We start from the raw sequence: 55,301 nt of genomic DNA, 5'->3' as shown, positions 1-55,301 counted from the left end.
AAGGATCGGCACGGTCATGGGGCACGAGGGCCCCTACCTCCAGCTCCGGCCCATCGGCGGCGGGCGCGAGTGGGACTGCCACCCGGACGGGATCCGGGTGGCGACCGTCGCCGAGCGGCTGAGCGCCGCCACGGCGCACGCCAACGCCCGGAGCCGTGGAGAGGTGCCGTGAGCAGGCCGGACCGGCCGCGGGCCGAGACCGCCCGGCCGCACCGGCCCGCCCGGCCCCGGGAGGCCGCCGGCCGGTCCGGGGCCGGGCCCGCGTCCGGGCCGCCGGGCCGCGGAGGCCGCGGCGGGGCGGAGGCGGCCCCTGAGCACTTCCCCCGTACGGGAGAATGGCTCCATGAGTCTGTTCCGCGACGACGGCATCGTGCTGCGCACCCAGAAGCTGGGTGAAGCGGACCGCATCATCACGATCCTCACGCGCGGTCACGGACGCGTACGCGCCGTCGCGCGTGGGGTGCGCCGGACCAAGTCGAAGTTCGGGGCGCGGCTCGAACCGTTCTCGCACGTGGACGTGCAGTTCTTCGCCCGCGGCAGCGAGCTGATCGGCCGCGGGCTTCCGCTGTGCACGCAGAGCGAGACCATCGCGGCGTACGGCAGCGGGATCGTCACCGACTACGCCCGCTACACCGCGGGCACCGCGATGCTGGAGACGGCGGAACGCTTCACCGACCACGAGGGCGAGCCGGCCGTGCAGCAGTATCTCCTGCTGGTCGGCGGCCTGCGGACGCTCGCGCGCGGGGAGCACGCCCCGCACCTGATCCTGGACGCGTTCCTGCTGCGCTCGCTCGCCGTGAACGGCTACGCGCCCAGCTTCGACGACTGTGCGAAATGCGGACTTCCAGGGCCGAACCGCTTCTTTTCGGTCGCCGCGGGCGGAGTCATCTGCGGGGACTGCCGCGTCCCCGGAAGCGTCGTACCCTCAGCGGAGGCCGTAGGCCTGCTCAGCGCGCTGCTCACGGGCGACTGGGAGACGGCGGACGCGGCCGAGCCGCGTCACGTCAGGGAGGGCAGCGGGCTCGTGTCCGCCTATCTGCACTGGCACCTGGAGCGCGGGCTGCGCTCGCTGCGGTACGTAGAGAAGAGCTAGGAGAGACCACGTCATGGCCATCGCACGACTCCTCGGGCGGCAGCGACGGGAGTACAGCACCCCCGAGCCGCACCCGTCCGGTGCCCGCCCGCCGAAGCTCCAGTCGGAGCTCGTGCCCGAGCACGTCGCGATCGTCATGGACGGCAACGGCCGGTGGGCCAAGGAGCGCGGTCTGCCGCGCACCGAGGGCCACAAGGTCGGCGCCGAGCAGGTGCTCGACGTGCTCCAGGGCGCCATCGAGATGGGCGTGGGCTCGATCTCGCTGTACGCCTTCTCCACGGAGAACTGGAAGCGCTCGCCCGAGGAGGTGCGCTTCCTCATGAACTTCAACCGGGACTTCATCCGCAAGACCCGCGACCAGCTCGACGAGCTGGGCATCCGGGTGCGCTGGGTGGGCCGCATGCCCAAGCTGTGGAAGTCCGTGGCCAAGGAGCTCCAGGTCGCCCAGGAGCAGACCAAGGACAACACGAGGCTCACGCTCTACTTCTGCATGAACTACGGCGGCCGGGCCGAGCTCGCGGACGCGGCGCAGGCGCTGGCCGAGGACGTGAAGGCCGGCCGGCTCGACCCCTCGAAGGTCACCGAGAAGACCATCCAGAAGTACCTCTACTACCCGGACATGCCGGACGTCGACCTCTTCCTGCGGCCCAGCGGCGAGCAGCGCACGTCGAACTACCTGATCTGGCAGAGCGCGTACGCCGAGATGGTCTTCCAGGACGTCCTGTGGCCCGACTTCGACCGCCGCGACCTGTGGCGCGCCTGCGTCGAGTACGCCCAGCGCGACCGCCGCTTCGGCGGGGTGGACCCGGCCGACCTGGCCGTCCTCGACAAGGCCTGAGCGGGACCGGGGGGCATGTGATGGAGCTCGTGTACACGCCGACGCGCGAGGACGTCGCCGACGCCGTGCGCGTCCAGCTGCGGTACGGGTCGTTCCGGGTGCTGCGCCGGCTGCTGCCCGTGGGAGCCGTGTTTGCGGGCCTGGTCGTCGCCCTGCTGGTGACCGGGCCCGGTGAGCCGAACACCGGGGGTGCGGTCCTCATGGGCGGGCTGGGACTGCTCTGCGCCGTCCTGCCGTGGCTGACCGTCCGGCTCACCACCCGGCAGGTGTACGCCCTGATCGGGCGGCAGGGCGAGTTCCGCGCCAGGGTGGACGAGGACGGGCTCCGCCTGGTCACCCGCGACAGCGAGGCCGTGAGCCGCTGGCCCATGACGCCCCGGTACGCGGAGACGGCGACCCAGTTCGTCCTGCTGTCCGGCGACAAGGGCCGTGTCGGCGTCGCCGCCCTTCCCAAGCGAGGCCTGGCGGACCCGTCCGACGTCGACCGGCTCCGCGCGCTGCTCGACCGCAGCATCACCCGCATGTGAGGCCTGCGCGAGGGGCCCGTACCGGAAGCGTCCGGTACGGGCCCCTCGCGCAGGTCACCTCGTGCGCCGGGTCACTCCGCGGCGCAGTCCGCGCAGGTGCCGAAGATCTCGACCGTGTGGGCCACGTTCACGAAGCCGTGCTCCGCGGCGATCGTCTCGGCCCACTGCTCCACGGCCGGGCCCTCGACCTCCACGGCCTTGCCGCAGACGCGGCAGACCAGATGGTGGTGGTGGTCGCCGGTCGAGCAGCGGCGGTAGACGGTCTCGCCGTCGCTGGTGCGCAGGGCGTCGACCTCGCCGGCGTCGGCCAGCGACTGGAGCGTGCGGTAGACGGTGGTGAGGCCGACGGAGTCGCCCCGGTGCTTGAGCATGTCGTGCAGCTCCTGGGCGCTGCGGAACTCGTCCACCTCGCTCAGCGCCGCCGACACGGCGGCCCGCTGCTTGGTCGAGCGGCCGCGTACGGGGGGTCCTGCCGTTGTCACGGGGGCCTCCTTGAATCCTTGTCTGCCCCCGCCATTCTGCCAGTCCCCCCGTCGCCCCGGTGTCAGACCTTCACGTCGTCCGAGGGGCGCCGGCTGGCCGGAAGCGGCGCGTCGCAGGTCTGGGTGGCCGCTTCGGCGGCCTTGGCGCGGCGGCGGGCGAGCGGGGTCGCGACGGCCGTCAGGGCGATGAAGGCGCCGATCGCGAGGAGCACGATCGTCGCGCCGGGCGGCACGTCCTGGTAGTACGAGGTGACGGTGCCGGCCACGGTGACGCCGGTGCCGATCGCGACCGCGAGGACGAAGGTCGTGCGGAAGGACCGGGACAGCTGCTGGGCGGCGGCCACCGGGACCACCATCAGCGCGCTGACCAGGAGCAGGCCGACGACCCGCATGGCGACCGTGACGGTCACGGCGGCGGTGACGGCGATCAGCAGGTTCAGGGCGCGCACCGGCAGGCCGGTGACGCGGGCGAAGTCCTCGTCCTGGCTGACGGCGAACAGCTGGCGGCGCAGGCCGACCGTGACGAGCACGACGAAGGCGGCGAGGACGCCGATCGCGGTGACGTCCTCGGGGGAGACCGTCGACAGCGAGCCGAAGAGGAACGAGTTCAGGTTGGCGTTGGAGCCGGTCGGCGAGAGGTTGATCAGCAGCACGCCGCCCGCCATGCCGCCGTAGAAGAGCAGCGCGAGGGCGAGGTCGCCGCGGGTCCTGCCGTACGCCCGGATCAGCTCCATGGCCACCGAACCGGCGACGGCGACCAGGGTCGCCATCCACACCGGGCTGGAGTTGAGCAGGAAGCCGAGACCGACGCCGGTCATGGCGACGTGGCCGATGCCGTCTCCCATCAGCGCCTGCCGGCGCTGGACGAGGTAGATGCCGACGGCGGGCGCGGTGATGCCGACGAGCAGCGCGGCGATCAGAGCCCGCTGCATGAAGGCGAACTGGAGGAATTCCATGGTGGGGTCGCTTCTTCTCGTCGTCGGCTCAGGTCAGCAGACCCGTACGGAGCGGCTCGTCGGCCGCGTGCGGGTGGACGTGGTCGTGGCCGGGCAGCGCGTGCTGGCCGACGGCCTGCGGCGGCGGGCCGTCGTGGACGACGCAGCCGTCGCGCAGCACGACCGCGCGGTCGATGAGGGGCTCCAGCGGGCCGAGCTCGTGCAGCACGAGGAGGACGGAGGTGCCGCCGGCGACCTGCTCGCGCAGGGTCGCGGCGAGGATCTCCTGGCTGGCGAGGTCGACGCCGGCCATCGGCTCGTCCATGATCAGCAGTTCGGGCTCGGAGGCGAGCGCGCGGGCGATGAGCACGCGCTGGTGCTGGCCGCCGGAGAGCGCGGAGACGGAGTCGCGGGCGCGGTCGGTGAGGCCGACGAGCTCGATGGCCCGGTCGACGGCGGCCCGGTCGGCCCTGGTGGTGAGGCCGAACCTGCGGCGGGAGAGCCGGCCGGAGGCGACGACCTCGCGGATGGTGGCGGGGACGCCGCTGGCGGCGGTGGTGCGCTGCGGCACGTAGCCGACGCGCGCCCAGTCGCGGAAGCGCTTCTGCGGGGTGCCGAAGAGCTCGATGGTGCCGCCGGTGAGCGGCACCTGGCCGATGACCGAGCGGACGGCGGTGGACTTGCCGGAGCCGTTGGCGCCGAGCAGCGCGACGACCTCGCCGCGCCGGACGGTGAGGTCGACCCCGCGCAGGACGGGCCGCGAGCCGAGGGCCGCGGTGGCGCCGCGGACGGAGATGACGGGCTCGTCGCCCACGACGGAGCTCACGGGTTCCTCCTGCTGGAATGCGCTTGCGGGGGTGGTCACTTGGCGCCGAGGGCCTTCTGCAGCGCGGCGAGGTTGGACTGCATGACCTCGAGGTAGTCAGCGCCCTTGGACCTGTCGGTGATTCCCTCCAGCGGGTCGAGCACGTCGGTCTTCAGACCGGTGTCGGTCGCGAGGGTCCTGGCGGTCTTGTCGCTGGCCAGGGTCTCGAAGAAGACGGTGCTGACCCGGTCCTGCTTCGCGATGTCCTGCAGCTTCCTGATGCGGGCGGGGCTCGGCTCGGCCTCGGGGTCGATGCCGGAGATGCCCTCCTGCTCCAGGCCGTAGCGCTCGGCCAGGTAGCCGAAGGCGGCGTGGGTGGTGATGAAGGTCCTGGTGGCGGTGTTCCTCAGCCCCGTCTCGAAGGCGGTGTCCAGTGCGCCGAGCCTCTGCACCAGGGCGTCGGTGTTCTTCCGGTAGTCGGCGGCGTGCGCCGGGTCGGCCTTCGCGAAGGCGGCGCCCACGCCCTTGGCGACCTCGGCGTACTTCACGGGGTCGAGCCAGACGTGCGGGTCGGCGCCGGCCTCGGAGCCGTGGTCGTGGCCCTCGTGCCCGGCCTCGTCGGAGCCGTGGGCCTCGTCGCCGTGGCCGTGCTCGTGGCCGCCGGCCTCGGTGCCGTGCTCCTCCAGCTTCGTGAGGGTGGCGGCGTCGACGGTGTTCTTCACGCCGGCCTGCTGGACGGCGTCGTCGACGGCGGGCTGGACGCCCTTGAGGTAGAGGACGACGTCGGCCTCGCCGAGCCGGCCGATCTGCCGCGGCTTGAGCTCCAGGTCGTGGGGCTCGACGCCGGGCCTGGTGAGCGTGTCGACGGAGACGTGGCCGCCGCCGATCCGCTCGGCGAGGAACTGCATCGGGTAGAACGACGCGACGACGTCCAGCTTCCCGTCGGCCTTCCGGTCGGCCGCGTCCGAGATCCCGCCGCAGGCGGAGAGGGTGACGAGACCGAGCGCGACGGTTCCGGCGAGGGCGGTCGGGGGTATCAGTCGGCGTACGTTCATGACACTCATTTTCAACAAAGATGGAAACGGTTGTCAATTGCCGTACGTGTGTCCTCCCGCACCGGCGTTCGGTCGCGGGCCGGCCGCCGCCGGTATCCCGGCAGACCGGTACAAGTCGGGAAGGGAGTGATCGCCGCCGCCGGCACCCGCGCGCCGCCCGCCCTCCGCTTCCCGGCGGGCGAGGCCGAACCGATTTGATAGAGGGGGTGCGGGCGCCGGTAACCTGAGGCATTCGCACTTCGTCGTCGTAATGAAGAGAGCACCGTGGCCGCCGACAAGATCGACACCATCGTCAGCCTGAGCAAGCGCCGTGGCTTCGTCTACCCGTGCAGCGAGATCTACGGTGGCCAGCGAGCCGCCTGGGACTACGGGCCGCTGGGTGTCGAGCTGAAGGAGAACATCAAGCGTCAGTGGTGGCGTTACATGGTCACCGCGCGCGAGGAGGTCGTCGGTCTCGACTCCTCCGTCATCCTGGCCACCGAGGTCTGGGAGGCGTCCGGCCACGTCGCCACCTTCACCGACCCGCTGACCGAGTGCACCTCCTGCCACAAGCGCTTCCGCGCCGACCACCTGGAGGAGGCGTACGAGGAGAAGCACGGCCGCCTCCCCGAGAACGGCCTCGTGGACCTCAACTGCCCCAACTGCGGCAACAAGGGCACCTTCACCGAGCCCAAGCAGTTCTCCGGCCTGCTCTCCACGCACCTCGGCCCGACCCAGGACACCGGCTCCGTCGCGTACCTGCGCCCCGAGACCGCCCAGGGCATCTTCACCAACTTCGCCCAGGTGCAGACCACCTCGCGCAAGAAGCCCCCGTTCGGCATCGCGCAGATGGGCAAGTCCTTCCGGAACGAGATCACTCCGGGCAACTTCATCTTCCGCACCCGCGAGTTCGAGCAGATGGAGATGGAGTTCTTCGTCAAGCCGGGCGAGGACGAGCAGTGGCACGAGTACTGGATGGAGCAGCGCTGGAACTGGTACACCGGCCTGGGTCTCCGTGAGGAGAACATGCGCTGGTTCGAGCACCCGAAGGAGAAGCTCTCCCACTACTCGAAGCGCACCGCCGACATCGAGTACCGCTTCCAGTTCGGCGGCAGCGAGTGGGGCGAGCTCGAGGGCGTCGCCAACCGCACCGACTACGACCTGAAGGCCCACTCCGAGGCCTCGGGCGCCAACCTGACCTTCCTGGAGCAGGAGGGCGAGCGCTACACGCCGTACGTCATCGAGCCGGCGGCCGGTGTCGGCCGCGCCATGCTGGCCTTCCTGCTCGACGCGTACACCGAGGACGAGGCCCCCAACGCCAAGGGCGTCATGGAGAAGCGCGTCGTGCTGCGCCTCGACCACCGCCTGGCCCCGGTCAAGGTCGCCGTCCTGCCGCTGTCCCGCAACGCGCAGCTCTCGCCGAAGGCCAAGGGCCTCGCGGCCGACCTGCGGCAGAACTGGAACATCGAGTTCGACGACGCCGGCGCCATCGGCCGCCGCTACCGCCGCCAGGACGAGATCGGCACGCCGTACTGCGTCACCGTCGACTTCGACACCCTCGAGGACAACGCGGTGACCGTGCGCGAGCGCGACACCATGAAGCAGGAGCGCGTCTCCCTGGACCAGATCCAGGGCTACCTGGCCAGCCGCCTCATCGGCTGCTGAGTCCGCTTCGCCCGCACGGGAGAGCCCCCGGTTCCGTCTCGGAACCGGGGGCTCTCCCGTGCCGCGTCTCAGGCCTTCAGGGCGCGCTGCACCAGGGAGACGACCGCGGCGAAGGCCGCCTCGCTGTCGGGGGCCGCCCAGTCGGCGGAGTGCGCCGGGTTGTGGAAGCGGTCCGTGGCGTGGAAGACCGCGCGGGCCGTCGTCGCGGCGTCCGTCTCCGGGGCGGCGAACACGCCCTCGCGGACGCCGTCCTCCAGGATCCGGGCGATCTGCTCGACCAGATGGTCCTCGTGCCGGTCGACCACCGCGCTGTTCTCGCCGATCAGCACCTGGAAGGTCGCCATCAGCTCCGGATCGCCGCCGACCTTCTCGCGCTTGAGGGTGAAGAGGGCCGTGAGCCAGCCGGTCAGGCGCTCGTCGGCGGGCTCCGCCGTCGCCACGTAAGGCTCCAGGGCGACGATCGTCCGCTCCAGCCAGCGCTCCGTGACCGCCTCGCGCAGCGCCGCCTTCGTGCGGAAATGGCGGTAGACGCTGCCGTGGCTGACGCCGAGGACCCGGGCCACGTCGACGACGGTCGCCTTCGCTGGGCCGTAGCGCCGCAGGACCTCCTCGGTGGCTTCGAGGATGCGCTCCGCGGTCAGGGTTTCGGTGGTGGCGGCCATGGAATGACAGTACCTGTCACCCGGAGGCCGCTCACTGCTCGCTGTCGAGGTGGGCCATCTGGTTCTCCGGGTAGCGCGCGCCGGCCGCCGCGCCCGCCGGGACGGCCGCCTCGATCGCCGCGAGCTCGGCCGCGTCGAGCGTGACGTCCAGGGCGCCGAGGGCCTCCGCGAGCCGGTCCCGGCGACGGGCGCCGATCAGCGGCACGATGTCGGCGCCCTGGGCCAGCACCCAGGCGATCGCGGCCTGGGCCACGGTGACGCCCTTCGTCCCGGCGACGTCGCGCAGCCGGTCCACCAGGTCCAGGTTCCGGCCCAGGTTCTCGCCCCGGAAGCGCGGGGACATGCCGCGGAAGTCGCCCGGGGCGAAGGTCTGGTCCCGGGTGACGTGCCCGCTGATCAGACCGCGCGAGAGGACCCCGTACGCGGTGATGCCGATGCCCAGCTCGCGGGCGGCGGGCAGGATCCGGTCCTCGATGCCGCGGGAGATGAGCGAGTACTCGATCTGGAGGTCGGCGATCGGGGCGACGGCGGCCGCCCGGCGCAGGGTGTCGGCGCCGACCTCGGAGAGGCCGATGTGCCGGACGTGGCCCGCCTCGACCAGTTCGGCGATGGCGCCGACGGTCTCCTCGATCGGCACGTCCGGGTCGACGCGGGCGATCCGGTAGATGTCGATGTGGTCGGTGCCGAGGCGCTGCAGCGAGTACGCGGCGAAGTTCTTCACCGCGTCCGGCCGTCCGTCGTAGCCGAGGAAGTCGCCCTCGACGGCGCGCAGGGCACCGAACTTCACGCTGGTCAGAGCCTGTTCGCGAAGGGCGGCGGGGGCGGTGCGCAGCGCCTCGTTGATGAGCAGCTCGTTGTGGCCCATCCCGTAGAAGTCACCGGTGTCGAGGAGGGTGACGCCGGCCTCCAGGGCGGCGTGGATCGTCGCGACCGACTCGGCGCGGTCGGCCTCGCCGTACAGCGCGGACATGCCCATGCAGCCGAGGCCGAGGGCGGAGACCCGGGGTCCGGTGGTGCCGAGGGGGCGGGTGGGGAGGGTGGTCGTGGTCGTCATGGGGGGCTCCTGGGGAGGGGAGGGAAGGCGCCCGTCGGGCCGGGCACCCTTCAACCATGACATGTGCGATGACAGATTTCAATATTTGTCACTTCACGGTGCGGAGGAGGCGCAGACTCAGCAGCACCGTCAGCGCGATCACGCCCAGCTGGACCAGCAGCGTCGTCGTCACCGCGGAGCCCGTCCCGGCCGGCGAGGAGGCCAGCGACAGGAACAGCGAGCCCAGCGTCGCCACCCCCAGCGCCAGCGCCGACTGCTGCGTGGTCACCATCACCCCGCTGCCGACGCCCGCCCGCTCCGCCGGCACCTCCGAGAGCACCAGCCGGAAGAGCACCGGCAACTGCAGGCCCTGACCCAGGCCGGCGATCGCCATGCCCGGCACCAGGTGCCACACCGTCAGGTCCGCCCAGCCCCGCCACGCCACCCAGGCGATCAGGGCGATGCCGAGCCCCTGGAGCAGCCCGCCCACCGTCACGATCCGGGTGCCCCAGCGCCGTACGACCCGCGGACCGGCCAGCGAGGCCCCGAAGAAGGCCACCGCCATCGGCACCAGCGCCATGCCCGAGGCCACCGCGCCCATGCCCAGACCCTGCTGGAGCGCGACCGCGATCACGAACATGAAGCCGCTGAAGCCCAGCGACAGCGGCAGCACCACCGCCAGTCCCCGGCGCAGCGAGACCAGGCCGAGCAGGCTCGGCGGCACCAGCGGCACCCCGCCCCTGCGGTCGGTCCGCAGCTCCACCCACCAGAAGGCGCCGGCCACGAAGGGGAACGCCGCGAGGGAGAGCCAGGTCCACAGCGGCCAGCCCGCCGCCCGGCCCTCGGTCAGCGGGGCGAGCAGCGTGAGCAGGGACAGCGCGAGCAGCAGCGTGCCCGGCACGTCGACCGGCGCGGGCCGGTCCGAACGGGTCTCGGGGACGGCGCGGACGGCGAGCAGCAGACCGGCCAGTGCCACCGGCACGTTGACCAGGAAGACCGCACGCCAGCCGGTGCCCGCGAGGTCGGCGGCGACGAGCACGCCCCCCAGGATCTGGCCCGCGACCATCGACAGGCCCGCGGTCGCCCCGTACAGGCTCAGCGCCTTCGCGTGCCGGGCGCCCGAGGTCGAGGAGTGGATGGTCGCGAGCACCTGCGGCAGCATCAGCGCCGCCGCGACCCCCTGGGCCACCCGGGCGCCGACCAGCGTCCAGGCGTCCGGGGCGAGACCGCAGGCCAGGGAGGTGACGCCGAAGGCGGCCATGCCGACGAGGAAGAGCCGGCGGCGCCCGAACAGGTCGCCGAGCCGCCCGCCGAGGACGAGCAGCACGGCGTACGCCAGGCCGTAGCCGGCGACGACCAGTTCGAGGAGCGCCGGTCCCGCGGCCAGGTCGTGGTCGATGGTGGGCAGGGCGACGTTGACGATGAAGAAGTCGATCAGCGGCAGGGCCGCGCCGAGCAGCACGGTGAACAGGCCGAGGGAACCGAGCGCCGGCCGGGCGTGGTCGACGACCGGGACGGCGGCGCGGGTGGACGGGGAGGTTGTCGTAGTCACACAACCGAGCCTCGGGCCCTCCCCAGCCTGGTACCAGAGCCTCTTTATCCTGGTACAAGCACTACCTGGCAACGGGCTGAGCGCCCCGGCACCCTGGGAGCATGACCGTCATGACGGCACACGCGAACACCGAGCCGGACGTCCGGCGACACGAACTCGCCGCGTTCCTGCGCAGCCGGCGCGAGCGGATCAGCCCCGAGCAGGCCGGGCTGCCGCGCGGCCGGCGCCGCCGCACCCCCGGACTGCGCCGCGAGGAGGTCGCCCAGCTCTCCTCCGTCGGCGTCACCTGGTACACGTGGCTGGAGCAGGCCCGGCCCATCCAGGTGTCCCCGCAGGTCCTGGACGCGCTCGCCGCCGCGCTGCTGCTCGACCCCACCGAGCGGGCCCACCTCTTCGCCCTCGCCGGACAGAGCGACCCGCACCCCGAGACGCCCTGCCCGACCGTCACCCCCGCCCTCCGGCAGCTCCTCGACCAGCTGGAGCCGGTCCCGGCCGCCGTCCAGAACAGCCGCTACGACTTCCTCGCCTACAACCGCACCTTCGGGCGCCTCTTCTGCGACCTGGACGCGCTCCCCCGCGAGGACCGCAACAGCCTGTGGCTCGCCTTCACCGACGAGGACTTCCGCACCGCCGTCACCGACCTGCCCGAGGTGCTCCGCTCACTGGCCGGCAAGCTGCGCGCCGCCATGGCCGAGCACCTCGCCGAACCCGCCTGGAAGGCGCTCCTGCACCGGCTGCAGGACGCCTCCCCGGAGTTCCGCGAGATCTGGGCCCGGCACGACGTCGTCGACCAGTCCGGCCGCACGAAACTCATCCGCAACCCCCGGGTCGGCCTGCTCCGCCTCGACCACACCAACCTCTACCTCGGCCCCCAGTCCGGACCGCGCCTGGTGACCTACGTACCGGTCGACGAGGCCTCGCGGGCGGGAGTCGAGCGGCTCCACGCACTGATCAAGGCGGACGAACAGCGGGCGGCGAAGGCGCCGGCCGGCCGGGCGGAGGGCGCCGGCGGGTCGCCCGCCCAGGGAGCCGCAGCCCTGCCGGCCGCTCAGGACGACGGGGCCTTCGCCGCCGCCTGAGAGCAGGCCGTCCCCTCCAGGAGCCCGGCCGTCCGCTCCGCGGGCCACTGCAGGCCGGAGACGGAGGCGCCCAGGTCACGCCGCAGGGCGGGCAGCGCCACGTTGAGCGCGGTGTCGTCCAGGCTGACGATCAGCAGGCTCATGCAGCAGATCGCGAGGACGACCCGGCGCCGGCCGCGGGTCGGCTGCGCATGCGTGACCTCGGACATAGCCGGATAGTACGGCTGTCTAAAGACTCGTGCAGTGCGCGACAATGGGCCAATGACCGCGTTCTCCCCCCTCGCCATCGGGCCGCACATCGTGCAGCCGCCGGTGGTGCTCGCGCCGATGGCCGGCATCACCAACGCACCCTTCCGCACCCTGTGCCGTGAGTTCTCCGGCGGGAAGGGGCTGTTCGTCAGCGAGATGATCACGACGCGCGCCCTGGTCGAGCGCAACGAGAAGACGATGCAGCTCATCCGCTTCGACGAGACCGAGAAGCCGCGGTCGATCCAGCTCTACGGCGTGGATCCGGTGACCGTCGGCAAGGCCGTGCGGATGATCGTCGACGAGGACCTCGCCGACCACATCGACCTGAACTTCGGCTGCCCCGTGCCGAAGGTCACCCGCAAGGGCGGCGGCTCCGCCCTCCCGTACAAGCGGCCGCTGCTGCGGGCGATCCTGAACGAGGCCGTGACCAACGCGGGCGACCTGCCGGTCACGATGAAGATGCGCAAGGGCATCGACGACGACCACATCACCTACCTCGACGCCGGCCGGATCGCCGTCGAGGAGGGCGTCACCGCCATCGCCCTGCACGGCCGCACCGCCGCCCAGCACTACGGCGGCACCGCCGACTGGGACGCCATCGCCCGGCTCAAGGAGCACGTGCCGGAGATCCCGGTGCTCGGCAACGGCGACATCTGGTCGGCGGACGACGCGCTGCGGATGATGCGCGAGACCGGCTGCGACGGCGTCGTCGTGGGCCGCGGCTGCCTCGGCCGGCCCTGGCTCTTCGGCGACCTCGTGGCGGGCTTCGAGGGCACGGGCGGATACGCGCAGCCTTCGCTGCGGGTCGTCGCGGACGCGATGGTCCGGCACGCCCGTCTGCTCGGCGAGTGGCTGGGCGACGAGGCGCGCGGTGTCATCGACTTCCGCAAGCACGTGGCCTGGTACCTGAAGGGCTTCTCGGTCGGCTCCGAGATGCGCAAGCGGCTCGCCGTCACGTCCTCCCTGGACGCGCTGCGGTCCGGCCTCGACGAGCTCGACCTCGACCAGCCCTGGCCGCTCGGCGCGGACGGCCCCCGCGGCCGCACCTCCGGGAACAACCGGGTCGTGCTGCCGGACGGCTGGCTGAAAGACCCGTACGACTGCGCCTTCGTGAGCGAGGACGCGGAGCTGGACACCTCGGGCGGCTGAGCCGGGCCCGCCCTCCGCACCGGTCGGTCCCGGCCGGGTCCGCCCTCCGCACCCGGTCGGCCCCCGACCGGTTCTGCCCTCCGCACCGGGTCGGTCCCGGCCTGCCGTTCTCCGCAGGCACTGCCTCCGGCAAGGGAACGGAGAGACGGTGCCCGGGGGGATCGTGCGGACGCTTCTTGAATGATCGAGCGTTCGCAGAGACGGCGCACGTCCCCGTTCGACACTTCGGGCCCGCTCACGTGAGCGGGCCCGAAGTGTCGAACGGGTGGACTCGCCGTGTCCCTTTCGTCGCCCCCCGGAGCCCCGGCCGTCCCCGGGCGCCGGGGCGACGCCCTCCGCGCGTGGCACCCGGTGCACAAGATCGCCCTTGCGGACACAGGGTGACGTGCACGAATGGCCCGTCCTCGCACGCGAGAGGCCGGAAGGTCCCGAGGAGGGTCCGGATCGTGGGAATCGGGCCGCTCGTGCGGAGTGATTCTCGCCACCCCTGATAGGGGTAGTGCTCAGATGAGCACATTACCGACGCCTGCGGCGGTTGAAGGGTGGCACGGAGTGCCACCCATTTTGTGTTCAAAAGTTGAACGCATATGCCGGATTGTGCGCTCACTTGAGCGCCCTGAGCCTACTTTGAGTCAAATGAGCTTCGGGGCCTGAAAGCGGAAGCTACCCGTCAGTTACTTTCGATGCGCTGGCGGACGGGTGGTTAAGACCGGGTGACCGGTAGGCGTACCTCCCCAGACGCCTTCGATCTGGGTATGTTCCTCGCCGTCAGGGCAGCCAACCGAGTCGTCGAGGAGTCGGGACCCGTGTCGGAAAACAATGATCAGAAGTTCGTGTACGACTTCACCGAGGGCAACAAGGACCTCAAGGACCTCCTTGGTGGCAAGGGCGCGAACCTGGCCGAGATGACCAACCTCGGTCTCCCGGTTCCCCCCGGCTTCACGATCACGACCGAGGCCTGCAAGGTCTACCTCGACAGCGGCTCCGAGCCGGTCGAGCTCCGCGACGAGGTCAGCGCGCACCTCGACGCCCTCGAGCGCCGGATGGGCAAGAAGCTCGGCCAGGCCGACGACCCGCTGCTCGTCTCCGTCCGCTCCGGCGCCAAGTTCTCGATGCCGGGCATGATGGACACCGTCCTCAACATCGGCCTCTCCGACGCCTCCGTCGAGGGTCTCGCCGCGCAGGCCGACAACGCGCGCTTCGCCTGGGACTCGTACCGTCGTCTCATCCAGATGTTCGGCAAGACCGTCCTCGACGTGGACGGCGAGCTCTTCGAGGACGCCCTCGACGAGGCCAAGGCCGCCAAGAAGGTCACGAGCGACACCGACCTGGACGCCGGCGACCTGAAGAAGCTCGTCAAGCAGTTCAAGAAGATCGTCAAGACCGCGACCGGCCGCGACTTCCCGCAGGACCCGCGCGAGCAGATGGACCTGGCCATCGAGGCCGTCTTCAACTCCTGGAACACCGACCGCGCGAAGCTGTACCGCCGCCAGGAGCGCATCCCGCACGACCTCGGCACCGCCGTCAACGTGTGCTCGATGGTCTTCGGCAACCTCGGCCCGGACTCCGGCACCGGCGTCGCCTTCACCCGCGACCCCGCCTCCGGCCACGCCGGCGTCTACGGCGACTACCTGCAGAACGCGCAGGGCGAGGACGTCGTCGCCGGCATCCGCAACACCGTGCCGCTCGCCGAGCTCGAGTCGATCGACAAGACGTCGTACGACCAGCTCATGCAGATCATGAACACGCTCGAGACCCACTACAAGGATCTCTGCGACATCGAGTTCACCATCGAGCGCGGCCAGCTCTGGATGCTCCAGACCCGCGTCGGCAAGCGCACCGCCGGTGCCGCCTTCCGCATCGCCACCCAGCTCGTGGACCAGGGCCTCATCGACGAGGCCGAGGCGCTGCAGCGCGTCAACGGCGCCCAGCTCGCCCAGCTGATGTTCCCGAAGTTCGACGAGAACGCGAAGGTCGAGCAGATCGGCCGCGGCATCGCCGCCTCCCCGGGCGCCGCCGTCGGCAAGGCCGTCTTCGACTCGTACACGGCCGTCAAGTGGTCGCGTTCCGGTGAGAAGGTCATCCTGATCCGCCGGGAGACGAACCCGGACGACCTGGACGGCATGATCGCCGCCGAGGGCATCCTCACCTCCCGCGGCGGCAAGACCTCGCACGCCGCCGTCGTCGCCCGCGGCATGGGCAAGACCTGTGTCTGCGGTGCCGAGGAGCTCGAGGTCGACACCAAGCGCCGCCGCATGACCACCGCCTCCGGCGTGGTCATCGAGGAGGGCGACGTCGTCTCCATCGACGGCTCCACCGGCAAGGTGTACGTCGGCGAGGTACCCGTCGTACCGTCCCCGGTCGTCGAGTACTTCGAGGGCCGCATGCACGCCGGCGCCGACGACGCCGACGAGCTCGTCCAGGCCGTGCACCGGATCATGGCCTACGCCGACCGCGTCCGCCGCCTGCGGGTCCGCGCCAACGCCGACAACGCCGAGGACGCCTCCCGCGCCCGCCGCTTCGGCGCCCAGGGCATCGGCCTGTGCCGCACCGAGCACATGTTCCTCGGCGAGCGCCGCCAGTACGTCGAGCGCCTGATCCTCGCCGACACCGACGAGGAGCGCGAGGAGTCGCTGAAGGCCCTCCTCCCGCTGCAGAAGGCGGACTTCGTCGAGCTCTTCGAGGCGATGGACGGCCTGCCGGTCACCGTGCGCCTGCTCGACCCGCCGCTGCACGAGTTCCTGCCCGACATCACCGAGCTCTCGGTGCGCGTCGCCCTCGCCGAGGCCCGCAAGGAGCCGCACGAGAACGACCTGCGCCTGCTCCAGGCCGTGCACCGGCTGCACGAGCAGAACCCGATGCTGGGTCTGCGCGGTGTCCGGCTCGGCCTGGTCATCCCCGGTCTGTTCACCATGCAGGTCCGCGCCATCGCCGAGGCCGCCGCCCAGCGCATCGACGCGAAGGGCGACCCGCGCGCCGAGATCATGATCCCGCTCGTCGGCACCGTCCAGGAGCTGGAGCTGGTCCGCGAGGAGGCCGAGGCGGTCATCGCCGAGGTCGTGGCGCAGACCGGCGTGGAGCTGAAGCTGGCCCTGGGCACCATGATCGAGCTGCCGCGCGCCGCCGTGACCGCCGGTCAGATCGCCGAGGCCGCCGAGTTCTTCTCCTTCGGCACCAACGACCTGACCCAGACGGTGTGGGGCTTCTCCCGCGACGACGTCGAGGCCAGCTTCTTCACCGCGTACCTGGAGAAGGGCATCTTCGGCGTCAGCCCCTTCGAGACCATCGACAAGGACGGCGTCGGCGCGCTGGTCCGGCAGGCCGTCGAGGCCGGCCGGGCCACCCGCCCGGACATCAAGCTCGGTGTCTGCGGCGAGCACGGCGGTGACCCGGAGTCGGTGCACTTCTTCCACGAGGTGGGTCTCGACTACGTCTCCTGCTCGCCGTTCCGGATCCCGGTGGCGCGACTGGAGGCCGGCCGCGCGGCGGCCGAGTCGAAGGGCAGCGACAGCCGCTGACCCACCGCCGGCGCCGCCGCTGAACATCGGTTCAGTAGCGAAGTCGTGCGAAGACCACCGGAGCCGCCGCTCGTCCCCGACCCTCAAACCGATGGGCGGCGGCTCCGGTTTCCAAAGGAGACGGGGCGGACACCTTGTGCGGAGGTGTCCGCCCCGTCGTATTTCGTCCGGCCCCGCCGTTGCATGATCGTTGGGGAAATGTGAGTTCCTGTTCAACTCCCCACGCAATGTGTGCGTTGAATTATTGGGCGTTGAACTTCTTGCGCTTTCGCAAAGAATGAGACGGGCGCGACCCCCGGATCCCCACCCGGAGGCCGCGCCCATTGGGTTCGTCGGGCGGGTGAGCCGCAACCTCGCCGACCGCCGCCGGACGCGACTAAGCCCCCCACGGTCTTCGCCGCGTCACCTCGGTCCTGAAGGTTTCCCGTCCGACACGCACAGCTTTTCGGTTCCCGGGCGTTCGCCGCGAGGCTTTTCAAGTGTGGCTGAAACACCCTGGTAACGTGCAGTGATGCTGTGCATACTCGTCGTCGGGGGTGGTTGCGAGTGCACAGGTGGGGGTTCGGCATATGCTGCGGATTCATTTCACCGGAAACGACTTGGCCGGGGTGCGTATGGCTGCCCGGCCGGACGTTCTGTGGGAAACGATTCTCAGTTTTCACCGGTTAAGAGACCGGCGCGGCTCCGTCGTGTACGGAGAATGGCGCTCCGAGGCGCGCAGGCGCCTGGGCGCCGAGACCCGGCTGCTCGGAGCGCTCGTGCCGAGCCGCGGCTATTTCCCCGACTTCCTGACGCCGCCCCAGGGCATCCTCGGGCTCGACGAGGGACTCGACGCCGTCGGCGCCACACCGCCCGACCGGCTGCACACCGAACTGGCCCTCATCGGCGCGGCCCGCTCCGGGCGCCCCGCCGTCCCCGCCGCGCTGCGGAGCCTCGCCGACGGCGGCGGCAAGCCCCTCGGCCGGCTCCTCTCGGCGCTGAGCAGCTATCACCGGGCCGCCGTCGAGCCGTACTGGACCCACATCCAGGCCCAGGTCGAGGCCGACCGGGCGCGCCGCGGCCGGGCCCTGCTCGACGGCGGCGCGGACGAACTCCTCGCCTCCCTGCCGCCGATGCTCCGCTGGCACAGCCCGGTCCTGGAGGCCGACTATCCGGTCGACCGGGACGTCCACCTCGACGGGCGCGGGCTGCTGCTCCAGCCGTCCTGGTTCTGCCGCGGCACGGCGGTCGTGCTGCGCGACCCGGAGCTGACCCCGGTGCTGGTCTACCCGATCACCCACGGCGAGCCGCCCACCCTGCGCGCCCCGGGCCTGCCCTCGCTCGCGAAGCTGGTCGGGCACACCCGCTCCGAGGTGCTCAGCGCCATCGGCGACGGCGGCACGACGAGCGAGCTGGCCCGCAGGGCCGGGGTGTCCCTGGCCTCCGCGAGCCAGCACGCCGGCGTCCTGCGCGAGGCCGGCCTGGTCGCCACGCTGCGGCACGGCAACGCGGTCCTGCACACCCTGACGCCGCTGGGCGCCGCCCTCCTGGGAGGCGGCGGCCACGGCCGGGTCGGGCACCGGTGCTACGCGCGGAACGGGCCGGTCACCTCGTAGGTGATGCCGTCCGGCGAACTGCCGGTGGTGCCGCGCCGGAATCCAGGAGTTCGGAGTCGAGCCGGCATCAACGGACGGTGACGGGAGGGCGACGGACGGTGGGCGTTGTCCGCCGGGACCGCCCTCTTCCGGCCATGAACGTGTGCGCATCGCTGCGCGCCTCGCCCGTGCCGGCCGCGAGGCCCTCGGCGCCCGCGCGGCAGACCCGCTGCCGCGTCCGCCCCCGGCACGCCCGACGCCCTCGCCGCACCGGTCGGCGGTGGCGCCCGGCCACCTGCGGCGGTGCGGCGGAAACGCTTCGCCGCCCGCGGCTCGGCGCCCCCGAGGACCTTCGGCACTGGCCCGGCGGCCCCCGGACCGGCAGGCTGGGAGCATGCCCGCCACCCGCGCCCTCCGTGACATCGGCTGCCGCCAGGACCTCGACGTCCTGCTGCGGCGCTTCTACGAGGCGGCCTTCGCAGATCCGCTGATCGGGCCCTTCTTCACCGAGGTCGCCGGCACCGACCTGGAGGCCCATCTGCCGAGGATCGCCGACTTCTGGGAACGAGCGCTGTTCCGCACCGCCGGGTACGGGCGGGACGCCTTCGCGCCGCACGCCGCGCTGCACTCCGCACGCCCCCTCACCGCCGCCCACTTCGGGCGCTGGACGCAGCTGTGGCGGGCGGCCGTCGACGGGCTCCACCAGGGGCCGGTGGCCGAGCGGGCCAAGGCGCAGGGTGAGCGGATCGCCGTGGCCCTGCTGCGGCGCCTCGAAGGGCGCGACGCGTCCACCGACGCCCCCGAGGGCCAGGGCGGCTTCGTGCCGCTGGCGGCGCTCAGGCTGCGGTCGGCGGCCTGAGCGGAAAAGATCTCCGAGGAAAGCAGTGCGGCACCGATGAATTCCGGCGGGACCACCCGTCTACCCCTCGAAAGCGCCGACACGGCTCCCACGGAAGAGAGAGTGACACCATGGCCCCGCAGATGATCTTCGTGAACCTGCCGGTGACGGACCTGGACGCCAGCAAGGCGTTCTACGAGCAGCTCGGCTACTCGATCAATCCGCAGTTCACGGACGAGACCGCCGCGTGCGTGGTCATCAGCGACACGATCTACGCGATGCTGCTGACCGAGGAGAAGTTCACGAGCTTCCTCGCGCCGGGCAAGGGGATCTCCGACGCCACCAAGAGCACCGAGGTGCTCGTCACGCTGAGCGCCGAGAGCCGCGAGAAGGTCGACGAGCTCGCGGACCGGGCGCTGGCTGCCGGTGGCAGCCCGGCGAAGGAGCCGATGGACATGGGCTTCATGTACGGGCGCTCCTTCGCCGACCCGGACGGCCACCACTGGGAGGTCTTCTGGATGGACATGGCGGCCGCCCAGGGCGCCCAGGGTGCCCAGGGCTGATCGCTCCCGGACGGCCCGCCCCGGCAGCCGCCCCGGCAGGGCAGGGGCCGGTCGCCCGCCCCGGCAGCCGCCCCGGCAGGGGCCGGTCGCCCGCCCCGGCAGCCGCCCCGGGCCGGCGCTCGAACCCGTCCAGGGCTCCTCGGGTCCGGTCGGGCCGTTCGGGTCCGGTCGGGCCCGTCAGGCCGAGACGCCGCCGTCGATCACCAGATCCGTGCCGACGGCGGAGCCGGCCGCGTCCGAGGCGAGGTAGAGCACCGCGGCCGCGATCTCGGCCGCCGAGGAGATCCGCCCGAGCGGCGACTGCTCCTTCATCCGCACCGCGCGCTCGGCCTCCGTCTCGCCCGGCCGCAGCGACATCGCGGACTCCGAGGCCCCGGGGCTGACCGCGTTGATCCGGATCCCGTCGGCGATGTGGTCGAGGGCGGCGGCCCGGGTGATCGCCGAGACGGCCGCCTTGGAGACCTGGTAGCCGAAGAGCCCGGGGACGCGTACGTGGGGGCCCAGGTTGGACGAGATGTTCACGATGGCCCCGCCGCCGTGGGCGCGCATGTGGGCGATCTCCGCCTGGAGCGCGTGCAGGACGCCGGTGACGTTGGTGTCGAGCAGCGTCTGCCAGTCCGCCGGCGGGAAGTCGCCGGCGAGGTGGCCGCCGCGGAACACTCCGGCGTTGTTGACGGCGACGTCGAGCCCCCCGAAGGCCGTCACCGTGTCCCGCACGAGGCGGTGCACGTCCCCGGCGACGGTGACGTCGGCGGTGAACGCGCGGGCGGTGCCGCCCGCGGCCTCGATCAGTTCCACCGTCCCGTCGAGCGGGGCGGCGCCCCGGCCCGCGACGGCCACCCGGGCGCCCTCGGCGGCGAAGGCGAGCGCGATGGCCCGGCCGAGCCCGGAGCCGCCCCCGGTGACGAGGACGGTGCGATCGGTGAAGCGGTGCATGTCTTCTCCCCCTGTATTTGACTGATCGTTCTCGAATGAGGGCCCAGGAAAGGGGCGCCGCAAGGCGCCCCCGCGTGAACCGCGTCAGTCGAGCAGGGCCAGGGCCTGCTCCGCCGCGTCGCGCACGCGGGCGGGGTCGCCGGACACCTTGCCGACCACCCGCAGCCCCTGCAGCAGGACCAGCAGCATCCGGGCGAGCGCCCGCGGGTCGCGCTCCGCCGGCAGCTCGCCCTGGGCGCCCGCCCGGCTTAGCGCGCTGTGCAGCAGGGTCTCGACCTGCTCCCAGCTGAGTTCCACCCGCCGGGTCACCGCGCCGTCGTGCGGGGCCAGTTCGGCCGCCGAGTTGGTGACCAGGCAGCCGTTCTGGCGGATTCCGTCGGTCCCGGCCTCCGCCGCGAACCTGCGCACCAGGGCCCGCACGGCCGGCAGGGCCGGACCGGGCGCGGACAGCTCCGCCACGATCCGCGGGTCGCGGCCCTCCAGGTAGCGGTCCAGGGCCTTCAGGTACAGCTCGTGCTTGCTGCCGAAGGTCGCGTAGACGCTGGCCCGGCCGATGCCGAGGTGCTCGACGAGGTCCGCCATCGACGTCGCCTCGTAGCCGCGCGCCCAGAACAGCTCGAGAGCGGCCTGGAGCGCGGCGTCGGGATCGAATTCCTTGGTCCTGGCCATGAGATGACCGTACGTCTTTCCGGAACGATCGGTCAAATAATGCCTTGGGGAGGGGACGCTCAGACCGTCCGCACCGGGTACACCGCCACCGCCACCTCGTCGTCGTCCAGGCACCGCCCCGTCTCCAGGTCGAAGCGCTGCTTCAGGAGCGGCGAGGCGACGAACACGCGCCCGCCCGCCGAGCCGAGCAGGCCCCGGGAGAGGACCTGCGCCCCCGTGAAGGGGTCGCGGTTGTCGATCGCGTAGGTCCGCCCGGAGCGGTCCTTGAAGACCGCGGCCTGCCGGCCGTCCGGCAGCAGCGCCGCCATGCCCCGGCCCGGGGTGAGGCGGGCCTCCTCGCAGACCGTCATCCAGGCGTCTTCGGCGGGGGAGAGTTCGAGGTTCGTCATCGGGAGGAGGCTCCTTCCAGGGTGCCGATCGTGAGGATCTGGAGGTCGGGCTTGATCTGGTCGCGCTCCGGCACGAACCTCACCGACGGGTCCGGCGTCTCGGGCGCGTTGACGAAGGACACGAAGCGGCGCAGCCGGTCCGGGTCGTCCAGGGTCGCGGCCCACTCGTCCCGGTAGTCCTCGACGTGCGCCGCCATCAGCGCCTCCAGCTCGCCGCACAGGCCGAGGGAGTCGTGCACCACCACGTCCCGCAGGTGGTCGAGGCCGCCCTCCAGGCGCTCCAGCCACACCGACGTGCGCTCCAGGCGGTCGGCGGTGCGGATGTAGAACATCAGGAACCGGTCGATCAGGCGCACCAGTTCGGCGTCCGAGAGGTCCTGGGCGAGCAGGTCGGCGTGGCGCGGGGTCGCGCCGCCGTTGCCGCCGACGTACAGGTTCCAGCCGTTGGCGGTGGCGATGACGCCGAAGTCCTTCGACTGGGCCTCCGCGCACTCGCGGGCGCAGCCCGAGACCGCCGACTTCAGCTTGTGCGGAGCGCGCAGGCCGCGGTAGCGCAGCTCCAGCTGGATCGCCATCTTCACGGAGTCCTGTACGCCGTAGCGGCACCAGGTCTGGCCCACGCAGGACTTCACCGTGCGCAGCGCCTTGCCGTACGCGTGCCCCGACTCGAAGCCGGCGTCGACGAGCCGGGTCCAGATCGAGGGGAGCTGGTCCACCCGCGCGCCGAAGAGATCGATCCGCTGACCGCCGGTGATCTTCGTGTAGAGGCCGAAGTCGCGGGCCACCTCGCCGATCACGATCAGCTTCTCGGGGGTGATCTCGCCGCCCGGGATGCGCGGCACCACCGAGTAGGAGCCGTTGCGCTGGAGGTTGGCCAGGTGGTGGTCGTTGGTGTCCTGCAGCGAGGCCTGCTCGCCGTCCAGGATGTAGCCGCCCAGTCCGATCGCCGGCGCGAGGCTGGCCAGCACGGAGCCGACGGTCGGCTTGCAGACCTCGCAGCCGTCGCCGCCCTCGGCCTCCTCGCGGCCGTGCGAGTCGAGCAGGGCGGCGAAGGAGGTCACCCGCAGCGTGCGGGCGATCTCGTAGAGCTCGCTGCGGCTGTACGCGAAGCAGCCGCAGAGTCCTTTGTCGGCGGCCGCCGGCAGCAGCTTCTCGATGACCTTCACACAGCTGCCGCAGCCCGTGCCGGCCTTGGTGCACTTCTTCACCTCGGGCAGCGAGGCGCACTGCGTGATCGCGTGCTTGGTGACGTTGTGGCAGGAGCAGATCACCGCGTCGTCCGGCAGCGCGGACGGGCCGAGTGCGACCGGCGCGCCGACGCCCGCCGGGAGCACCAGCTGTTCGGGGGAGACCGGCGGCCTGGAGCCGGTCAGCGGGCGCAGCAGACCGTAGGACTCGGCGTCGCCGACCAGGACCCCGCCGAGCAGCGTGCCCTCGCCGTCGACCACCAGTTTCTTGTAGACGCCCGAGCGCGAGTCGGAGTAGACGACGTCCAGGCAGCCCTCGGCGGTGCCGTGCGCGTCGCCGAAGGAGGCCACGTCCACGCCGAGCAGCTTCAGCTTGGTCGACAGGTCGGCGCCGGTGAAGCCCTTGGTGCTCTCCTCGGCGATCGTCGCCGCCGCCGTCTGCGCCATCTCGTAGCCCGGGGCCACCAGGCCGTACACCCGTCCGTCGGAGGCGAGCGCGCACTCGCCGATCGCGAACACCGCCGGGTCGGAGGTCCGGCACAGCTCGTCCACGGCGATGCCGCCGCGCTCGCCGACGTCCAGGCCGCAGTCGCGGGCCAGCTGGTCGCGGGGGCGCACGCCCGCCGAGAAGACCACCATCTCCGTGGCCAGTTCGGAGCCGTCCGACAGGCGCATGCCCGTGACCGCGCCGTCCTCGGTGACGACCTCCTGGGTGCCCGTCCCGGTGTGGACGGTCAGGCCCATCTGCTCGATCGTGCGCAGCAGGGCCGCGCCGCCGCCCTCGTCGACCTGTACCGGCATCAGCCGGGGCGCGAACTCCACGATGTGCGTGTCGAGACCGAGGCCCTTGAGGGCGCCGGCCGCCTCCAGGCCGAGCAGGCCGCCGCCCACGACCGCGCCGGTCGTCCGGCCCTTCGCGTACTCCTCGATCGCGAGCAGGTCCTCGATCGTCCGGTAGACGAAGCAGCCCTGGGCGTCCTTGCCGGGCACCGGCGGCACGAAGGGGAAGGAGCCGGTGGCCAGGACGAGCGTGTCGTACGCGAAGACCTGCCCGGACCGGGCGGTGACCGTGCGGGCCGCCCGGTCGACGGCGACGGCCGGGTCGTCCGTGTACAGCTCGATGCCGTGCCGGTCCATGAAGCCGTCCTCGACCATGGACAGGTCGTCCGGGGTCTTCCCGGAGAAGTACGAGGTCAGCTGGACGCGGTCGTAGGCGGGCCGGGGCTCCTCACAGAGCACCACGATCCGGGCCCGCGCGGTGACGCCCCGGTCCGCGAGCGCCTCCAGGAACCGCTGGCCGACCATGCCGTGGCCGACCAGGACGATGGTGGGGGTGGGAGGGGTCGTCATGTCAGGAGCCTCCGTCGTGGGTCAGAAGGTGGAGCAGGGGGGCGTCGGGCAGGGCCTCGTCGCCCGCCCAGGCCCGGGCGAGCGTGCCGACCGCGGCGAGGTCGCCGAGGAGTACGCCGCCGACGAGCCGGTCGCCACGGACGACGACCTTCCGGTAGGCCCGCCGGGTCGCGTCCGTCAGCCGCACGACGTCGTCGCCGGGGGCGGGGGTGGTCTCGCCGAACGCCGCCAGGTCCAGCGACTCGGGGCCGCCGAGGGTGAGCCGGGTGAGCGCGCGGGTGCCGGTGTAGCGGGGGCGGCCCGCGCCGGCCGGGCCGCCGGCCCGCTCCGCGAGGAGCAGCTCCGCCAGCACGTCGGCCTGGTCGAGCGCGGGGCCGGCCAGGCCGTACACGCGCCCGTCGTGCTCGGCGCAGTCGCCGATCGCGTGGACGGCCGGGTCCGAGGTGCGCAGCTCGTCGTCGACCACGACCCCGGTGCGGATGTCGAGACCGGCCTCGCGGGCCAGCGCCACCCGGGGGCGGACCCCGCAGGCGAGGACGACGACCTGCGCGTCGAGGACGAATCCGTCGGCGAGCTCGACCGCGGTGACACGGCCGCCCTCCTGCCGCAGACCGCTCACCCGGCACTCGGTGTGCACCTCGACGCCCAGCTCCTCCATGTGCGTGCGGAGCAGGGCCGAGGCCTCCTCGTCGAGCTGCCGTTCCATGAGGCGCTCGCCCTGCTGGGTGAGCACGACCTCGGCGCCGAGCGCGGCGAGCGCCCGGGCCGCGGAGACGCCGAGCAGCCCGCCGCCGACCACGACCGCCCGCACCCCGGGCCGGACCAGCTCGCGCAGCGCCAGGCAGTCGTCGAGCGTCCGGAACGGGTGCACCCCGGCCGGGAGCGCCGCCCCGCGCAGTCCGCGCAGCGGCGGCAGCACCGGCGCCGAGCCGGTCGCGAGGACCAGCCGGTCGTACGGCACGAGGGCGCCGTCCGCGCACTCCACCGTGCGGGCCGCGCGGTCGATCCGCACCGCCCGCGCGCCGAGCCGGGCCGGCTCGCACGCCTCGGGCAGCGCGATGACCTCGGGGCCGTAGCGGCCGGCGAGGACGTCGGCGAGCAGCAGGCGGTTGTACGGCGGGTGCGGCTCCTCGCCGAGGAGCGTGACCGGCAGGCGCTGGGCGAGCCGGGCGCCCGCCGTTCCGCCCCCGACCACCACGATCCGTGTACTCATGACGGAAGCGTGCGCGGCGGGTGTTACCCGGTGGGATCCCGGCTGTTTCCCGGACGGAACGCTGACCTCACCACGGGCCCGCCGCGCTGTGAGGCCCCTCACCGGCGTATACGGCCCGCCGGGACGGCGGCAAGCTCAGACGTAGCTCAAGACTCCCGAGATCGATGGATGGCGCACACATCCGGGCTCTAGGCTCGCGGCATGCCTGACATATCCCTGACCACTCTCGCTCTGCTCTGCGTCGCGGCGCTTGCGGCCGGCTGGATCGACGCCGTGGTCGGGGGCGGCGGTCTGCTCCTGCTGCCCGCGCTGCTGCTCGGCCTGCCGCACCTGCCGGCCGCGCAGATCCTGGGCACCAACAAGGCCGTGGCGATCGTCGGCACCTCCGGTGCGGCCGTCACCTACGTCCGCAAGGCGCCGGTGCAGGTCGGCACGGCCGTACGCATCGGGATCGCGGCGCTCGCCGGATCGATGGGCGGCGCCTTCTTCGCGGCCGGGATCAGCAGTCAGGTGCTGCGGCCGGTGATCATGGTGGTGCTGCTCGCCGTCGCCGGCTTCGTGATGTTCCGCCCGTCCTTCGGCACTCGCCCCGGGGGCGTGGCGCGGCCCGCGCTCACCCGGGCCCGGATCGTCACGGCGATCGTCGTGGTCGGCGGCGGGATCGGCTTCTACGACGGCCTGTTCGGGCCCGGCACCGGTACCTTCCTGGTGCTCGCCCTCACCGCCGTGCTCCACCTGGACCTGGTGACGGCCTCCGCCACGGCCAAGATCGTCAACGTCTGCACCAACGCGGGCGCGCTCGCCATGTTCGCCTACCAGGGGCACGTGATGTGGCTGCTGGCGGGCGTCATGGCGGTCTTCAACCTGGCGGGCGGCATGATCGGCGCGCGGATGGCGCTCCGGAAGGGCTCGGAGTTCGTCCGCGGGGTGCTGCTCGTGGTCGTCTTCTCGCTGGTCGCGAAGCTCGCCTTCGACCAGTGGGCCTGACAGGGGCGCGGGGAGCCCGGCCGACCGGCATCGCGCGTTCGACCCGGCGCGGGGTCCCCACCGGCGCGGGGTCCCCACCGGCGCGGGGTCCCCACCGGCGGGGGGTGCCCACCGGCGCGGTCCTCCCGGCGGTGGTGGTCCGCCCGGCCGTGAGGTTCCCACCGGCCGTCGCGATCGGCCCGGCCGCCGTGGTCCGGCCGACTGCCGTGGTCCGCGCGGGGCGCCGGGGCGGGCGCGGGGCGCGGACGAACGGGGGCGCGGGGCGCCGAGGGACGGGGCGCGGGGCGCCGAGGGGGCTACTTCACGCCGATGAGGTGCCCGAAGGCGACGACGTTGCCCTGGTAGCCGCCCGACTTCCGGGAGAAGCCGCCGCCGCAGGTGATCACCCTGATCTCGGCCCGGTCGGCCTCCCCGTACACCTTGGCGTCGGGGAAGCGGTCCTTCTCGTAGACCTCGATGGCGTCGATCGTGAACACGGCGGTGCGCCCGTCCTGCCGGTCCACCTCGATCCTGTGCCCCTTCTTCAGGGCGCCCAGGGCGTAGAAGACGGCCGGCCCCTGCGCGTTGTCGACATGGCCCGCGACGATCGCGGTGCCCTTCGCGCCGGGCGTGGTGCCGTTCTCGTACCAGCCGGCCAGATTGCGGTCCGCGGCCGGCGGCACCTCCAGCGAGCCGTCGGGGCCGAGCCCGAGGCCCGTCACGGGGGCGTCCACGTCGATCTCGGGGATGCGCAGCCGCAGCGGCCGGGAGGGTGGCAGCGGGTCGGCGGCGGCGTCGGTGTGGACGCTCGGCCCGGCGGCGAAGGCCTGGGCGGCCGAGGGAACGGGCGGGGTGACCTCGCCGGAGCCGTTCTGGATCATCCAGAGCCCCGCGCAGGCCGCGAGGGCTATGCCCCAGCCCTTGCTGCGGTTGCCCACGGGCGTTTCTCCCTCCGGGTGTGGTCCTGCCCCCGCCGGGCCGTCAGCGGGCACGCGGCGGGGGCAGGAGCTGGCGGTACGGTCAGCCGTCCTGCGCGCCGCTCGCCCGGCGGCGCAGGAGCCAGGTACCGCCCACGGCAGCCGCGGCCAGCACCGCCACGCCCGCCGTGATCTGGGCGGTGTCGGCGCCCACGCTGCCGCCCACACCGGTCTGCACGTGGCCGCTGGGGCTCTTGTGCTTGACGACGACGTCGCCGCGGGCCGTCCTGCCGTTGTCGCAGGCGACGCTGATGCCGTAGGTCCCCGCCTTGGCGTGGTGCGGCACCGTGAACTGGCCGACCACGACCTCCTTGTGGGTGCTGGGGTTGAGCTGGAACTCGCCCGCGCCGAGCGAGTTCGCGTCGCCGACGCCGTGGCCGTGGGAGCCGCAGGCGAGGGTGTTCACGGTGACGGTGGTGCCCGGGTCGGCCGAGGAGGGGAAGATCTCCAGGGCCTCCGAGCCGTGGCCGTCGTTGTTGCCGTGTCCGTCGTTCGCGAGCGCCGCGGGGGCGGCGAAGGCGCCGAGGGCGACGATCGTGAGCGCGGTACCGGTGAGCAGTCGGGCGGGTTTGCGGCGCATGGGGTCCTCCGGGGCGCGCGAACATGTGTGCCGGAAGCGGGACGTTCTTCCGTAGGACCGAGATAAATGCGTGGCCGCGCCCCACGCCTGCTGATGGAGGATCAGAATTGCTCCGTACGGGACGGCGCGTCGCCTGGATTCCGGGCATCTGCGCAGGTCGGAGCCGATTCCTCGGTCACACCTGACGGCCCGTGCCGAACGGGTGACCGGCCCGTCTGAGGAGGCCTGTCAGAGCACCTCCCAGGGCACCTCCTCCTGCGCGGCGTACACCCGTGCCATCAGCTCCTCGTCGACCCCGAGCGTGACGTCGTCGATCCGCGAGACCGGCGATATGCCGCGCGAGTTCGTCACGAAGGCCGCACGGAAGGAGGGCACGTCCGCGAGGGTCACCCGGCGGGTGACGGACGGCAGCCGCGGGGCGAGCAGCTGCATCGTGATGCCGGCGAGGTGGGGCGCCGACGGCCAGACGACCGAAGAGCCGTCCCAGAAGGCGATGTTCGTGACCGCGCCCTCGGCGATCTCGGCGTCCGGGCCGCCGGTGAGCAGGGCCTCGTCGAAGCCCGCCCGGCGGGCCGCGTCCCCGTGGAAGGCCTGCCCGAAGCCGCCCAGGTGCTTGATGTGCGCGGCCGGCCGCCAGTAGGCGACGGACTTCAGCGACCAGGGCTGCCGGTCGTCCGGGAACGGGGCCCGTACGGTCACCACGGCGTGGGCGCCCTCGTACACGTACACCCGCGCCGACGCGTCCCGCCGGCCCGCGGCCGCGAGCGCCCCGGCGAGCCGGGTCCGGACCAGGCCGACGTCCAGGGCCCGGCCGAACAGCTCCCGGGTGGAGCGGTCGAGCCGGTCCAGGTGCAGCCCGAGGCCCTGCACCCGCCCGTCGCGCACCTGCATCGCGGTGAAGTGGCCGTAGCCGCTCATCAGCGTCGCGAGGAGTTCCGGGTCGGCGGCGGGCGCGCCGTCGACCTCGACGTGCAGGGCGGTGACCCCTCCGGGCCCGGCCTCCATGGCGGCGGTCTCCGCGGCGGTCCCGGCGGTCTCCGCGGTGGTCCCGGACGAGCTCCCGGCGGTCTCCGCGACGGTCCCCGCCGACCTCCGGGCGGTCTCCGCGGCGGGTTCTCCGGCGGTCTTCTCGGGCTTCCGGTCAGGCGTGGTCATGGGGTCCACCGTATGCCCGGGGATTCCCCCTTGACCTCAACCAAGGTCGAGGTACCAGGATTCTCGGCATGGACATCACGAACCCGCTCCGTCTCGCCGTCATCGTCGCCAGCAACCGCGAGGGCCGCTTCGGCCCCGTCGTCGCCGACTGGTTCGCCGGACGCACCGCCGAGCGCGACGACTTCAGCACCCGGCTCGTCGACCTCGCCGACGTCGACCTGCCCACCGCCCTCTCCCACAACCCGGGTCCCGCCGTCCGGGCCGAACTCGCGAAGGTGAGCCCCGTCCTGGCCGAGGCCGACGCCTTCGTCGTGCTGACCCCCGAGTACAACCACTCCTTCCCGGCCTCCCTCAAGTCCCTGATCGACTGGCACTTCACCGAATGGCAGGCGAAGCCCGTCGGCTTCGTCTCCTACGGTGGCATCTCCGGCGGCCTGCGCGCCGTGGAGCAACTCCGCCAGGTCTTCGCCGAGATGCACGCCGTCACCGTCCGCGACACCGTCTCCTTCCACCTGGCCCACGGGCAGTTCGACGAGGACGGCGCCCCCAAGGACTCCACCGGGCCGGACACCGCCGCCAAGACCATGCTCGACCAGCTCGGCTGGTGGGCCCGCGCGCTCAAGGACGCCAAGGCGACCCGTCCGTACGCCGGTTGAGCGGGGGCGCGGCCGAGCCCCGGCACCGGCCGCCGCCTGACCACCGCCGTACGCGAGCGCGCCGGCGGCCGGCCGCCGACCCCGCCGCCACCGAGGACGAGCGCACCCCGGAACGGGCCGGCCCGGCGCCCCGGGCGTCACCGCCCGGGCGGAACCTCCGAACCCTCGAACGTCTCCGAAGACCCCCTCGAACCCCCCTGCTCCTCACCGTCCTCCCGGTCCTCGCCGCGGCGGCCGTCGCCGTCGCGCTCGACGCGCCCTCCCACACATCCCCGGTCACCCCGCCGACCTCGTGGCCGGTGGGCGCCCACACACCCGCCGAAGGGGCCCACGCCCGGCTGCAAGCGGCCCGGTTCGCCCGTACGGTGGAGGCGTGATCGTCACCGTCCGCACCACCACCGACGCGCGCGCCAAGGCCGACGCCCTGGCGCGCGGAGCCGTCGAGGCCCGGCTGGCCGCCTGCGCGCAGGTCTCGGGCCCCGTCACCTCCGTCTACCACTGGCAGGGCGCGATCGAGACCGCCGAGGAGTGGCAGGTGGAGTTCAAGACCACCGAGGCCCGCTTCCCGGCCCTGGAGGCGCACCTCCTCGCCGCCCACGACTACGAGACGCCGGAGATCCTCGCCACCCGGGTGACCCGGGCCGGCGCGGACTACGCCCGCTGGGTCGAGCAGGAGACCGAGGCGGCCCCGGCGATCGAGGGCCCGGTGGACGACGAGCGCCCCTTCTTCGTGTACGGCACGCTGCGCCCCGGCGCGTACAACCACGACCGGTTCCTCGCGGGCCGGATCGGCACCGAGGCGGACGCCGTGCTGTCGGGTGCGGTGCTGCACGACGGGCCCGGCTATCCCTATGTCGTCCCGGCGGACGGGGGCCGGGTGGTCGGCACGCTGCTGACGCCGGCGCCCGGCGCGTACGGCGAACTGTTCGCCCTGCTGGACCGGCTGGAGCTGCCCGCCGGATACGAACGGGTGGCGATGGACGTCGTCCGGGAGCGGGACGGGGCGCGGGTGTCCGCCTGGGTGTTCCTGGCGGCCCCGGACGCGCCCCTCGGCCCGGTGATCGAGAGCGGCGACTGGTTCAGCCGCCCTTAGGCCACGTCCCTTTCACGACCAGGCGGAGGCTTCCGCGACCAGGCGGAGGCTTCCGGGACGAGGCCGCGCCTTCCGGACCAGGTCAGGTCTCCCGGGTCGGGCCGCGTTCTCCGGGCCAGGCCGCGCCTTGCGGACCGGCTGCGGTCTCCCGGGTCAGGCCGCGCCTTCCGGACCAGGTCCGGTCTCCGGGACGAGGCCGCGCCCTCCGGGTCATGCCGCGCCCTCCGGACCCGGCCGGACGGGACCGGGCCGTGCCGGGGCGGGTCAGGGCCGGGGGGCCTCCGTCGACGTGTGTCTGGTGCGCTCCAGGCGTACCGCGCACACCTTGAACTCCGGCATCCGGGAGACCGGGTCGAGCGCCGGGTTCGTCAGGGTGTTGGCCCGGCCCTCGCCCGGCCAGTGGAAGGGCATGAAGACCGTGTCGGGGCGGATCGCGGCCGTCACCCGGGCCGGGGCCACCGCCCGCCCGCGCCGTGACACCACCGCGACGGGCTCGCCGTCCGCGACTCCGATCCGCTCGGCGAGCCGGGGGTGGAGTTCCACGAAGGAGCCGGGTGCGGCCGCGTTCAGCTCGGCGACCCGCCGGGTCTGCGCGCCCGACTGGTACTGCGAGACGACCCGGCCGGTCGTCAGGACCACCGGATACTCGGCGTCGGTCTCCTCCGCCGCCGCCCGGTGCACGACCGGCACGAACCGGGCCCGCCCGTCGGGGGTCGCGAAGCGGTCGAGGAAGAGCCGTGGCGTGCCCGGGCCGTCCTCGTCGGGGCAGGGCCAGAACACGCCCTGCTCCTCCTCGATCCGGCGGTAGCTGATCCCCGCGTAGTCGGCCGGGCCGCCCGCCGAGGCGCGCCGCAGCTCCTCGAAGACCTCCTCGGGGTCGGTGGGGAAGCCCTTGTCCCGGCCGAGCAGGGCCGCGAGTCCGTGCAGCACCTCCAGGTCGCTCCGGACTCCGGGCGGCGGGGTGAGGGCCTTGCGGCGCAGCAGCACCCTGCCCTCCAGGTTGGTGGTGGTGCCGGTCTCCTCGGCCCACTGGGTCACCGGCAGGACCACGTCGGCGAGTTCGGCGGTCTCGGAGAGGACGACGTCGGCGACGGCCAGGAAGTCCAGGGAGCGGATGCGCTCCTCGACGTGGGCGGCGCGCGGGGCCGACACGACCGGGTTGGAGCCCATGAGGAGCAGGGCCCGCACGTCGCCGCCGAGGGCGTCGAGGAGCTCGTACGCGCTCCGCCCGGGGCCGGGCAGGGTGTCGGGGTCGACGCCCCACACCCCGGCGACGTGTGCGCGGGCGGCCGGGTCGTCGAGCTTGCGGTAGCCGGGGAGCTGGTCGGCCTTCTGGCCGTGCTCGCGGCCGCCCTGCCCGTTGCCCTGGCCGGTGAGGCAGCCGTAGCCGCTGAGCGGCCGGCCGGCCTTGCCGGTGGCGAGGCACAGGTTGATCCAGGCGCCGACGGTGTCGGTGCCCTTGGACTGCTGCTCGGGGCCGCGGGCCGTCAGCACCATGCCGGTCGCGGCCTCGGCGAACATCCGCACCGCCTCGCGCAGCTGCGGCACGGCGACGCCGGTGATCCGCTCGACGTGCTCGGGCCAGTGGGCCATCGCCGCGGCCCGCGCACCCTCCCAGCCGGAGGTGCGCTCGCGGACGAAGTCCTCGTCGACCCGGCCTTCGGCGACGACGAGGTGGAGCATGCCGAGGGCGAGCGCCAGGTCGGTGCCGGGGCGCGGCGCGAGGTGGAGGTCGGCCTGCTCGGCGGTGCGGGTGCGGCGCGGGTCGACGACGATCAGTCTGCCGCCGTTCTCCTTCAGCTCGGTCAGGTAGCGCAGGGCGGGCGGCATGGTCTCGGCGAGGTTGGAGCCGACGAGGATCACGCAGCCGGTCCTCGGGATGTCCTCCAGGGGGAAGGGGAGCCCCCGGTCGAGGCCGAAGGCCCGCTGGTGGGCGGCCGCGGCGGAGGACATGCAGAAGCGCCCGTTGTAGTCGATCTGCGAGGTGCCGAGCACGACCCGGGCGAACTTGCCCAGCGTGTACGCCTTCTCGTTGGTGAGGCCGCCGCCGCCGAAGACCCCCACGGCATCGGCTCCGTGGTCGGCGCGGGTCCGGCGCAGCCCGTCGGCGACGGCGGCGAGTGCCTCCTCCCAGGCGGCGGGCCGCAGCGCCCCCGTGTCGGGGCAGCGGACCAGCGGCTCGGTGAGCCTGACCCGGGAGGAGAGTACGGCCGGGGCGGTGCGGCCCTTGCCGCACAGCGCACCCCGGTTGACGGGGAAGTCGGGCCGGTCGACCACCTCGACGGGGAACTCCCCGGCGTCCCCGGCGCGCAGACTCATGCCGCACTGGAGGGCGCAGTAGGGACAGTGGGTGGGAACGGTGGTGACCTCTGACATGACCCGAGGATGCGACGGGCGTGTTACGGGCGGGGGCGTGCCGGATTACGGGCGCGGTGCCATGCCCTCAGGTCACCGGCCCGCGGCAGGTGAGGCCAGGGCCTTCGCGACGCCGTCCTCGCGGGCGCCCAGGAAGTGCGGGTCGGGGCGCAGGGCCGCGTCGAGCGCGGCCTTCCCGGCGGCCGCGAGCTCGCGGGTGGTGCCGTAGTACCAGGTGGCGTCGTGGGGTTCGCCGACCCCGACCCCGTACGACTCCACTCCCGCCGCCCCGCACAGGGCGACGGCCCGCTTGATGTGGAAGTCCTGGGTGACCAGCACGGCCCGGTCCACGCCGAAGATCTTCTTGGCGCGGACGCAGGAGTCCCAGGTGTCGAAGCCCGCGTAGTCGCTGACGACCCTGCCGTCGGGCACCCCGCGCTCTGCGAGGTACTTCCGCATGGCGCTGGGCTCGTCGTACGCGGTGCGGCTGTTGTCGCCGGTGACGAGCAGCACCTTCACCTTGCCGGTGCGGTAGAGCTCCGCGGCGGCGTCGAGACGGTGGGCCAGGTAGGGGGTGGGGCGGCCCTTCCACAGGCCGGCCCCGAACACGACGGCGACGTCCTGGGCGGGTACGTCGGCCGTGGTGCGCAGCCGGTCCGCGGTGTCGAGGTGCATCCACGTGGCGGGCGCGAGGGCGAGTACGGCGCCCAGCACGGCGGCCTGGACGGCGCGGCGGCGGCCCCGGGTGGTGCGGGGGAGGCGGGGCAGGCGGACGCCGCGCATCGGGTGGACCTCCGTGGTCGGGAAGGAGTGGTCACTCCGTTCGACGCTGTTCGGCAGGCTTCGGTTCGCCCGGTGCCCCGTCCGCTCCGTACAGCAGGGCGGACCCGCCCATCCCGAGCAGCATGCCGAGGAGTTGCGCGGCGGCGAACGCGGGCACCGAGCCGGGCGCGATTCCGGTGAAGGAGTCCGAGAAGGCGCGCCCGAGGGTGGCCGCCGGATTGGCGAAGGAGCCGGAGGAGGTGAACCAGATGGCCGCGCCGATGTACCCGGCGACGGCGACCGGCGCGAGCGTGAGGCGCCCGATGCGGCGCAGGCCCTGGACGACGAGGACGAGCCCGGCGGTGGCGACGGCCTCGCCGAGCAGCAGGTGCGGTTCGGCCCGCTGTTCGGTGGCGAGGGCGGCGCCGGGCGCGCGCCCGAACATCGCCTCGGCCAGCAGCGCGCCCGCGACGGCGCCGCCGAGCTGGGCGCCGATGTAGGCGACGGCGTCACGTCCGCCCTCCCGTGAGCGGCGGGACCACCACTCGGAGAGGGTGACGACGGGGTTGAAGTGGGCGCCGGACAGCGGGCCGATGAGGGCGATGAGCAGGCCGAGGCCGATGGCGGAGGCGGCGGCGTTGGCGAGCAGCCGGACTCCGGTGTCCTGGCTGAGGGAGTCGGCGCGGATGCCGGAACCGACGATGACGGCGACGAGGGCGGCGGTGCCGGTGAACTCGGCGAGGACGCGCCGGGGGAGCGGCGCGGGGGACATTCTCATAATGGAAAAGATATTCCGTGATTCGGAACGAAAAAAGGGGGGAGAAAGGCGTGCGGCATCCGTACGATCCGTGGGTGATCACTGAAGCCCTTCTCGCGGCAGCCGTCCGCAACAACGCCGACTGGTGCGACACGATGTGCCGCGCCCACGGCCTCCCGGGCTCCTTCGGCCCCCGCGCCTGGACCAGCCCGCGCCGCACCCCGCTGTACTACCCGGACGCCGTCAGCCTCACCGAGGACGCCGGGACGCGGGACGTCCTGGCCGGCATCGACCGGTCCGCACCCGGCGCCTCCGTCAAGGACAGCCACGCCCGCCTCGACCTGGCAGCCGAGGGCTTCCGGATGCTCTTCGAGGCCCGCTGGATCCATCGCCCGGCCGGCCTCCCCACCCCTCCGCCCACCGCGGCCCACCGCACCGTGCGCACGGCGGACGAACTCGCCGCCTGGGCCCTCGCCTGGAGCGGCGGCGACGCCGAGGAGGCGGAGCTCTTCCGCCCCGGACTCCTCACCGACCCCACGACCACCGTCGTCGCCGGGCACGCGGCCGACGGCCGCATCCTCGGCGGCGCCGTCCTCACCGAGTCCGCCGGCGTCACCGGCGTCTCCAACCTCTTCACCGCCGACGGCGTCCCCGCCTCCTACGCCTGGGCCGGCGCCCTCGCCGCGGCCGACCCCGGCCTGCCCGTCGTCGGCTACGAGTCGGGCGACGACCTCGACGCGGCCCTCGCCGAGGGCTTCGCGACGATCGGGGCGCTCCGGGTCTGGCTGGACGCCTGACAGACGCCGCCCGGCCCGCCGTGAGGCCACGGCGAACACCCGTGACCCGGGCGAAACGGCCAGGCAACCTGACCCCGGCAGGATCGGCGCATGACGACGCAGGAGCCGGACCTCACGTGTGACAGCAGCGCCGCGGACCTGCTCGGCCGGATCGGGAGCCGGGCCGGTCTGCGGCTGCGTCACCTGCATCCGCCGACCTGCCGCGGTGCGAAGCACCACGAAGGACCCGACGGAACCGACCCCGCCTTCGCACCGCCCCCGGAGCCGACTGCCATGAACCGCCCCCGCACCGCACCGACGCTCGTGGCCGTCGGCCACGGCAGCCGCGACCCGCGCGCCGCCGCCACCCTCCGGCTGCTGCTCGACCGGGTCCGCGAACTGCGCCCCGGACTCGACGTACGCCTCGCCCACATCGAGCTGAACGCCCCGCTGCTCACCGACGCCCTCGCCGAACGCGCGGCGCTCGCCGAACGCGCCGGCGAGGCGGCCGGCACCGCCGGCGTCGTCCTCGTGCCCCTCCTCCTCGCCCGCGGCCACCACGTCAAGCACGACCTGCCCGCGGCCGTCGCCGCCGCCCCCGCCGCACGGGCCCGGGTCGCCGCACCGCTCGGCCCGCACCCGCTGCTGGTCGAGGCCCTCGCCGACCGGCTCGCCGAGGCCGGCTGGACTCCCGAGGACGGCCGCTCGCCCGCCACCGGAGTGGTCCTCGCCTCCGCCGGCTCCCGCGACCCCGAGTCCGCCGCCGACATCCGCCGGGTCGCCGCCCAGCTCGGCGAACGCCTCGGGGGAGTGCCCGTCGTCCCCGCCTACACCTCCGCCGCCGCGCCCACCGTCCCCGAGGCCGTCCGAGCCCTCGCCGCCCGCGGCCGGCACCGCGTCGCCGTCGCCTCCTGCTTCACCGCCCCCGGCCTCTTCGCCGCCCGGGCCGCGGCCGACGCCCCCTGGCTGGCCTCCGCCCCCCTCGGCGCCCACCCGGCCCTCGCCCGCCTGGTCCTGCACCGTTACGACGAGGCGCTGCGCCCCGCCGTCGGCAGCGCACGGCGAGAACTCGCCGCCATCTGACCCCTTCTGTCCGTCCCTCCCGTTACCGTCGGGGCTATGGAAGGCATCGCAGACCCCCACAGCACCGGCAGCAACACCCCCGGCTACGACGAGAGCGCCACCGAGCGCTGGGCCGCCGAGCCCGACAAACGCCCCGGACGCACCGCCTTCCAGCGCGACCGGGCCCGCGTCCTGCACTCCGCCGCGCTGCGCAGACTCGCCGGCAAGACCCAGGTCGTCACGCCCGGCACCCGCAGCGACGCCTGGGACGCCAGCCCCCGCACCCGGCTCACCCACTCCCTCGAATGCGCCCAGGTCGGCCGGGAGCTCGGCGCCGCCCTCGGCTGCGACCCCGACCTCGTCGAGGCCGCGTGCCTCGCCCACGACATGGGACACCCGCCCTTCGGGCACAACGGCGAGCAGGCACTCAACGACTTCGCCAAGGACTGCGGCGGCTTCGAGGGCAACGCCCAGTCGCTGCGCCTGCTCACCCGGATCGAGCCCAAGCGCTTCACCGACGACCCCGTCACCGGCGAGCCGGTCAGCGTCGGCCTCAACCTCACCCGCGCCGTCCTCGACGCCGCCACCAAGTACCCCTGGACCCGCGGCGCCCACCCCGGCGACCCCGGCTCGCCCAAGTTCGGCGTGTACGAGGACGACCTGCCCGTCTTCGCCTGGATCCGGCAGAGCGCCCCCGCCCACCGCAAGTGCTTCGAGGCCCAGGTCATGGACTGGGCCGACGACGTGGCCTACTCGGTGCACGACGTCGAGGACGGCCTGCACGCCGGGCACATCGACCCCAACCTGCTGCTCGCCGAGCCCGAGCGGGCCGACATCTGGGCCGTCGCCCTCGGCCGCTACGTACCGGAGGACACCGACCCGCAGGAGCTCGCCGACGCCCTCGACCGGCTGCTCGACGAGGAGTGGTGGCCGCACGGCTACGACGGCTCCGCCGTCGCCCAGGCCCGCCTCAAGGACGCCACCAGCCAGCTCATCGGGCGCTTCTGCCTCGCCGCCGAGGGCGCCACCCGCCAGGCCTTCGGCTCCGGCCGCCTCACCCGCTACGAGGCCGAGCTGGTCGTCCCCCGCGAGACCCGCAACGAGTGCGCCGTCCTCAAGGCCGTCGCCGACCGGTACGTGATGCAGCGCGCCGAGCAGGAGGCCCTCCGCGCCGACCAGCGCATCGTCATCGCCGAACTCGCCGAGGCGCTGACCGCCCGTGCCCCCGAAGGCCTCGAACCGCAGTTCCGCGCCCAGTTCGCCGGTGCGCCCGACGACCGTTCCCGCAAGCGGGTGATCGTCGACCAGATCGCCTCGCTCACCGACGCCTCGGCCCGCGCCCTGCACGCCCGGCTCCGCACGCCGCGCGTCTGAGGCGTGGTCCGGACCGTCCCGGGACGTTCGCCCTCTTTCGCCGGCCCGGCCGGTGCGGGACCCTCGCATGCACGTCCCGAGGCGGTACGGCCCGGGCCGGGCCCGGGGGCGTAGCGTAGGGAACCGGTCGCAACGAGGAGGAATCAACGTGGTCGACGCAGATCAGACCTTTGTCATCGTCGGCGGGGGCCTGGCCGGCGCCAAGGCGGCGGAGACGCTCCGCGCCGAGGGGTTCAACGGGCGGGTGATCCTCATCTGCGACGAACGCGAACACCCCTACGAGCGCCCGCCCTTGTCCAAGGGCTACCTGCTCGGGAAGGAGGACCGGGACTCCGTCTTCGTCCACGAGGCCTCCTGGTACGCGCAGAACGACGTCGAGCTGCACCTCGGGCAGCCCGTCACCGCCGTCGACCGCGAGGCCCGCACCGTCCGCCTCGGCGACGGCACCGTCATCCGCTACGACAAGCTGCTCCTCGCCACCGGCGCCGAGCCCCGCCGCCTCGACATCCCCGGCATCGACCTCGCCGGCATCCACCACCTGCGCCGGCTCGCCCACTCCGAGCGGCTGCGCGACGAGCTCAAGACGCTCGGCCGCGACAACGGACACCTGGTGATCGCCGGCGCCGGCTGGATCGGCCTGGAGGTCGCCGCCGCCGCCCGCTCGTACGGCGCCGAGGTCACCGTCGTCGAGGCCGACCCCACCCCCCTGTACCGGGTCCTCGGCCCCGAACTCGGGCAGCTCTTCTCCGACCTGCACACCGAGCACGGCGTCCGCTTCCACTTCGGCGCCCGGCTCACCGAGATCACCGGCCAGGACGGCATGGTCCTCGCCGCCCGCACCGACGACGGCGAGGAACACCCCGCGCACGCCGTCCTCGTCGCCATCGGCGCCGCCCCGCGCACCGCCCTGGCCGAGAACTCCGGCCTCGCCCTCGTCGACCGCGCCGACGGCGGCGGCATCGCCGTCGACGAGGCGCTGCGCACCTCCGACCCCGACATCTTCGCCGCGGGCGACGTCGCCGCCCCCCACCACCCGCTCCTGCGCCGGCGCATCCGCGTCGAGCACTGGGCCAACGCCCTCAACGGCGGCCCGGCGGCCGCCCGCGCCATGCTCGGCAGGCACGTCTCCTACGACCGGATCCCGTACTTCTTCTCCGACCAGTACGACCTGGGCATGGAGTACTCGGGCTGGGCGCCGGCCGGCTCGTACGACCAGGTCATCTGCCGCGGTGACGTCGGCAAGCGCGAGTTCGTCGCCTTCTGGCTGCAGGAGGGCAGGGTCGTCGCCGGCATGAACGTGAATGTGTGGGACGTCACAGATCCCATCCAGAAACTGATCCGCTCCCGGGCCCAGGTGGACCCCGAGGCCCTGGCGGACCCGTCCGTCGCCCTGGAGAGCCTGATTCCCTAGCCGGGACGGCTTCCCGGCCCCCGTAGAATTCATGCGTGGCCGGCAGGATCAACGACGATGACGTGAAGGCGGTACGGGACGCGGTCCCGATCGACGCCGTCGTGTCCGAGTACCTCCAGCTCCGCAACGCGGGCGGCGGCAACCTGAAGGGCCTCTGCCCGTTCCACGACGAGAAGTCGCCTTCCTTCCAGGTCAGCCCGAGCAAGGGTCTCTTCCACTGCTTCGGCTGCCAGGAGGGCGGCGACACCATCGCCTTCGTGATGAAGATCGACCACCTCTCCTTCTCGGAGACGGTCGAGCGCCTCGCCGCCAAGGCGGGCATCACCCTGCGCTACGAAGAAGGCGGCTACAACCCCGGCCACCAGCGCGGCGAACGCACCCGCCTGGTCGAGGCGCACCAGATCGCCGCGCAGTACTACGCCGACCAACTCGGCTCCGCCGAGGCCGAGATCGGCCGCACCTTCCTCGCCGAGCGCGGCTTCGACCAGGCCGCCGCCCAGCACTTCGGCGTCGGCTACTCCCCGGTCGGCTGGGACCACCTCACCCGCTTCCTGCGCGGCAAGGGCTTCTCCGACCGCGAGCTGATCCTCTCCGGCCTCTCCCAGGACGGCCGCCGCGGCCCCATCGACCGCTTCCGCGGCCGGCTCATGTGGCCGATCAAGGACGTCGGCGGCGACGTCGTCGGCTTCGGCGCGCGCAGACTCCGCGAGGACGACAACGGGCCCAAGTACCTCAACACGCCCGAGACGCCGATCTACAAGAAGTCCCAGGTGCTCTACGGCATCGACCTGGCCAAGAAGGACATCGCCAAGGCCAGCCGCGCCGTCGTCGTCGAGGGCTACACCGACGTCATGGCCTGCCACCTGGCCGGAGTCACCACCGCCATCGCCACCTGCGGCACCGCCTTCGGCGGTGACCACATCAAGATCCTGCGCCGCCTCCTCATGGACAACGGCTCCGCCCGGGTGATCTTCACCTTCGACGGCGACGCCGCCGGCCAGAAGGCCGCCCTGCGCGCCTTCGAGGACGACCAGAAGTTCGCCGCCGAGACCTACATCGCCATCGCCCCCGACGGCATGGACCCCTGCGAACTGCGCCTCGCCAAGGGCGACGAGGCCGTCGCCGATCTCGTCGAGCCCCGCACCCCGCTCTTCGAGTTCGCGCTGCGCCAGATCGTCGCCCGCTACGACCTGGAGACCCCGGCCGGCCGCGCCGCGGCCCTCGACGAGGCCGCCCCGGTCGTCGCGAAGATCAAGAACCTGGCCTCGCAGCACGAGGTCGCCGTCCAGCTCGCCGGCATGGTCGGCATCCTCGACGAGCGCTTCGTCGTCCAGCGCGTCGGCCAGATCGCCCGCTGGCAGCGCGACCGCGGCGGCCGCGGCCAGGCCCCGGCCGGCTCCGACCGGCGCCGCCACGACGTCGGCCGGATCCAGGCCCCCGCCGCTCCCGCCGGGCCCGCGCTCAATCTCCGCAGCCCCGCCCACCGCACCGAGCGCGAGCTCCTCAAGCTCGCCCTCCAGCGCCCCGAACTGGTCTCCCCGGCCTTCGACGCCTACGGCGTCGACGAGTTCACCGCGCCGCCCTACGCGGCCGTCCGCCAGTGCATCCAGGACGCCGGCGGCGCCACCGGAGCCCCCGCCGACTACCTCGCCACCGTCCGCGAGGCCGCGCCCGACGACGCCGTCCGCGCCCTCGTGACCGAACTCGCCGTCGAGACGATCTTCGCCAAGAACGTCGACGAGGCCTACGCGGGCGACCAGCTCGTCACCGTCCGCCTGCGCGCCGTCGACCGCCGCATCCGCGACGTCCAGGGCACCCTGGCCCGCCTCGGCGCCCACGGCGACCCGGCGCAGCTCTCGGCCGTCCAGAACGAGCTGTGGGTGCTCACCCAGTACGGCCAGTCGCTGCGCAACCACGGGGCCGCGGCCCTCTGACGTCGGCCCGGCATACGTTCGGTCACCTGGCGGACTCAAAAAGTCACCGCACGCCCCTCGTGGCGGTGATGTGTCGTACCCCACACTGGGTCACGGTGCCGTCCCGCTGCCCGTACGCCCCCGAACGGCAGCGATCACCCACCCTGGAGGTCGCCCCCCGTGCAGACCCAGACCCAGACCCTCGCCCTGTCCGAGCCCTCGCCGGTGGAGCTGGTGGTAGTGGAGGAACAAGCGGAGCCGGAGCACGCGCCGGAGCCCGAAGCACCGCAGCCGCCCGACCGGCGCGGGCGCGCCGACCTCGGCGGCAACGGGCCCTCGTCGGATCTGTTCCGCCAGTACCTGCGCGAGATAGGCCGGGTCCCGCTGCTCACCGCCGAGGAGGAGGTCGACCTCGCCCGGCGCGTCGAGGCCGGCCTGTTCGCCGAGGAGAAACTCGCCTCCACCCCCGACCTGGACAGCCGCCTCGCGCTCGACCTGGACCGGCTCGTGGTGCTGGGCCGGATCGCCAAGCGCAGGCTCATCGAGGCGAACCTGCGGCTCGTCGTGTCCGTCGCCAAGCGCTACGTGGGCCGCGGCCTGACCATGCTCGACCTCGTCCAGGAGGGCAACCTCGGCCTCATCCGGGCCGTGGAGAAGTTCGACTACGCGCGCGGCTACAAGTTCTCCACCTACGCGACCTGGTGGATCCGCCAGGCGATGTCCCGGGCCCTCGCCGACCAGGCCCGGACCATCCGCGTCCCCGTGCACGTCGTCGAACTCATCAACCGCGTCATCCGGGTCCAGCGCCGGATGCTCCAGGAACGCGGCTACGAACCCACCGCCGAGGAGGTCGCCGCCCAGCTCGACCTCGCACCCGAGCGGGTCGGCGAGGTGCTGCGGCTCGCCCAGGAGCCGGTCTCGCTGCACGCCCCCGTCGGCGAGGAGGAGGACGTCGCCCTCGGCGACCTCATCGAGGACGGCGACGCCGCGTCGCCCGTCGAGTCCGCCGCCTTCCTGCTGCTCCGCGAACACCTGGAGGCCGTGCTCTCCACCCTCGGGGAACGCGAACGCAAGGTCGTCCAGCTGCGCTACGGCCTCGACGACGGCCGGCCCCGCACCCTGGAGGAGATCGGCCAGCTCTTCGGCGTGACACGCGAACGCATCCGCCAGATCGAGTCCAAGACCCTCAACAAGCTCCGGGACCACGCCTACGCGGACCAGCTGCGGGGCTATCTCGACTAGCCCGGCACACCGTGCGCCCCCGGCCCCCCGGCCTCCGGCCCCCGGCACGGCCGGCGTCACCGGGCCCACGGCGCAGGAGCGCCGCAGCAGCGGTCCGGCCGGAAGCGGGACCGATCGCCGGCGCCCGCCGCCCCCCCCGTGACCCTGGCGACCTCGACCCCGCCCTGTGCCCCGTGCGCCGAACGGCCCGTGCCGCACAGCATGCGGCCCGGGCCGTTCGGCGGGAGTCCGGCAACGAGGCCGCCGGTCAGTCCACTTCGGCGACCGCCTGGGCGAACTGCGCCGCGTACAGGCGCGCGTAGGCGCCGCCCGAGGTCAACAGCTCCTCGTGCGTGCCCTGTTCGACGATCGAGCCGTTCTCCATCACCAGGATCACGTCCGCGTCCCGGATGGTGGAGAGGCGGTGCGCGATCACGAACGAGGTCCGCCCGTGGGCCAGCCGGGCCATGGCCTTCTGGATCAGCACCTCCGTGCGGGTGTCGACCGAGCTCGTCGCCTCGTCGAGGATCAGGATCACCGGGTCGGACAGGAACGCCCGCGCGATGGTGATCAGCTGCTTCTCGCCGGCGCTGACGCCCGCGCCCTCGTCGTCGATGACCGTGTCGTAGCCCTCGGGAAGGGTGCGGATGAAGCGGTCCGCGTGCGCGGCCTTCGCCGCGTCCTCGATCTCCGCCCGGCTCACCTCGCGCGTCGCGCCGTAGGCGATGTTGTCGGCGATGGTGCCGCCGAAGAGCCAGGTGTCCTGGAGCACCATGCCGATACGGGAGCGCAGCTCCTCGCGGGGCATCCTGGCGATGTCGACCCCGTCGAGGGTGATGCGCCCGCCGGTCACCTCGTAGAACCGCATGAGCAGGTTCACGAGGGTCGTCTTGCCGGCGCCCGTCGGGCCGACGATCGCGACCGTGTGCCCCGGCTCCACGGCGAGCGACAGGTTTTCGATGAGCGGCTTGTCCTCCTCGTAGCGGAAGGCCACGCCCTCCAGCGCGACCCGGCCCTTCGGCTCGCTCGTCGCCCAGGCCCCGGCCGGGGACACCCCGAGCTCGCCGGCCGGAGCGTCCGGCTCCTGCTCCTTCGCGTCGAGCAGCTCGAAGATCCGCTCGGCGGAGGCGACACCCGACTGCACCAGGTTCGCCATCGAGGCGACCTGCGTCAGCGGCATCGAGAACTGCCGGGAGTACTGGATGAAGGCCTGCACGTCACCGATGGACAGACTGCCGGTCGCCACCCGCAGACCGCCGACCACGGCCACGAGGACGTAGTTCAGGTTCGAGACGAAGAACATCACCGGCTGCATCACGCCGCTGTTGAACTGGGCCTTGAACCCGGCCTCGTACAGCGCCTCGTTCTGCTCGTGGAAGTCCCTCGCGGACTCCTCCTGCCGGCCGAACACCTTCACCAGCGTGTGGCCGGAGTACATCTCCTCGACGTGGGCGTTGAGCCGGCCCGTGGACTTCCACTGCTGCACGAAGTGCGGCTGCGAACGCTTGCCGATCCTCGTCGCCACGACCACCGACAGCGGCACCGTGACCAGCGCCACCAGGGCGAGCAGCGGGGAGATCCAGAACATCATGACGAGCACGCCGACGATCGTGAGCAGCGAGTTGATCAGCTGCCCCATCGACTGCTGGAGGGTCTGCGAGATGTTGTCGATGTCGTTGGTCGCCCGGGACAGCACCTCGCCGCGCTTGGCCTTGTCGAAGTACGACAGGGGCAGGCGCGCCAGCTTCGCCTGGACGTCCTCGCGCATCCGGTAGACGGTCCGGTTGATCACCTTGATCGACATGCGCGTCGAGACCAGCATGAGCAGGCCGGCGAGCACGTACACGACCAGGGCCAGGCCGAGGACCTCGCCGACCGCCGTGAAGTCGATGCCCTGGCCCGGGGTGAAGTCCACCCCGGCCAGCATGTCCGCCATCCCGCCATCGCCCTTGGCCCGCAGCGCGTCCAGGGCCTGCTGCTTCGTGGCGCCCTCGGGCATCTGGCGCCCGACCACACCCGCGAAGACCAGGTCGGTCGCCCGGCCGAGGATCTTCGGCCCGACCACCGAGGCCGCCACCGACAGCACGCCGGCGACCAGCATCAGCCAGAGCGAGCGCCGCTCCGGTGCCAGCTGCTTCAGCAGCCGCTTGCCGGAGCCCTTGAAGTCCATCGACTTCGAGTCCGGGCCGCCCCCGGCCATCGGCATACGTGGACCGGCCATCAGGCTGCCTCCGCCTCGGTCAGCTGGGAGAGCACGATCTCCCGGTACGTCTCGTTCTCCGCCATCAGCTCGTGATGCCGCCCGGTGCCGACGACCCGGCCCTCGTCGAGGACCACGATCCGGTCGGCGTCACGGATGGTCGACACCCGCTGGGCGACGATCACCACCGTCGAGTCGGCCGTCTCGTCCGAGAGCGCGGCCCTCAGCAGGGCGTCGGTCTCGTAGTCGAGCGCGGAGAAGGAGTCGTCGAAGAGATAGATCTCCGGCTTCTGCACCAGCGTGCGGGCGATCGCGAGCCGCTGCCGCTGACCGCCGGACACGTTCGTGCCGCCCTGGGCGATGGGGGCGTTGAGCCCGCCCTCCAGTTTGGTGACGAAGTCCTTGGCCTGCGCCACCTCCAGGGCGTGCCACAGCTCCTCGTCCGTCGCGTCCGGGTTGCCGTACCGCAGGTTGGTCGCGACCGTCCCCGAGAACAGGTACGGCTTCTGCGGGACGAGCCCGACCGTCCGCGCCATCAGCGCGGGCTCCAGCTCGCGCACGTCCACCCCGTCGACGAGCACCTCGCCGTCGGTCACGTCGAACAGCCGCGGCACCAGGCCCAGCAGCGTCGACTTGCCGCTGCCGGTCGAGCCGATGATCGCGGTGGTCTCGCCCGGCCGGGCGACCAGCCCCACGTCCCGCAGGACCGACTCCTCGGCGCCCGGGTACCGGAAGTCCGCGCTCCTGACCTCCAGATGCCCGCGCCGGCCCAGCTCGCGCACCGGCTCGGCCGGCGGCACCACGCTGGACTCCGTCGCCAGGACCTCCTCGATGCGCTCGGCGCACACCTCGGCCCGCGGCACCATCATGAACATGAAGGTGGCCATCATCACGGCCATCACGATCTGCATCAGATACGCCAGGAAGGCGGTCAGCGCGCCGATCTCCATGTCACCGCTGTCGATGCGGTGCGCGCCGAACCAGACGACGGCGATCGACGACACGTTCACGACCGTCATGACGGTCGGGAACATCAGCGCCATCAGCCGGCCGGTGGCGAGCGACACGCTCGTCAGCTCGGTGTTGGACCCCTTGAAGCGCTCGCGCTCGTAGTCGTCCCGGACGAAGGCGCGGATGACCCGGTTGCCGGTGATCTGCTCGCGCAGCACCCGGTTCACGGTGTCGAGCCGCGTCTGCATGGTCCGGAACAGCGGCCGCATCCGCCGCACGATCAGCGAGACGGCGATGCCGAGCACCGGGACCACCGCGATCAGTACGGCCGACAGCGGCACGTCCAGGCTGAGCGCCATGACGATGCCGCCGACGCACATGATCGGCGCCGAGACCATCAGCGTGAACGCCATCAGGACCAGCATCTGGACCTGCTGCACGTCGTTGGTCGTCCGGGTGATCAGCGACGGAGCGCCGAAGTGCCCGACCTCCCGGGCCGAGAAGGACTGCACCCGCTCGAAGACCGCGGCCCGCACGTCCCGCCCGAGCGCGGAGGCGGTCCGCGCCCCGAAGTACACGGCCCCGATGTTGCAGACCACCTGGATCACGGACACGCCGATCATCAGCGCGCCGAACCGCAGGATGTAGCCGGTGTCCCCGTTCACGACACCGTTGTCGATGATGTCCGCGTTCAGGGTCGGCAGATAGAGGGTGGCGCTGGTCTGCAGCAGCTGCAGCAGCACCAGCAGTCCGATGGGTTTCCTGTAGGGCCTGAGATGAGTCCGGAGAAGTCTTATGAGCACGGGTTCTACTATCGCCCGCGCTCCCGAGACGTTACGACTCGTTTTGTGGGCGGGCCCCCGGCCCTGGCCAAGTCTTTACGAACGACGCCGGGGGTGCGGGGGCGGGGCTGGTCGGCCGCGGGCGGGGGCCCATGGCCGGGGTCCGGAAGACCAGGGCCCGAGACCTGGGCCCGAGACCAGGGCCCGACGCCCGAAGAGGAGAGCCCGGAGAGCAGGGCCGGAGAGGAGAGCCCGGAGAACAGGCCCGGAGTGGAGAGCCCGAAGGACGGGGCCGGAGACCAGAGCCCGGAATCCCGGAGACCAGGGCCCGCATCCCGGGCCCGACGACCGGCGCCCGAAGACCGGCGCCCGAAGACCGGCGCCCGAAGACCGGCTCCCGATCCGGAACCGGGCCGGTACGGTCCGGTCCGGCCGGGGCCGGGCCTCAGGAAGTGAACGCGCCGGGATGGATCTGGTCCCGGGTGGCCGCGTACTGCTGACGCACGGCCTGGCCGACGGCCAGCTCCTCGCCCGCCTCGAACACCTGGGCGGCGGCCCCCTGCCAGGCCGGGGGGACGGACGGGGAGAGCGTGCCCTGCGAGACGCCGAGCGCCCAGGCGGCCTGGCGGGCGGCGCCGAGCGCCGCGTAGTCGGCCGGCTGCGGGACGACGACCTGCGCGCCGAAGACGGTGGGCGCGATGGCCTGGACGGCGGGCAGCCCGGCGGCGGCGCCGAGCAGGAAGACCCGCCGTACCTCGACGCCGCGCCGGCGCAGCACCTCCATGGCGTCGGCGAGGGAGCAGAGCATGCCCTCGAAGGAGGCCCGGGCGAGGTGCTCGGGCTTCATCGACTCGCGGCGCAGGCCGGAGAGCGTGCCGGCGGTGTGCGGCAGGTGCGGGGTCCGCTCGCCTTCGAGGTACGGCAGCAGGACGAGCCCGGAGGAGCCGGGCGTCGACTTGAGGGCGAGCGCCGAGAGTTCGTCCAGGGACTCGACGCCGAGCATCTCGGCGGTCCCGCGCAGGGCCCGTACGGCGTTCGAGGTGTGGACGACCGGGAGGTGCATCCCGGCGGCGTCGGCGAAGGCGGTGATCGTGCCGTCGGGGTCGGCGAGCGCCTCGTGGTGGACGGCCATGACGGAGCCGGAGGCGCCGAGGGAGACCACGGCGTCGCCGACGCCGAGGCCGAGGCCGAGGGCGGCGGCCATCGCCTCGCCCGTACCGGCGGAGATCAGCAGCCCCTCGGGGGTGGTGCCGGCCGCCTCGGCGGGCCCGAGCACCTCGGGGAGCACGGCCTGGTGGCCCAGGGCGAGCTCGACGAGATCGGGCCGGTAGGAGCCGTTGCGCGCGGACCAGTAGCCGGTGCCGGAGGCGGCGCCGCGGTCGGTGGTGCGGCGCGCGGGGCGCCCGAGCAGTTGCCAGACCAGCCAGTCGTGCGGCTGGAGGATCATCGCGACGCGCTGGGAATGCTCGGGCTCGCTCCGGGCCAGCCAGCGGAGCTTGGCGACGGGCAGACCGGCGGCCGGCACGGTCCCGACCGCCTCGGCCCACGCCTGCCGCCCGCCGAGGGCCTCGACGAGATCCGCCGCGGCGACCTGGGCGCGCTTGTCGTTCCCGACGAGCGCGGGCCGGACGAGACCGCCCTGGGCGTCGAGCGGAACGAGCGCGTGTCCCTGCGCCGACACGCCGATGGCCTGCACGCCTTCGAGCAGCCCGCCGCCGGCGGCCTCCCCGAGGGAGAGCAGCCAGGCCTGCGGGTCGACCTCCGTGGCCTTGGGCTCGATCGGGTGCGGGGCGTGCCCCTGCCGCAGTACGGCACCCGTGTCGGCATCACAGACGACGATGCGAGTGGAGTCCGAAGAGCTGTCCAGACCGGCGACTATCCCCATGGCACATGATTCTGCCGTACTTCGGGCCGTGGCGAGGTCAGGTGTTGCTGGTGCCCCAGTCCTCCTCGTACCGCCCGGCGGGGCCGTACTGCCCGTTGTGATCGCGCCGGGCCTTGATCCGGGTCGCCTGTTCGCCGACGGCGTGCACCGCCTTGCCGGCGGCCTGCCGTCCGGACTGGGCGGCGGACTCGGCGGCGTTCCGTACGGCGGGGTTCTCGGCGACCCGCTGGGCCCCCTTCTTCATCCGCTCGTACCACTCTCGGCCGGCCCGCGTCCCGATGACGAAACCGAGGGCAAGGCCGCCCATGAAGATCAGCTTGCGCACGCTTCGATCCTTCCGTGGAGCGCCCTGGGGATACCGATTGGCGGAGCACCCCCCTGCTTGCGCTAATCTATGTCTCGCAGCGAGCGATCGCCCCCCGGCAAGGCCGGAGGGAGGGCCGTTCGTCGCAACGCAGCAATCCCCTGTAGCTCAATTGGCAGAGCAGCCGGCTGTTAACCGGCAGGTTACTGGTTCGAGTCCAGTCGGGGGAGCGCGATCCCCTGTAGCTCAATTGGCAGAGCATTCGGCTGTTAACCGGAGGGTTACTGGTTCGAGTCCAGTCGGGGGAGCCACACGGAAGAGGACCCTTCGGGGTCCTTTTTCGTTTCCGGTGGAACCGGCCGTCCGCTCCCGGAGTCTTCTTGATCGAGCATGGCCGACCATCCGGAGCAGGAGATCGTATGAGCGGCTATGCTGCGGCAGACGGCGCGCACACTTGTACGCGCCGTGGTGTTCGGGGCGGTAGCTCAGCCGGTTAGAGCAGCGGACTCATAATCCGTCGGCCGTGGGTTCGAGTCCCACCCGCCCCACCACAGCCCGCACCCGCAGGAAGGTTTTGCCTGGGGGAGCGGCCTTTTTCGTCCTCCACGGTGCACCGCGAGTGACCGGCGAGGCGGGAACAACACGCCGGAAGTCCCCCGAACGCACTACACCGCGCGCAGGGCGGCGGCTCGTGGACCCAGGGGGTCGCGGCCGTCTGCGCTTCCGGTCGTGCGGCAGACCCGCCCGCGCGGCCCCGGCGCGATGACCGACGAGCAGTTCCGCGATGCCCTGCGAGCCCGCGACGCTTCGGTCGTGCAGCTTCCCGGGCTCAGACGGAGGTTCCGGTGAGCCTGCCGAAGCCGCGCAGCACGCGCGTGTGGAGCTGGCGTGGCTGGAGGTCGCGCTCCGCCCGCAGCAGGAAGGCCGCGGGCGACGCACGCAGCTGCGCATCCCGAGCCCTGCCCGCACTGTGGCGCAGAGCCGCGAGCCCGAGGACCGCACCGCCGGCCGCGGCGAGTGGCTGGCCTGCCGGGATGCTCCCGAGGACGAGCGTGGTCGCGGTGCCCAGTTCGAACTTCGTGTTCATGGCGCTGAACGCGGTGGTGATCCCCAGCCCCCTCATGGCCTTGCGGAGCTCTTCGAGCGGGGTCTCGAAGGTCCGCGCCACCGTGAGGGTGAGGTGCTTGCGAAGCGCCTCCGGGTCCTCGATCGAGCCGAGGGACTCCCGGAAGTCGGAGGCCGCGGTACTCACGGCGTCGGTGAACGCGGTGAACTCCGCGCGGTGGTCGGTACGCAGCCGGACGATCTTCTCGACCGGTACGGCGTCGAGGTCCTCCGGGACCACGAGACGGAGGGACATGAGGCCGATGGCCTGCTGCAGGTCCTCGCCAAGCGCGGGAGGGGCGGCTTCACCGAGGTCCAACAGCGTCTGGGCGATGAGCCGGGCATCCCACCCGTGGGCGCCGTGCGAGGTCGGCTGATCGGTCAGGGGGGTGAAGCGTGTACGTCTGGCCAGCTCGTCGGTCAGGACGCACTTGTAGACCCAGGCCAGCCTTGGCCGCATGGCGATCCAGTGAATGCCGTCCGTCCGCGCGATCCGGGTGCGTTGAGTGATGATCGCCAAGCCGTTCTCGAGCAGGGCGTCCCGGAGCTCGGGGGCGATCTCGTCCTCGTGGAGTCCGGCGAGATCGAAGCGGGGGTTGTGCTCCGGCCGTGCCGCCGGCTCCGCCGTGACCTGGAACCCGTTGGCCTCGGCCACATCCATGACGCCGTGGATCGCCCGGAGGACCTGACCGTGCTCCCGTATGAGCTCAAGGAAGAGCGGCGCGACGGCCCCTGCTGCCAGACGGGGTGACGTCACGTCAAGGAACTTCCCGTCGAGCCCGTCGTTCAGTGCAGCGGCGGTCTCCGAATCGGCCACCGGGTATCCGTCCGGGACGACTCGCGCCAACTTCGCCCAGTACAGCGCCGTCAGCTTGAGCCACCGTTCGTCGCGGCAGTGGATGTACGGGTAGTACAGGCCGATCTGCTGCATGATCTCTCTTCCCCCTCTTCGAATCCACCGTCCGGTCCCCAGATCCGGCGGCAGGCGGTCGGACCACGCTACAAGCCGCCTTGGCCGGGTGTTTGCAGAGGTGTTCACCTGCCATCGGTTCTCGGCCAGGGGCGTTGCCGACGCCGCCGATCCGCCGGCCGCGCCCGCCATACCGGGGCCTGGAGATCGTCACGAACGGCAAGGACGGTGCCGCCTCCTGGCAGTCCATGATGGCGATGACGGGCACGACCGGCTCGACACGTTACGTCCCCTGAGACCGAGGAAGAACGATGGCAACGGAGCGGAACATCCGCACGAACTTCGGCTTCTACCCTCCTGAGAACAACGGTGCCGCATGGGGAGCGACACTGGGGGGCCTGGAGAGGGCGCTGGGGGCGGCGTTCCCCGAGGCCAGACTGAAGTACAGGAAGTCCGGCATCCATAACATGACGGTGCTCGACTACGAGGTGCAGTTGTCGCCCGACGTGTGGGTGTACGGGACGGCAGCCATGCCGGATCCGGACTACGCCTACATCGCGCTTACCGACGTGACAGCCGACGAAGCCGCCGCGTTCGCCGTCTGGCTGCGCGATTCGTTCGTTCCGGCACCACCTCTCGTGCGGTTCGCGAGCAGCCTTGCCATGGAGAACGGCGAGGAGGACCCGCGCCAGTTGCCGGCCGGCGGGGGGCAGGCAGAGATTCGGGACACGATGAGGAGCTACCTCGCTTCCTTTGATTACTGAGCCAGGAGGTCTTGGGAGTCGCCGATACCAGCCCCTGGAGGCTGCGCCGCCCTTCACACAGAGACGGCTGGAGCGCGGATGCGACGCCGACGGGAACTCGTCATGGACACCTGGAGTGCCCCTTGCGTACCCGCCGGCGTTCCACGCCGCCGTCGGAGGATGGTCGACGCGGGGGTCATCGCGGGCACCCCCGACTGCCGCGGTCGGCGATGTCGGCCGGGCCCCTGATGTCAGTGGGGCTGGATACGGTGCGGCCATGGCGGACGCGTACACCACTCTGTGGACGAATGACCTGTGTAGGGAGCTCAGGAAGGGCGGCTTCGAGGGCGAGCGGCTGACCGTGCTGTTCGGCGGCCCCCACCAGTCGCTGCCGAGCTTCGTGCGCGCCGGCGTCCGGCCGGGCGATCGCGTGTATCCGATGCGCGTCTTCCGGCGGCAGCTGTGGCTGCTGGGTTCCATGGAGGTCGGGCGCCTGTTGGATTACGAGACCGTCGGCGATCACCTGGCCATGGAGGACTACCTACGACTCGTCCACTGGAAGCCGCTGAAGACGAGCTGCGTCACCGAGGTCGCGGTCGGCCCGCCAGGGACGCCGCTCAGCTTCGACACGCCGGTCCCCGGTGGCGTTCTCGCCGAGCTCACGTACCGGTCCCGGCGGGGCGAGCGGCAGATCAAGCACGTCGTCGACGGGGAGCTGCGGAGCGCCGTGAGCGTGCACGGGGTCTATCGCCTCGCCCCGGAATCCGCCGTGGTCCTGGAGACGCTCGTCGGCGGGCGATCCGTGCCGGCGTAGGGTCCATCGGCGATCGCCGATCGCCGGTGTCCGCTGGGCGACGATGCTTGACGCATCGAGTGCGTCCGTAGATGTCGATTTACGCGACCGTGCGCCGCCGTTCGTCGCCGGCCTCGTGTGGAGCGGCTTCTCGGCGTGCAGGTCTTCGGAGATCTGGACGGCCTGTTGGCGTCGGTGACGCACGAGAGCAGGTAGACGTCCTCCTGGAGGTTCGCCTGAACGGCGCCCTCCACCTCCGTCGCGTCCGGGGGCCGCGGGGTTCACCGCAGGCGGCGCGGCGCCGTTCATTTCGTGGCCGAAGGTCACGCGGGTGCCCCCATGTCGACGTCCCGGGCGGAGCCCACCTGGTGCAGGCGGCCCGTCTGGCCGTCATGGATCTCGATGTCGCCTGGGAACGTCGTCCACCTGCCGTGGTTCAGTGGCCGGGGTCCCCGACCTCGACCTGGTGGTCGAGTGAGACCCCGGGAGGGTTCCCGGCCGCCACGTGCGGAGGGGCAGGGAAGAGGCCCGTGCGGCGGGCACGTCCCGTCACGGGGTGTCGAGGATGGCTGCGAAGACGATCGTCGCCAGGACGACCGTCGCGGGGGCGGCGAGGGCGAGGCCGAGGCGGCGGGGCTGGTTCCGGCGGCGGCGGGGGAGGGCCCAGCTGGTGATCAGGAGGGCCAGGGCGAGCAGCAGGCCCACCCAGAGGAGCGGGAAGGCCACCGCGAAGCTCGCGTCGAAGCGGTCGGCCTCGGCGCCGTCGCAGGAGTCGCAGGCCATCGGGGACAGCCCGCCGAAGAAGAGCGCCAGGAGGCCCATGGGGAGGGTGAGCAGGGTCGAGACGAGCGGGGCGACCCAGCCCCCGGTCACCGGCGCGTCGGGATCGTTCATCGGCATGGGCCCAGCTCATCGCATGACGGGCCCGCGGCACATGAGTCCGCGTACTCAATCGTGCTGAGCGGTCAGCCGGGGGTCACCGTCAGGTGGTACGTGGTGTCGACCCAGAAGCCGCTCGTCGCTCGGCCCTTGATCTCCAGGACGTACTGGCCGGGCGTCAGCGGGGCGATGCCGGCCCAGACGCCCCACGCGACGTGCATGCGCAGATCCACCCGGAAGAAGGGCGACGTGTACTCGCGCACGGGGAGCGGCACGCCGTTCAGGAAGGCCTGCGCCTCCACGACGTCCAGCGTGAGCGGGGTGCGGGAGTGGTGCTTCGTGTGCTGGCGGTTGAGCACCGGGAAGAAGAGGGGGCGGCCGGACGGGATCTCGCAGCGGCGTACGACGTGGCCGCCGTAGGTGCCGGCGAGGAACCACAGGTCGTCCGGCTGCTGCCAGCCCGCGTGTTCGCCGGTCCGGTCGGCGACCGGGCTGAGGTCCTCCGGGGCCGACAGTGCCCACTGCCACCAGCGGGCCGCGAGGACGCCGCCCTCGCTCTCGCTGATCTGCCAGGTGCCCGTGTCCGAGGTCATGTCGCCCGTGCCCCCACTCCGTCGTCGGTCCTCCGCACCCTACGAGGCGGCCCGGCGCGGTTGCGCGGGGGGTGCGGTTCCGGGGGTGCGGGGGCTCGCGCCCCGCACCCCCGGTCCGCGTGGCTCAGTACGTCGCGATCGCCGGGTCCGTCACGCCCGCCGCGCCCGTCTCCACGTGGCCCGCCAGGCGGCGGAGGTAGTCCGTGGAGGCGGGAGTCGTGATCGTCACGTCGTACCAGCGGGAGGACGCGGTGAGGTCGACGGTGTGGGTGGTCGTGGCGCCCTTCGGGACCGTGAGGGTCTGCGGGGTGCCCGCGTAGGTGTTGGTGATCGTCACCGTCGTCGTGGCGCCCGCGTTGGTGAACGTCAGGTCCAGGTTGCCCGTCGTCGCGTTGTGGCGGGCCGTGACCTCCGGGACCGCCGTCTTGCCGGGGGAGCGGAAGCGGCGGAGGAAGCCGTTGGGGCCGTGGACCGTGAGGTCCGTGACGCCCTTGCTGTACTTGGTGTTCCAGGTGTCGGAGATCGACCTCGACGCCTCGGCCGTGTACGTCCACGGGGCGTCCGTGCGGTTCGCCGACGTCACGTAGAACTGGGCGCCCGCCGACGGGCCGCCGCTGAAGGTGAGGCGGTAGGTGCCCGCGGTGGTGTCCGCCGCGCCGTCCACGTACGGGGCGTAGCGCAGGGGGCGGGTGGGCTTCGTGCCCGGCTCCTGGCGGGGCATCGTGCCGACGGCCGGGGCGGTGGCCAGGAAGTCGGAGTGGCGGTTCTTGTCCGGCGGGTAGTAGCCCGCGGTGGACGGGAGCCGGGCCGCCTGGGTGTTCGTGCGCGTGAAGTCGAACGCCGAGGTCAGGTCGCCGCAGACCGCGCGGCGCCAGGGCGAGATGTTCGGCTCGCGAACGCCGAAGCGGGACTCCATGAAGCGGATGACCGACGTGTGGTCGAAGGTCTCCGAGCAGGTGTAGCCGCCGGTGGACCAGGGGGAGACCACGATCATCGGGACGCGCGGGCCCAGGCCGTAGGGGCCGGCGACGTAGCCGGTCTTGCCGCCGAAGTAGTCGAGGGTGGTCGGGGTGGTCGACAGGCCCTGGGCCGCCGACCCCGGCGCGTACGGCGGGACCACGTGGTCGAAGAAGCCGTCGTTCTCGTCGTACGTGATGAACAGGGCCGTCCTCGCCCACACGTCCGGGTTCGAGGTCAGCGCGTCGAGGACCTGCGCGATGTACCAGGCGCCGTAGTTGGAGGGCCAGTTGGCGTGCTCGGAGAAGGCCTCGGGGGCGGCGATCCAGGAGACCTGGGGGAGGTTGCCGGACTGGACGTCGGCGCGCAGCCGGTCGAAGTAGCCCTCGCCCGCCTTGGCGTTCGTGCCGGTACGGGCCTTGTCGTAGAGCGGGTTGCCGGGCTGGGCGTTGCGGTAGTTGTTGAAGTACAGCAGCGAGTTGTCGCCGTAGTTGCCGCGGAACGCGTCGTTGATCCAGCCCCACGAACCGGCGGCGTTCAGGCCGTCGCCGATGTCCTGGTAGATCTTCCACGAGACGCCCGCCGCCTCCAGGCGCTCGGGGTAGGTGGTCCAGCCGTAGCCCGCCTCGGCGTTGTTGAGGACCGGGCCGCCTCCCGTGCCGTCGTTGCCGACGTAACCCGTCCACATGTAGTAGCGGTTGGGGTCCGTCGCGCCGATGAACGAACAGTGGTACGCGTCGCAGATGGTGAAGGCGTCGGCGAGCGCGTAGTGGAACGGGATGTCCTCGCGGGTGAGGTGCGC

Annotated in this window: 49 protein-coding genes, 3 tRNA genes and 1 pseudogene (2 of these 53 cut by a window edge); 26 read left to right on the top strand and 27 right to left on the bottom strand. The window is 72.6% G+C overall.

Features of this window, described 5'->3' with window-relative positions; translation table 11 throughout:
* From ACGF1Z_RS09455 to ACGF1Z_RS09440, 4 genes are all read left to right on the top strand, one after another.
* Positions 1–172: the 3' portion of a hypothetical protein gene (locus tag ACGF1Z_RS09455; RefSeq protein WP_393001694.1), read on the top strand. The gene continues 44 nt to the left of window position 1, outside the view; the window shows 172 of its 216 coding nt (coding positions 45–216); its start codon lies beyond the left edge, outside the window; the stop codon is at positions 170–172.
* A 171-nt stretch (positions 173–343) separates the two neighbouring features.
* On the top strand, positions 344–1,093 hold the full coding sequence (gene recO / locus ACGF1Z_RS09450) for a DNA repair protein RecO (RefSeq protein ID WP_393001692.1): 750 nt from the start codon (positions 344–346) through the stop codon (positions 1,091–1,093).
* Positions 1,094–1,106: 13 nt separating this feature from the next.
* Positions 1,107–1,931 carry an isoprenyl transferase gene (locus tag ACGF1Z_RS09445; protein WP_393001690.1) on the top strand — a complete coding sequence of 275 codons (825 nt, stop codon included), beginning with the start codon at positions 1,107–1,109 and terminating at the stop codon, positions 1,929–1,931.
* Between the two features lie 20 nt (positions 1,932–1,951).
* Entirely contained in the window at positions 1,952–2,458 is a 507-nt protein-coding gene (locus ACGF1Z_RS09440) for a YcxB family protein (protein ID WP_393001688.1), read from the top strand.
* 71 nt (positions 2,459–2,529) lie between these two features.
* Here ACGF1Z_RS09440 and ACGF1Z_RS09435 read toward each other — a convergent pair whose 3' ends face one another.
* The 4 genes from ACGF1Z_RS09435 to ACGF1Z_RS09420 all read right to left on the bottom strand — a co-directional run bounded on the left by ACGF1Z_RS09435 (position 2,530) and on the right by ACGF1Z_RS09420 (position 5,735).
* Positions 2,530–2,940, bottom strand: coding sequence for a Fur family transcriptional regulator (locus ACGF1Z_RS09435; protein WP_393001686.1), 411 nt, complete (start codon positions 2,938–2,940; stop codon positions 2,530–2,532).
* Between the two features lie 62 nt (positions 2,941–3,002).
* The gene (locus ACGF1Z_RS09430; RefSeq protein WP_393001684.1) at positions 3,003–3,896 is read right to left on the bottom strand and encodes a metal ABC transporter permease; all 894 of its coding nucleotides are present in this window, start codon (positions 3,894–3,896) and stop codon (positions 3,003–3,005) included.
* 28 nt (positions 3,897–3,924) lie between these two features.
* Entirely contained in the window at positions 3,925–4,701 is a 777-nt protein-coding gene (locus ACGF1Z_RS09425) for a metal ABC transporter ATP-binding protein (RefSeq protein ID WP_393001682.1), read from the bottom strand.
* 35 nt (positions 4,702–4,736) lie between these two features.
* Positions 4,737–5,735: a zinc ABC transporter substrate-binding protein gene (locus tag ACGF1Z_RS09420; protein WP_393001680.1), complete on the bottom strand. Its 999-nt coding sequence runs from the start codon at positions 5,733–5,735 to the stop codon at positions 4,737–4,739.
* Positions 5,736–5,999: 264 nt separating this feature from the next.
* On the opposite strand from ACGF1Z_RS09420, the gene ACGF1Z_RS09415 reads away from it, so the two are divergent.
* Entirely contained in the window at positions 6,000–7,379 is a 1,380-nt protein-coding gene (locus ACGF1Z_RS09415) for a glycine--tRNA ligase (protein WP_376630244.1), read from the top strand.
* A gap of 68 nt (positions 7,380–7,447) precedes the next feature.
* Here ACGF1Z_RS09415 and ACGF1Z_RS09410 read toward each other — a convergent pair whose 3' ends face one another.
* The 3 genes from ACGF1Z_RS09410 to ACGF1Z_RS09400 all read right to left on the bottom strand — a co-directional run bounded on the left by ACGF1Z_RS09410 (position 7,448) and on the right by ACGF1Z_RS09400 (position 10,626).
* Positions 7,448–8,041, bottom strand: a complete 594-nt coding sequence (locus ACGF1Z_RS09410) for a TetR family transcriptional regulator (RefSeq protein WP_393001678.1) — start codon at positions 8,039–8,041, stop codon at positions 7,448–7,450.
* A 31-nt stretch (positions 8,042–8,072) separates the two neighbouring features.
* Entirely contained in the window at positions 8,073–9,095 is a 1,023-nt protein-coding gene (locus tag ACGF1Z_RS09405; RefSeq protein ID WP_393001676.1) for an aldo/keto reductase, read from the bottom strand.
* 88 nt (positions 9,096–9,183) lie between these two features.
* A complete protein-coding gene (locus ACGF1Z_RS09400; protein ID WP_393001674.1) occupies positions 9,184–10,626 on the bottom strand; it encodes an MFS transporter in 1,443 nt (480 codons plus the stop codon).
* A gap of 101 nt (positions 10,627–10,727) precedes the next feature.
* Between ACGF1Z_RS09400 and ACGF1Z_RS09395 the strand changes: the two genes are divergently transcribed.
* Complete coding sequence (locus tag ACGF1Z_RS09395; protein ID WP_393001672.1) at positions 10,728–11,705, top strand: helix-turn-helix domain-containing protein; 978 nt, start codon at positions 10,728–10,730, stop codon at positions 11,703–11,705.
* A 44-nt stretch (positions 11,706–11,749) separates the two neighbouring features.
* Here ACGF1Z_RS09395 and ACGF1Z_RS09390 read toward each other — a convergent pair.
* A pseudogene (locus tag ACGF1Z_RS09390) lies at positions 11,750–11,914 on the bottom strand (MFS transporter); the annotation flags it as partial.
* Positions 11,915–11,966: 52 nt separating this feature from the next.
* Between ACGF1Z_RS09390 and dusB the strand changes: the two are divergent.
* The 5 genes from dusB to ACGF1Z_RS09365 all read left to right on the top strand — a co-directional run bounded on the left by dusB (position 11,967) and on the right by ACGF1Z_RS09365 (position 19,596).
* Positions 11,967–13,103 carry a tRNA dihydrouridine synthase DusB gene (dusB, locus tag ACGF1Z_RS09385; RefSeq protein ID WP_393001670.1) on the top strand — a complete coding sequence of 379 codons (1,137 nt, stop codon included), beginning with the start codon at positions 11,967–11,969 and terminating at the stop codon, positions 13,101–13,103.
* 806 nt (positions 13,104–13,909) lie between these two features.
* Positions 13,910–16,621, top strand: a complete 2,712-nt coding sequence (gene ppdK, locus ACGF1Z_RS09380; protein ID WP_393001668.1) for a pyruvate, phosphate dikinase — start codon at positions 13,910–13,912, stop codon at positions 16,619–16,621.
* Between the two features lie 569 nt (positions 16,622–17,190).
* Positions 17,191–18,216 (top strand): ArsR/SmtB family transcription factor, encoded by a 1,026-nt coding sequence (locus ACGF1Z_RS09375; protein WP_393001666.1) that lies wholly within the window; start codon positions 17,191–17,193, stop codon positions 18,214–18,216.
* A gap of 373 nt (positions 18,217–18,589) precedes the next feature.
* Positions 18,590–19,054: a group III truncated hemoglobin gene (locus ACGF1Z_RS09370; protein WP_393001664.1), complete on the top strand. Its 465-nt coding sequence runs from the start codon at positions 18,590–18,592 to the stop codon at positions 19,052–19,054.
* 110 nt (positions 19,055–19,164) lie between these two features.
* Positions 19,165–19,596: a VOC family protein gene (locus tag ACGF1Z_RS09365; RefSeq protein WP_393001662.1), complete on the top strand. Its 432-nt coding sequence runs from the start codon at positions 19,165–19,167 to the stop codon at positions 19,594–19,596.
* A 177-nt stretch (positions 19,597–19,773) separates the two neighbouring features.
* Here the strand turns inward: ACGF1Z_RS09365 and ACGF1Z_RS09360 are convergent, their stop codons facing one another.
* The 5 genes from ACGF1Z_RS09360 to ACGF1Z_RS09340 form a co-directional block, all read right to left on the bottom strand.
* Positions 19,774–20,532, bottom strand: coding sequence for an SDR family NAD(P)-dependent oxidoreductase (locus tag ACGF1Z_RS09360; RefSeq protein WP_393001660.1), 759 nt, complete (start codon positions 20,530–20,532; stop codon positions 19,774–19,776).
* An 84-nt stretch (positions 20,533–20,616) separates the two neighbouring features.
* Complete coding sequence (locus ACGF1Z_RS09355; RefSeq protein ID WP_393001658.1) at positions 20,617–21,201, bottom strand: TetR/AcrR family transcriptional regulator; 585 nt, start codon at positions 21,199–21,201, stop codon at positions 20,617–20,619.
* A gap of 59 nt (positions 21,202–21,260) precedes the next feature.
* Positions 21,261–21,590 (bottom strand): nitrite reductase small subunit NirD, encoded by a 330-nt coding sequence (nirD, locus tag ACGF1Z_RS09350; RefSeq protein ID WP_393001656.1) that lies wholly within the window; start codon positions 21,588–21,590, stop codon positions 21,261–21,263.
* Positions 21,587–24,127, bottom strand: a complete 2,541-nt coding sequence (gene nirB / locus ACGF1Z_RS09345; RefSeq protein WP_393001654.1) for a nitrite reductase large subunit NirB — start codon at positions 24,125–24,127, stop codon at positions 21,587–21,589. The genes nirD and nirB overlap by 4 nt, the downstream gene beginning before the upstream one ends.
* A 1-nt stretch (position 24,128) precedes the next feature.
* Complete coding sequence (locus tag ACGF1Z_RS09340) at positions 24,129–25,340, bottom strand: NAD(P)/FAD-dependent oxidoreductase (protein ID WP_393001652.1); 1,212 nt, start codon at positions 25,338–25,340, stop codon at positions 24,129–24,131.
* A 201-nt stretch (positions 25,341–25,541) separates the two neighbouring features.
* On the opposite strand from ACGF1Z_RS09340, the gene ACGF1Z_RS09335 reads away from it, so the two are divergent.
* Positions 25,542–26,327, top strand: coding sequence for a sulfite exporter TauE/SafE family protein (locus tag ACGF1Z_RS09335; protein WP_393001650.1), 786 nt, complete (start codon positions 25,542–25,544; stop codon positions 26,325–26,327).
* 296 nt (positions 26,328–26,623) lie between these two features.
* Here ACGF1Z_RS09335 and ACGF1Z_RS09330 read toward each other — a convergent pair whose 3' ends face one another.
* The 3 genes from ACGF1Z_RS09330 to ACGF1Z_RS09320 all read right to left on the bottom strand — a co-directional run bounded on the left by ACGF1Z_RS09330 (position 26,624) and on the right by ACGF1Z_RS09320 (position 29,018).
* Positions 26,624–27,187 carry a class F sortase gene (locus ACGF1Z_RS09330; RefSeq protein WP_393002449.1) on the bottom strand — a complete coding sequence of 188 codons (564 nt, stop codon included), beginning with the start codon at positions 27,185–27,187 and terminating at the stop codon, positions 26,624–26,626.
* Between the two features lie 139 nt (positions 27,188–27,326).
* Complete coding sequence (locus ACGF1Z_RS09325; RefSeq protein WP_393001648.1) at positions 27,327–27,863, bottom strand: hypothetical protein; 537 nt, start codon at positions 27,861–27,863, stop codon at positions 27,327–27,329.
* Between the two features lie 228 nt (positions 27,864–28,091).
* Positions 28,092–29,018, bottom strand: a complete 927-nt coding sequence (locus ACGF1Z_RS09320; RefSeq protein ID WP_393001646.1) for an aminotransferase class IV — start codon at positions 29,016–29,018, stop codon at positions 28,092–28,094.
* Between the two features lie 68 nt (positions 29,019–29,086).
* Between ACGF1Z_RS09320 and ACGF1Z_RS09315 the strand changes: the two genes are divergently transcribed.
* Both ACGF1Z_RS09315 and cutA read left to right on the top strand, forming a co-directional pair.
* Positions 29,087–29,674, top strand: coding sequence for an NADPH-dependent FMN reductase (locus ACGF1Z_RS09315; RefSeq protein WP_393001644.1), 588 nt, complete (start codon positions 29,087–29,089; stop codon positions 29,672–29,674).
* Positions 29,675–30,047: 373 nt separating this feature from the next.
* Positions 30,048–30,767 carry a divalent cation tolerance protein CutA gene (gene cutA / locus ACGF1Z_RS09310; protein WP_393001642.1) on the top strand — a complete coding sequence of 240 codons (720 nt, stop codon included), beginning with the start codon at positions 30,048–30,050 and terminating at the stop codon, positions 30,765–30,767.
* A gap of 264 nt (positions 30,768–31,031) precedes the next feature.
* Here cutA and ACGF1Z_RS09305 read toward each other — a convergent pair whose 3' ends face one another.
* The 3 genes from ACGF1Z_RS09305 to ACGF1Z_RS09295 form a co-directional block, all read right to left on the bottom strand.
* On the bottom strand, positions 31,032–33,143 hold the full coding sequence (locus ACGF1Z_RS09305; RefSeq protein ID WP_393001640.1) for a molybdopterin oxidoreductase family protein: 2,112 nt from the start codon (positions 33,141–33,143) through the stop codon (positions 31,032–31,034).
* Positions 33,144–33,215: 72 nt separating this feature from the next.
* A complete protein-coding gene (locus ACGF1Z_RS09300) occupies positions 33,216–33,905 on the bottom strand; it encodes a vancomycin high temperature exclusion protein (RefSeq protein WP_393001638.1) in 690 nt (229 codons plus the stop codon).
* Positions 33,906–33,936: 31 nt separating this feature from the next.
* Positions 33,937–34,662: an aquaporin gene (locus ACGF1Z_RS09295; protein WP_393001636.1), complete on the bottom strand. Its 726-nt coding sequence runs from the start codon at positions 34,660–34,662 to the stop codon at positions 33,937–33,939.
* 134 nt (positions 34,663–34,796) lie between these two features.
* On the opposite strand from ACGF1Z_RS09295, the gene ACGF1Z_RS09290 reads away from it, so the two are divergent.
* The 6 genes from ACGF1Z_RS09290 (at position 34,797) to ACGF1Z_RS09265 (ending at position 42,419) form a co-directional block, all read left to right on the top strand.
* Positions 34,797–35,438, top strand: a complete 642-nt coding sequence (locus ACGF1Z_RS09290; protein ID WP_393002447.1) for a hypothetical protein — start codon at positions 34,797–34,799, stop codon at positions 35,436–35,438.
* 90 nt (positions 35,439–35,528) lie between these two features.
* Positions 35,529–36,500, top strand: coding sequence for a sirohydrochlorin chelatase (locus ACGF1Z_RS09285; protein ID WP_393001634.1), 972 nt, complete (start codon positions 35,529–35,531; stop codon positions 36,498–36,500).
* Positions 36,501–36,536: 36 nt separating this feature from the next.
* Positions 36,537–37,853, top strand: a complete 1,317-nt coding sequence (locus tag ACGF1Z_RS09280) for a deoxyguanosinetriphosphate triphosphohydrolase (RefSeq protein WP_393001632.1) — start codon at positions 36,537–36,539, stop codon at positions 37,851–37,853.
* Positions 37,854–38,001: 148 nt separating this feature from the next.
* A complete protein-coding gene (locus tag ACGF1Z_RS09275; RefSeq protein ID WP_393001630.1) occupies positions 38,002–39,264 on the top strand; it encodes an NAD(P)/FAD-dependent oxidoreductase in 1,263 nt (420 codons plus the stop codon).
* A gap of 35 nt (positions 39,265–39,299) precedes the next feature.
* Positions 39,300–41,198, top strand: coding sequence for a DNA primase (gene dnaG, locus ACGF1Z_RS09270; protein ID WP_393001628.1), 1,899 nt, complete (start codon positions 39,300–39,302; stop codon positions 41,196–41,198).
* Between the two features lie 186 nt (positions 41,199–41,384).
* Positions 41,385–42,419 carry an RNA polymerase sigma factor gene (locus tag ACGF1Z_RS09265; protein ID WP_393002445.1) on the top strand — a complete coding sequence of 345 codons (1,035 nt, stop codon included), beginning with the start codon at positions 41,385–41,387 and terminating at the stop codon, positions 42,417–42,419.
* 247 nt (positions 42,420–42,666) lie between these two features.
* Here ACGF1Z_RS09265 and ACGF1Z_RS09260 read toward each other — a convergent pair whose 3' ends face one another.
* The 4 genes from ACGF1Z_RS09260 to ACGF1Z_RS09245 all read right to left on the bottom strand — a co-directional run bounded on the left by ACGF1Z_RS09260 (position 42,667) and on the right by ACGF1Z_RS09245 (position 48,523).
* Positions 42,667–44,619 carry an ABC transporter ATP-binding protein gene (locus tag ACGF1Z_RS09260; protein ID WP_393001626.1) on the bottom strand — a complete coding sequence of 651 codons (1,953 nt, stop codon included), beginning with the start codon at positions 44,617–44,619 and terminating at the stop codon, positions 42,667–42,669.
* Positions 44,619–46,352 (bottom strand): ABC transporter ATP-binding protein, encoded by a 1,734-nt coding sequence (locus ACGF1Z_RS09255; protein WP_393001624.1) that lies wholly within the window; start codon positions 46,350–46,352, stop codon positions 44,619–44,621. The genes ACGF1Z_RS09260 and ACGF1Z_RS09255 overlap by 1 nt, the downstream gene beginning before the upstream one ends.
* Before the next feature lie 424 nt (positions 46,353–46,776).
* Positions 46,777–48,216, bottom strand: a complete 1,440-nt coding sequence (locus ACGF1Z_RS09250) for an FGGY family carbohydrate kinase (protein WP_393001622.1) — start codon at positions 48,214–48,216, stop codon at positions 46,777–46,779.
* A 37-nt stretch (positions 48,217–48,253) separates the two neighbouring features.
* Positions 48,254–48,523, bottom strand: coding sequence for a YtxH domain-containing protein (locus tag ACGF1Z_RS09245; RefSeq protein ID WP_393002443.1), 270 nt, complete (start codon positions 48,521–48,523; stop codon positions 48,254–48,256).
* A 154-nt stretch (positions 48,524–48,677) separates the two neighbouring features.
* On the opposite strand from ACGF1Z_RS09245, the gene ACGF1Z_RS09240 reads away from it, so the two are divergent.
* The 3 genes from ACGF1Z_RS09240 to ACGF1Z_RS09230 all read left to right on the top strand — a co-directional run bounded on the left by ACGF1Z_RS09240 (position 48,678) and on the right by ACGF1Z_RS09230 (position 49,071).
* A tRNA-Asn gene (locus ACGF1Z_RS09240) sits at positions 48,678–48,750 on the top strand.
* 5 nt (positions 48,751–48,755) lie between these two features.
* Positions 48,756–48,831, top strand: a tRNA-Asn gene (locus ACGF1Z_RS09235).
* 163 nt (positions 48,832–48,994) lie between these two features.
* Positions 48,995–49,071, top strand: a tRNA-Ile gene (locus ACGF1Z_RS09230).
* Positions 49,072–49,349: 278 nt separating this feature from the next.
* Here ACGF1Z_RS09230 and ACGF1Z_RS09225 read toward each other — a convergent pair.
* Positions 49,350–50,555: a DUF6236 family protein gene (locus ACGF1Z_RS09225; protein WP_393001620.1), complete on the bottom strand. Its 1,206-nt coding sequence runs from the start codon at positions 50,553–50,555 to the stop codon at positions 49,350–49,352.
* Between the two features lie 80 nt (positions 50,556–50,635).
* Here ACGF1Z_RS09225 and ACGF1Z_RS09220 point away from each other — a divergent pair, with 80 nt between their 5' ends.
* The 3 genes from ACGF1Z_RS09220 (at position 50,636) to ACGF1Z_RS09210 (ending at position 52,091) form a co-directional block, all read left to right on the top strand.
* Complete coding sequence (locus tag ACGF1Z_RS09220; protein WP_393001618.1) at positions 50,636–50,830, top strand: restriction endonuclease fold toxin-2 domain-containing protein; 195 nt, start codon at positions 50,636–50,638, stop codon at positions 50,828–50,830.
* Positions 50,831–50,845: 15 nt separating this feature from the next.
* On the top strand, positions 50,846–51,298 hold the full coding sequence (locus tag ACGF1Z_RS09215; protein WP_393001616.1) for a hypothetical protein: 453 nt from the start codon (positions 50,846–50,848) through the stop codon (positions 51,296–51,298).
* Between the two features lie 256 nt (positions 51,299–51,554).
* Positions 51,555–52,091 (top strand): hypothetical protein, encoded by a 537-nt coding sequence (locus ACGF1Z_RS09210; RefSeq protein ID WP_393001614.1) that lies wholly within the window; start codon positions 51,555–51,557, stop codon positions 52,089–52,091.
* A 528-nt stretch (positions 52,092–52,619) separates the two neighbouring features.
* On the opposite strand, the gene ACGF1Z_RS09205 is transcribed toward ACGF1Z_RS09210, so the two are convergent.
* The 3 genes from ACGF1Z_RS09205 to ACGF1Z_RS09195 form a co-directional block, all read right to left on the bottom strand.
* Positions 52,620–52,970, bottom strand: coding sequence for a hypothetical protein (locus ACGF1Z_RS09205; RefSeq protein WP_393001612.1), 351 nt, complete (start codon positions 52,968–52,970; stop codon positions 52,620–52,622).
* A gap of 65 nt (positions 52,971–53,035) precedes the next feature.
* Positions 53,036–53,542, bottom strand: coding sequence for a hypothetical protein (locus tag ACGF1Z_RS09200; protein WP_393001610.1), 507 nt, complete (start codon positions 53,540–53,542; stop codon positions 53,036–53,038).
* A 124-nt stretch (positions 53,543–53,666) separates the two neighbouring features.
* Positions 53,667–55,301, bottom strand: partial view of a phosphocholine-specific phospholipase C gene (locus tag ACGF1Z_RS09195; RefSeq protein WP_393001608.1) — the 3' portion only. 420 nt of this gene lie beyond the right edge of the window; only the last 1,635 of its 2,055 coding nucleotides appear in the window; the start codon falls outside the window, past its right edge; it ends in the stop codon at positions 53,667–53,669.

The sequence above is a fragment of the Streptomyces sp. NPDC048018 genome (assembly GCF_043202995.1).
In the GTDB taxonomy this organism is placed as follows: Bacteria; Actinomycetota; Actinomycetes; order Streptomycetales; family Streptomycetaceae; genus Streptomyces.
This window is presented reverse-complemented; position numbering and strand designations above follow the sequence as displayed.

Bases quoted from the DNA above. Each gene is read 5' to 3' on its own strand.
- recO (WP_393001692.1), top strand. From the start codon at position 344: ATGAGTCTGTTCCGCGACGACGGCATCGTGCTGCGCACCCAGAAGCTG.
- ACGF1Z_RS09445 (WP_393001690.1), top strand. From the start codon at position 1,107: ATGGCCATCGCACGACTCCTCGGGCGGCAGCGACGGGAGTACAGCACC.
- ACGF1Z_RS09440 (WP_393001688.1), top strand. From the start codon at position 1,952: ATGGAGCTCGTGTACACGCCGACGCGCGAGGACGTCGCCGACGCCGTG.
- ACGF1Z_RS09430 (WP_393001684.1), bottom strand. From the start codon at position 3,896: ATGGAATTCCTCCAGTTCGCCTTCATGCAGCGGGCTCTGATCGCCGCG.
- ACGF1Z_RS09420 (WP_393001680.1), bottom strand. From the start codon at position 5,735: ATGAACGTACGCCGACTGATACCCCCGACCGCCCTCGCCGGAACCGTC.
- ACGF1Z_RS09410 (WP_393001678.1), bottom strand. From the start codon at position 8,041: ATGGCCGCCACCACCGAAACCCTGACCGCGGAGCGCATCCTCGAAGCC.
- ACGF1Z_RS09405 (WP_393001676.1), bottom strand. From the start codon at position 9,095: ATGACGACCACGACCACCCTCCCCACCCGCCCCCTCGGCACCACCGGA.
- ACGF1Z_RS09395 (WP_393001672.1), top strand. From the start codon at position 10,728: ATGACCGTCATGACGGCACACGCGAACACCGAGCCGGACGTCCGGCGA.
- dusB (WP_393001670.1), top strand. From the start codon at position 11,967: ATGACCGCGTTCTCCCCCCTCGCCATCGGGCCGCACATCGTGCAGCCG.
- ACGF1Z_RS09375 (WP_393001666.1), top strand. From the start codon at position 17,191: ATGCTGCGGATTCATTTCACCGGAAACGACTTGGCCGGGGTGCGTATG.
- ACGF1Z_RS09370 (WP_393001664.1), top strand. From the start codon at position 18,590: ATGCCCGCCACCCGCGCCCTCCGTGACATCGGCTGCCGCCAGGACCTC.
- ACGF1Z_RS09365 (WP_393001662.1), top strand. From the start codon at position 19,165: ATGGCCCCGCAGATGATCTTCGTGAACCTGCCGGTGACGGACCTGGAC.
- ACGF1Z_RS09360 (WP_393001660.1), bottom strand. From the start codon at position 20,532: ATGCACCGCTTCACCGATCGCACCGTCCTCGTCACCGGGGGCGGCTCC.
- ACGF1Z_RS09355 (WP_393001658.1), bottom strand. From the start codon at position 21,201: ATGGCCAGGACCAAGGAATTCGATCCCGACGCCGCGCTCCAGGCCGCT.
- nirD (WP_393001656.1), bottom strand. From the start codon at position 21,590: ATGACGAACCTCGAACTCTCCCCCGCCGAAGACGCCTGGATGACGGTC.
- nirB (WP_393001654.1), bottom strand. From the start codon at position 24,127: ATGACGACCCCTCCCACCCCCACCATCGTCCTGGTCGGCCACGGCATG.
- ACGF1Z_RS09340 (WP_393001652.1), bottom strand. From the start codon at position 25,340: ATGAGTACACGGATCGTGGTGGTCGGGGGCGGAACGGCGGGCGCCCGG.
- ACGF1Z_RS09335 (WP_393001650.1), top strand. From the start codon at position 25,542: ATGCCTGACATATCCCTGACCACTCTCGCTCTGCTCTGCGTCGCGGCG.
- ACGF1Z_RS09330 (WP_393002449.1), bottom strand. From the start codon at position 27,187: ATGATCCAGAACGGCTCCGGCGAGGTCACCCCGCCCGTTCCCTCGGCC.
- ACGF1Z_RS09325 (WP_393001648.1), bottom strand. From the start codon at position 27,863: ATGCGCCGCAAACCCGCCCGACTGCTCACCGGTACCGCGCTCACGATC.
- ACGF1Z_RS09320 (WP_393001646.1), bottom strand. From the start codon at position 29,018: ATGACCACGCCTGACCGGAAGCCCGAGAAGACCGCCGGAGAACCCGCC.
- ACGF1Z_RS09315 (WP_393001644.1), top strand. From the start codon at position 29,087: ATGGACATCACGAACCCGCTCCGTCTCGCCGTCATCGTCGCCAGCAAC.
- ACGF1Z_RS09305 (WP_393001640.1), bottom strand. From the start codon at position 33,143: ATGTCAGAGGTCACCACCGTTCCCACCCACTGTCCCTACTGCGCCCTC.
- ACGF1Z_RS09300 (WP_393001638.1), bottom strand. From the start codon at position 33,905: ATGCGCGGCGTCCGCCTGCCCCGCCTCCCCCGCACCACCCGGGGCCGC.
- ACGF1Z_RS09295 (WP_393001636.1), bottom strand. From the start codon at position 34,662: ATGAGAATGTCCCCCGCGCCGCTCCCCCGGCGCGTCCTCGCCGAGTTC.
- ACGF1Z_RS09290 (WP_393002447.1), top strand. From the start codon at position 34,797: ATGTGCCGCGCCCACGGCCTCCCGGGCTCCTTCGGCCCCCGCGCCTGG.
- ACGF1Z_RS09285 (WP_393001634.1), top strand. From the start codon at position 35,529: ATGACGACGCAGGAGCCGGACCTCACGTGTGACAGCAGCGCCGCGGAC.
- ACGF1Z_RS09280 (WP_393001632.1), top strand. From the start codon at position 36,537: ATGGAAGGCATCGCAGACCCCCACAGCACCGGCAGCAACACCCCCGGC.
- ACGF1Z_RS09260 (WP_393001626.1), bottom strand. From the start codon at position 44,619: ATGGCCGGTCCACGTATGCCGATGGCCGGGGGCGGCCCGGACTCGAAG.
- ACGF1Z_RS09250 (WP_393001622.1), bottom strand. From the start codon at position 48,216: ATGGGGATAGTCGCCGGTCTGGACAGCTCTTCGGACTCCACTCGCATC.
- ACGF1Z_RS09245 (WP_393002443.1), bottom strand. From the start codon at position 48,523: ATGGGCGGCCTTGCCCTCGGTTTCGTCATCGGGACGCGGGCCGGCCGA.
- ACGF1Z_RS09225 (WP_393001620.1), bottom strand. From the start codon at position 50,555: ATGCAGCAGATCGGCCTGTACTACCCGTACATCCACTGCCGCGACGAA.
- ACGF1Z_RS09215 (WP_393001616.1), top strand. From the start codon at position 50,846: ATGGCAACGGAGCGGAACATCCGCACGAACTTCGGCTTCTACCCTCCT.
- ACGF1Z_RS09210 (WP_393001614.1), top strand. From the start codon at position 51,555: ATGGCGGACGCGTACACCACTCTGTGGACGAATGACCTGTGTAGGGAG.
- ACGF1Z_RS09205 (WP_393001612.1), bottom strand. From the start codon at position 52,970: ATGCCGATGAACGATCCCGACGCGCCGGTGACCGGGGGCTGGGTCGCC.
- ACGF1Z_RS09200 (WP_393001610.1), bottom strand. From the start codon at position 53,542: ATGACCTCGGACACGGGCACCTGGCAGATCAGCGAGAGCGAGGGCGGC.